A 54,652-nucleotide genomic window follows, 5' to 3' on the forward strand; every position below is an offset into this window, starting at 1 on the left:
CGGTCACCGTGTAGCGACCGGTGTAGGCGCTACGCCGTTCGCCGCGTGCTTCGTCGTAGCGCCCGTCGGCGCGCAGCTCCTGCCGGATATGCCCGTCCGCGGTGACCCACATGCCGACCACGTCGATATCGCTCGTCATACCGACCAGCGTCGGCGACGACGAACGGCGTCGGCAGGACGTGTGGTGACTGGGTGTGCCGCACCCACCCAACCGGACGCGCGGCGATTTAGCATGATCGCCATGGGCAGTGGTGAGCTGGGGGCGTTCCTGCGAGCGCGCCGTGCACAACGATCTCCGGAAGACGCGGGCGTGCTCTACTCCGGCCGCCGCAAGGTGACCGGGCTGCGCCGCGAAGAAGTCGCCGTGCTCGCGGGAGTGAACGTCGACTACTACACCCGGCTGGAACAGGGCCGCGAGACCCACCCGTCACCGCAAGTGCTCGACGCCCTGTGCCGCGCACTGGATCTCGCCCCCGACGCCCGCGAGCACCTGTACCGGCTGGCCGGTGCCACACCGGACAACACACTCACGCCGGTGCCGCAGACGGTGAGCCCCGAATTGCGGCAACTCATGGACGGCTACCCGCACACCCCGGCCTTCGTGCTCAACCGCATCCTGGACGTACTGGCCACCAACGCCCTCGCCGACGCGCTGTTCTCACCATTCCGTGCGGTGGACAACCTCGCCCGCATGACCTTCCTCGACCCCGCGGGACGACAGTTCTACGCGCGCTGGGACTGGACCGCACAAGCCACCGTGGCGAACCTGCGGGTCGCCGCAGGTCTCAACCCGCACGACCCCGCCCTACGACACCTGGTGGCCGAACTCAGCGAAGGCAGCGCGCACTTCCGCGACCTGTGGGAAACGCACCAGGTGCGCGGCAAGACCCGCGAACCCAAACACCTCGTGCACCCCGACGTCGGCCCGCTCACCCTTACCTACCAGGCATTCGACGTGCGCAGCGCCCCCGGCCAGCAACTGATCATCTACCACGCCGAACCCGCCACCCCGAGCGCACACACGCTCGCGCTGCTGAGCAGCCTCCACGCGACCACGAACCAAACGCGCACGGTCGACACCTAACCCGCTCTCGGTCACCCCACGTCCGCTGTCCGGCATGAGCGGACGCTGTCGACAACGAGACCGAACCTTGCGAGCAGTGGTCAGGGATTCGAGTCGCCTCAGCTCCGCAGTACGAAAAACCACCCACCTGGCCTGCCCGCGCCGTCGCCTTCGATGACGTGCCACTTGCCGCCCTGGAATCCCTGTGGCGACTCGGTTGTCTTCCAGTCACGACAACCGGCGGACGGGCAGAGGCGGGCCTACACTGACCACACCAGGGTGAATCCGCTGACCTGCGAGGTTGCCATGAACATGCCGGACCCGGACAGAAGCGATCCGACCCGTCGCATCAGGCCCATCGAGGAACCGGCGCCGGCGGCCTTCGAGGAAGGTGTCGTGGACCCGGATCGTGGCCGGATCAGGGTCGTCACCATCATCTGCACGGTGATCACCGTCGTCAGCGCCCTGTTCGCGATAGTGCTCGCGCTGCACATCGTCTTCGTGCTGGGCGAGGCGAACCCCCGCAACGGTTTCGCCTCCTTCGTCGACAGCTGGTCGGCGGCGGTATCGCTGGGACTGCGGGGGTTGTTCACCCCCGGTGACGCGAAGCTGCAGGTCCTGCTCAACGATGGCCTTGCCGCGTTGGCCTGGCTGGCCATCGGCGCGTTTCTCACCTACCTCGTTCGCCGTCTCGCGCTGCCCGCCGGGCGTCGCGCGGTGCGGTATCGCCGAGTGGTGCGCTAACGCCCGGCAAACCTGCCATATCGCGGTGGATGGGTCAGCTCTTCCGGACTGGTTGGCGGTCATGGCGAGCCGCTTCCGGGCTGGTTCGACCTCGTCCGCGGAGCGCCCCTGGCGCTACTCGCCCGGGTCGTGGTGCTGAGCGATATTGAGTACCGTTCCGCCTGGTGCTCGGACGAAGAAGCGGCGGACACCCCACCTCTCCGTCGTCAGTGGGTGGACGATCTCATAGCCGAGACGTTGCGCGGTGGCGTACGCCTCGTCGACGTCATCGACCTTGACCGAGAGCAGCGGGTTCTCGGGCCCGGTAGCGTCCCGCGTGAGCAGTTGGATGTGTTCGCCCGAAGCAGGCACGATGACGCGCGTAACCCAGTCCAGGCCCATGTCCTGCGCATCAAGGCCGAGGAAATCGGTATAAAAGGCCTTCGCTTCGTCCAGATCGGGCACCGAGAGGTCGGCCGTCACCCGGATGACTCGCATGAACAGCTCTCCGTCCGCATCGCCGAGCAGGTTCGCATCCTTCGTAATCAGCCTGCATGCTCTATGTCAACGAATCCAACCGTGGTCCGGCCTGGCCGATTCCGCAGGACCACGTTGGCGACCGGAGTTCCGCTGCCCGGCACTGCAAGCACGAGAGGACAGACCATGGGCGTCTACGTGTCGGTCAGAGGCTGGCTGGAGTGCGACCAGAAGCAACTCGCCGCCATCCAAGAGATCATCTCGGCGCACGACGACGGCTTCTACACACGCGGCTGGAGCCTGCCCCGCGAACCCTTCAACTGGACCCGCTACGTCTTCTACGGCGGCGATATCCGGCAGCAAGCGGTTGATTGGCTACTCGGCCAGCTCGGAAGCATCGCGCGACTCCCCGCGTCCGACCCGGACAACGACCTGGTCCGAGGCTTGTTCTTCGCCGGCCACGAGGCCGACGGCATGAGTGAGTGGCGGATTCACCAAGGGCAGGTGCTCATCTCGCCAGGCGACAAGCGATACCGCTACCTCGATGATTAGCGGACACAGACCCGGCTTGATCGACGAGGGAGCGCCCGGACGATGAGCACGAGCAGAGCGGTGGCCTGGGAGGGTTTCTTCAACACCAGGGACCTCGGCGGACTACCCACCAAATCCGGTGCCACGACGCGTCATGGCGCGTTCTTCAGGGCGGCGGACCTCCGTTTCGTCACGGAGACGGGTTGGGCCCAAGCGCGCGAGTGCGGTGTCCGCACGGTGATCGACCTCCGCAACGCGGACGAGATCCGGCCTACGGAAACGCCGCTCACGGCCCAGGCGGGCTCGGCACAGTTCACCGCCGCCTCGGAAGGTCCCGCCATCCCGACAGGCGTCGACCGGATCGAAGTCCCGCTCGACGACATCGACGACATCGGGTTCTGGCAGCACGTCAACCGTGAGCGGCTCAACGGCTCCCCGCTCTATTACCCCGTCTTCCTCCAGCGCAAAGCCGAGCGTTGCGCGGCCGTCGTCAAGGCGATCGCCCGCACGGATCCCGGTGGTGTCCTGTTCCACTGCGGCGCCGGCCGGGACCGGACCGGGCTCGTCGCTCTTTTGTTGCTCGCGCTGGCCGATGTCGAACCCCAGGCGATCGCCGCGGACTACACCATGTCCGCCGAAGCCCTCAAAGCCCTGTTCGCAGCCATGGGAACCGCCGACCAAGGACCGTCCATCCAGGCCGCCCTCGCTGATCGGGACACCACGGCCGAAGAGGCCGTCATCGCGACCCTCGACGGATTCGATGTCGAGCGGTACTTGCTCGGCGCCGGCGTCACCGGCGACGAACTCGGCAGTGTTCGCGACCGGATGATCGAACGAGCCTGAATCATCCGTCGTCGTCGGGAAGCCGGTCGAGGACATCGAGCTCGGCATCGGTGAGCGTCCGACATCCCGGACGCCGGTTACTTCATCCCGCCGCTGACCACGGTCGACCAGGAGTTCGCGGAGGTGGGGCGGCGTTGCGTTCATCGGCTGCTCCAGCAGATCCCTCACCAGGCGCACGGCGCGGGACCCGGCAGAGCAAGGTCGGTTCTTGAGCCGAAAGTCAAACGTGTCGTGTTCGTGGGGGTCGGCGGTGGGGCGAAGGTCGTGGGTGGCATTTCGGGTTGTAAGACAACTTGTCCACTCACGACCCTCGCATCCAAATGCCCCACATGCCTCCGCCGTCACAACCGCAACAATCCATAATGGACAGACAGGGACGCGTCCCGCGGTCGCCGACAAGAATCCACTGGTCGACTGGTTGATCAACTCAAGCTAAGCGACCTTTACCCCCAGGCGCCCGATGACGTGCGCCGAAGGCGTTCTGCTCAGGCTTTCTCGGTGCACGTCCGAGAAAACTCGCTCTCGTGTCCTAATCGGGCCAAGCGGTGGGCATGTGCAGCGCTTCGCGGGGAAGAATGCTCATCCTGTTCGGATGTACTCGGTTACGCGAGCCATTTGGTACGACCGGACGCGACATCCGCCAGATATTCCTCGACGGGAATCGCTGTGGGCGGGTAGTGGGCAGTCGACCCGTCCTTTGGCACGAGAAGCACGCTCGGAGCCAGGGCGTAGTTCACATCGCCGGAGTTGATGAAGTGTTCCGAAGCGAAAGGGACCGTCCATGCAGTAGGGTATTCCTCGATCAGTTCTTCCCGCACAACGATTTCGCCCAGTTCGTCGTCGCGCAGATCCTCGCCGTAGTAGTCGCGAAGCGCAGTGCGCGCCTGCTCGATGGCATCAGCTCGACTGACCTCCATGAACCTCTCCTTCATTTGTACCTCAGCAGGGACACATTGGTGACGTTAGGCTCCAGCGTGGCGAGCCGGCCGGTCTGACCGTCCAGGAAGACGATACCGTTCCGGTCATTTACGACGTTGAAGACATGGGCCGTTCCGTTCGGCCTGGAGATGTAGACGACACCGCGTGCTCCTTCTCCAGCAGACCGCATCTGCCTGATCACGTCATCGTATCCCGTCGTGGGTTTCCACTGCCCTCCCAACCGCTCAGCGACCTTCTTCATCGGGACCGGCCCCGACGTCTTGCCGGCGATGACCGGTAGCCCTCGATAGGTCAATGCTCGCTCGACGGCTACGACACAACGCGTGCAATTCTGCTTATGGTATCGGCTTCCGGTCCAATAATTCCGTGCGTTGACTCGTTGGACCCCGGGGTACTGGCGGCGTAGCAGCTGCCGCGCGATTCCCGCCTCCACGCTCGCGTGGTGAATCGCGGGTTCAGAGACTCCACCGCCTGGGATGTTGAAATCCTGCCATCGGCGAGGCAGAGCTTTTCGCGCCCCGGACTTGCTCTGGTTGGCGCTGATCGGATGAGAACCCGGCATCCTGGCGCCCGGCGAACCGGGCCCGGACTGTGTCGAGCGTGCAGGCGGGGAGGCTGTCCTCGCTGTGCGAGGTATCTGTGTGGCCGGGACGGCACGGACCTGATTCGACGGTGTGACCGATCGGCTTCCGAGCGGCTTTACGGTCTCGCCTTTACTTAGGCCTTTCGGAACCTGCGCTGCGGCACCACCGATTTCCTCCGCGGCTCTCCCGAGCCTGCCGACGCGTCCGACCGGAACCACGTTCGCCGCAGTCAGTGCGGACTCTACGACGAAGTCACCGCAGTTCTTACCGGCACCGATGCAGTCCTTACCCGTTCCGTAGACATTCCCCAGCCCCATGTTGACGGTCCCGTCGACGGCGAGGGCGGCGGTGCCGGCGAGGGCTCTGCCTACTTGGGCGCCGTCCACCTGACCGTTCGGGGCGACGCGTTGCCATTGTCGTTCCAGGTCCTCGTAGTTGGTCTGGAACTGGGCCTTGGGGTGGAAGATGGTGACCTTGCGGCCGTCGGCCGTGCTGGTCCCCTTCTCCACTTCCCAGCCATCGCGGAGTTTCGCGGCCACGTCGGCCCGAAGGGCCCCCGGTGAGACCGCGACGAGTTTTCCGTCCTTCGTGGAACCCACCGAGATGCCGGGGTGCTTGCCGCCCGGCAGTTTTTGCCAGTCGTCGACCTCGATGTTCTTGCGCTGGGTCACGATCTCCTTGTCGGGGGCGGTGGCGAAGTCGGCCTCCACCGACTTGGGCGGGTGGAGGAAGTCCTTCGGCGCGACGACCGCCGACTGCAGCGACTTGGCGTCGGTGACCCGGAGGTTCCCATCGGGCAGCCGCTCCACCACCTGCGCCCTGCGGGCACCGACTTCCTTGCCCCGCGTGGCGTCGATGTAATCCAACTGCCCTTGCGCGATCCGGGCCTCCTCCGCCAGCTTCCGCCGCTTGTCCGCTGTGCCCGGCGCCCCGCCTCGCTGGCTTTCCCCGTATGCCGACCACGCGGGCACGTGCTGCTGATACTCCCGGAGCTTCTTGTCCTCCTCAGCCTGACGGCGTTGCGCCTGGCGGGTCTGCTGCTGCTCCAGCCGCCGCACCTCGGCCTGGGCTGCTGCGGCCTGCCGTCCTCTTCGGACGAGGGCGTCGCCGCCGGTCACCGCCGATCCGGGGCTCACCGTCAACCGGTCCGCCTTCTCCCGCGCGGCCTCCAGCTGACGCTTCAACCCCGTCCCGGGCGAACCGCCACGCTGGGCTTCCCCGTACGCCTTCCACGCGGGCACATGCTGCTGATACTCCCGGAGCTTATTGTCCTCCTCAGCCTTGCGGCGCGCGTCCTGCTGCGACTTCTGCTTCTCCAACCGCCCGACCTCAGCCGTCTGCCCCTTCTCCCGCGCCGCCTCCAGCTGACGTTTCAACCCCGTCCCGGGCGAACCGCCGCGCTGGCTCTCCGTGTAGTCCCTCTGCCTGCTCTCGGCCCGCCGCTTGTCCTCTTGCTGCTGGCGCCGCTCGGCGGCATTCGCGGAACTACCGCTATTGGACTTCCCGCTCTTCTTCTCATCCAACTTCTGCTGACGCCGCTCAGCAGAATTCGCCGAACCGCTATGACTCCCCGCCACACGCCTCGACGCCTTCTTCCTGTCCTCCTTCTCCTGACGCCGCTCGGCGGCATTCGCCGAACTACCGCTATTGGACTTCCCGCTCTTCTTCTCATCCAACTTCTGCTGACGCCGCTCAGCAGAATTCGCCGAACCACTATGACTCCCCGCCACACGCCTCGACGCCTTCTTCTTATCCTCCTTCTCCTGACGCCGCTCGGCGGCATTCGCCGAGCCGCTATGGCTCCCCGACACCCGCTTCGACGCCTTCTTCCTGTCGTCTTTCTGCTGCCGGTGCTCCGCGGCATTCGCCGAACCGCCGTTGTTCGCGCTACTCGCCTTCTTGGCAGGCGCGCTGGGCGTTCCCGCCGTGTCCCTCGGTTCCGCCTGGGCCTGCGCCGTGCCGAGCAGACCGAACGCCGCGACCACGACACCACCGGACACCGAATAAAGAATCGCTCTCGAAAGATCCACTCCTTTGGTCACCAATTCCTCCCATCGCGTGCTGTGCGCCGCCACGTCACGCGGTGGCGATCACACGGCGAGGAGGGTGCCACCAGCTGGTTCAGCGAGGATTCATTCCGGGTACATTCCGCGCGACGCCATCGCGATCATCGCAACGCTGCGGAAAGTCCCCCATGCGCCCCAGGTAGACGGAAAGACGCTCAGTATCGCGCGCAACCCGGTGGGTCGGCCGCCGGCGAGGTCTCAGCGCCCACCTGCTCCGGCGCCGCCTTCCACGACCGGCGGCAAGAACAACGGCTCGCGGCCGCCTTTTTCAATGGTGAATCACCGGTCGGCCTGCTCGATCCGGCCGGCGTCATTGGTCTCGGACTCCCCGCCCGTCATCCATGCCGCGAGTTGCGCGATCGGTGAAGCCGAGTTCGGCCAGGCTGCGCTCGACAGGGCCATCGGCGGTGCGCTGGGCGATCACCAGCCGGGCAGCGATCTCCTTGCCGGACAGGCGACCTGCGGCGCCGGCCGGCGACCGGACCGGCTCGTCGCTTTTCTGTCGCACGCGCCGGCCGATGTCGAACCCCAGGCGATCGCCGCGGACTACATCATGTCCGCCGGAGCCCTGCCCTCGACGGATTCGATGTCCGAGCGGTACTTGCTCAGCGCCGGCGTCACCAGAGACTAACTCGGCAGTGTTCGCGATGATCGAGCGAGCCTGAATCATCCGACGTCGTCGGGGAGCCGGTCGAGGACCCGCTCGAGCGCGGGTCCGATGACATCGAGCTCGGTATCAGTGAGCGCACCGATGAAATATCGCCGGACAGCGGCGACGTGGGCGGGAGCGGCGGCGACGATGGCCTTCCGGCCCGCCTCGGTGAGCCGCACCATCGACCCGCGCGCGTCCTCGTCGCACTCCTCGCGGACGACGAGGCCACGCTTCTCCATCCGGATGACCTGGTGGGAGATCCGGCTGCGTTCCCAGCTCACCATCCGGCCGAGATCACGCGCCCGCAGCACCCCGTCCGGCGCCTCCGAAAGTGGCACCAGCAGGGTGTACTCCGCGGCGGACAGCCCCGCGTCCTGGACCAGCTGGCGCTCCAGCACCGCGGTCAGCCGCGGCAGCACGCCGATCATCCCGCGCCACACGCGTGCCTCCCGCTCGTCGAGCCAGCGCGCCTCACCCATGAGCGGTCAGGGGCGCCGGACGACCCGACCGCCCTTTTTCGATCCCTGCGTGCACCATCCGCGGAGCCTACCAACAATGTTGACGCGTCTACAAAAGTCGAGTAGTTGTAGACGCGTCAACAAAACGGGAACGTCGCTCCGGTCCGCTGCTCCACACACGAGAAGGAGATCCACCATGAGCGCCAAGAAGACCGGGCTCGATGCCTTGCTGACCCCGGAGGAGAGCGTCCTCGTGCTGATCGACCATCAGCCGTTCCAGTTCGCCGGCCTCAACAGCCACGAGCCGACGATGGTCGTCAACAACGCCGTCGGGCTCGCGAAGACCGGCAAGGCGTTCGGCATCCCGACGATCCTGACCACGGTCATGGAGGAGCGCGGCGGCAACCTGATCCAGGGGCTGCAGGACGTCTTCCCCGGCCAGAAGCCGATCAACCGGACGCTCATCAACACCTGGGAGGACGGCCGCGTGGTGGACGCCGTCAGGGCGACCGGGCGCAAGAAGCTGATCATCGCCGGGCTCTGGACGGAGATCTGCGTTGCCATGCCCGCGATCCAGGCCCTCGACGACGACTACGCCGTCTACGTCGTGACCGATGCCTGCGGCGGAGTGTCGGTCGAAGCGCACGACATGGCCGTGCGGCGCATGGTCCAGGCGGGCGTGGTGCCGATGACCTGGGTCGCTGTGCAGGCCGAGCTGCAGCGTGACTGGGCTCGCGAAGCGACCATCCCGGCGCTCGTGGAGATCGCCGCGCAGCACCAAGGCGGTACCGGAGTCGCCTTCGCCTGGGAGACGCAACTGCTCAACACGCCCGCCACCACCGCCTAGCTCCGAGACAAGGAAGTGAGACCGATGACCAGCCCCGCGACAACGAGCTGGCCGAGCCTTCGGGTATCGGACTGGACCCCCACCCGCGAGACCCTGCACATGTGGACCCAGATCGTGGGCAAGATCCGCATGGCCCACGCTCCCCTGGTCAACCATTGGTGGCAGGTGACGCTTTATGTCAGCCCGCGCGGTTTGACGACCTCCGCGATCCCCTACCGCGCCGGAGCCTTCGAGATCGAGTTCGACTTCGTCGGCCACCGGCTCGAGGTCCGCGGCAGCGACGGCGGAGCCCTGAGCTTCCCGCTCCGGCCGATGCCGGTCGCCGAGTTCTACGCCCGGATCATGGACACGCTCGACCGGCTCGGGATCGAGGCGCCGATCCGGCCGCACCCCAACGAGGTCGAGCCCGCGATCCCCTTCGCCGAGGACCACACCCACGCCTCCTACGACGGCGAGGCGGCCGCCCTGTTCTGGCGTCAGCTGTTGCAGGCGAACCGGGTGATCGGCGAGTTCCGGTCGCATTTCGTCGGCAAGGTCAGTCCCGTGCATTTCTTCTGGGGAGCCATGGATCTCGCCTGCACCCGCTTCTCCGGGCGGACGGCCCCGCCACATCCCGGAGGAGCGCCCAACTGCGGCGACTGGGTCATGGTCGAGGGCTACTCCCGCGAACTGTCCAGCTGTGGGTTCTGGCCCGGTGGCGGCGAGGAAGGCGCCTTCTATTCCTACGCCTACCCGGAACCGGAGGGGTTCGCCGATCAGCCGATCGGCCCCGAAGGCGCGTACTTCAGCACGGAGTTCAAGCAGTTCCTGCTGCCGTACGAGGCCGCCCGCACCGCACCCGATCCCGACCGCGCCGTCGCCGAATTCCTCCACAGCACCTACGAAGCAGCCGCGAACCGCGGGAACTGGGACCGCTCCGCACTGGAAGACGACCCCTTCCGCTGGCACGGAAACGCTACGAAGCAAGGAAACAGCGGCACCTGAGGGCTTAGTGTGGCTTCGCGCCCACGTCGTGCGGAAACGCGGCCCCGACTCGGTCGGCGAGCGCGTCCGGGTCCGCTCGCCACCGCGTAAACGGCAAGACCGCGATCGTGCCTCGAGTTGCCGGACCGCCGCCGCACGGGAATTCTCGACCTATGACTGCCGTGACCATTCCCCGCCCTGTCGCCGGTGACGTCGTCGACCTCATCCTCGACGATCACCGCCTCTTCGAACAGCTCCTCCGTGATCTGCGGGACGCGACCGCGGACCGTGAAGGTGCCCGGGCCGCGCTGTCGGCGGCACTGATCGCCCACGGTGAGGCCGAAGAACAGGACGTCTATCCCGCCCTGCGGCGCAAGGACGCCATCGACGAACACGAGCAGGAACACGGAGAGGAGGAACACGCGGAAGGCAACCAGGCGCTGTTGAACCTGCTGGAATGCAAGGGCACCGACACCCAGAAGTTCGATGACGCGGTCGAGAAGCTGGCCGAGGCGCTGATGCACCACATCGGCGAGGAAGAACAGACGATTCTCAACCCGGCGCGCACCGAGGTGAGCGAGAAGGTCCGGCAGGATCTGGGCACGGCGTGGGCCTCGCGCCGCAACGCCTTGCTCGACCAGGACTGCGGTTCGATCGAGTTCGTCAAGAAGGTGGTGGCCCGGGCCGAAAAGTCCGGCTTGCTGTCCTCTGAGGACGACGATTCCTGAAGCCTGTCCCGAAATCCAGGACGGGTGCCGCTCGCGGTCCGAGGTTGTCCTTGTCCCGGCTGGGTAACCCTTCTTCATTGCGCGATGTGTCCGAGTTTGTCGCCTACAACCGAAGGCGGGTGGGACGGATGTCGACACGACCGGGGATTTCTCCGCGCAATGAGGCAAAGCCCTGCGACGTGGCCTACGACCTGGAAGCGACCCCGAGCCGGGACGTACGTTCCGGAGTCCGCGATCTGCTGGTGCACTACAGCGGCCTCACCGTCGACGACGCGGTACTGGTGACCGACGAACTGGTCAGCAACGCCAACCGGCACGGTGACGCGCCCCGAGCCTGCCGGCTGGAGCTGAGGGACGAGGGCAAGCGGCTGCTCATCGAGGTCGACGACTCCTCCTCGCACTAGCCACGAATCGGAACACCGCACGCGGGCGGCGGGCGCGGGCTGATCCTGGTCGACCGGCTCGCCACGACCTGGGGGGTGCGTAACCGAGGCGAGTACAAGACCGTCTGGGCGGAGCTGACCCTGGACCGTGACGGCAGCAGCGGCCACGCCCCGCATCTGAAAGCGGCACAGTCCTGGGCCAGCCCATGACGGGATACCCGACCCGAGCCGGCGAGGACGGTCACGCCCTCGTCGGCTCGATCCCGTCACCGACCGCGCGTCCGCCCGGGATGGACGCCCGCAGCCATCGGCTCGACGAGCATGCCCTGGTGACGGTGACCGGCGAAGTCGACAACGACACCGCCCCCGACCTCCAGAGGGCGATCCTGGCCGTACTCGACGACTCCCGCAGCCGGGCGTGCGTCGTCGATCTGACCCGGGTGGACTTCCTCAATTCCGCCGGTCTCGCCGCCCTCGTGACGGCCCACAACCACGCCGAAGGGCTCCGCGAGTCACTGCGCATCGTCGTGGACTCCAACAGCCCCGTCATCAGACCGATCGAAGTCACCGGTCTCGACGTCGTGCTCCGGCTCTACCACACCATCGACGAAGCCCTCGACGCCGCGAACCGGCGGCCACGGCACTGAACCGGCCGGCCCCTAACGGTCGGCGGTGAGCAGGGCTTCGAGGATCCGGGGGCGCTGTCGCGCGCAGCCAGCTCTGGGTTGCAGGACATCTGGGGCCGGATCCGGAAGGTTCGCCCCGATCCCGGACACCGTGTGGCATCGCCCCTCTAGGGTGACCGCATGTCGCTGGTGGGAAGGGACGTCGAGCTGGCGCGGATCCGGCGTCTGCTGACGAACGCGCGTGACGCGCGTAGCGGAGTGCTGTCGCTGCGGGGCGCGGCGGGCATCGGGAAATCGGTCCTGCTCGACCAGGCCGTGTCGATCGCCGAAGCCGAGGGGATGCGCGTGGTCCGCGGGGCGGGCGTCGAGTCCGACTCCGAGCTGGCGTACGGCGGCCTGCACCAACTCCTGTTTCCGCACCTGGATCGGCTGGACGCCCTGCCCGTTCCCCAGGCCACGGCCTTGCGGTGCGCTTTCGGACTGGCCGAAGGGGACGAGGCCAATCGGTTCCTGATCTCCGCCGGCACCCTGTCGTTGCTCGCCGATCTGGCCGAGGACGCCCCGCTGCTGTGCGTGGTCGACGATCTGCAATGGCTCGACCAGGGTTCGGTGGAGGCGCTGCTGTTCGCGGCCCGCCGTTTCGTGGCCGACCCGATCGCGATGCTGTTCGCGGTGCGCGAGACGTCGGCGCCGTTCGAAATCGCCGGTATCGAGGTCGTGGATCTGTCCGGTCTCGCCGCGCCCGATGCCGCCCGGCTGCTGGACGACCACGCGCCGGAGCTCGTCGAACCGGTGCGGGCCCGGGTCCTCGCGGAGTCCGTCGGCAATCCCCTGGCGATCATCGAACTCGGGTCGTCGCGGCTCGCGGCACACGACGCCGACGAGCCCGACCCGGCCGAACATGTGCGCCCGCTGCCGGTGACCCGCCGCGTGCAGGAGACGTTCCGCCGCCAGATCGTCGAGCTTCCCGAACCCACCCAGCGCGCGCTACTGGCCGCGGCGGCGGACACGGCGGCGCCGCTCGCGACGATCCTGCACGTGATCGAGGCCCTCGGTGGCACCCCCGGCGATCTGGCGCCCGCCGAGCGCGACCGGCTGCTCCGGATCGAGAGCCGGATCACGTTCCGTCACCCGCTGGTCCGGGCGGCCGCCTACCAGGACGCGCCGCTGCACCGGCGGATCGAGGTGCATCGCGCGTACGCCGACGCGCTGGAGGCCGACGCGGATCGCCGGGCGTGGCACCTCGCCGCCGCCACCACGGCACCGGACGAGACGGTGGCCGCCGAACTCGAAGGCGCGGCGGAGCGGGCCTGGCACCGAGGCGGCGCGATGGCGGTGTCCGCCGCCTACGACCGCGCCGGCAGGCTCAGCGCCGACCGCGAACTGAAGGCCCGGCGTATCGCCCTGGCCAGCCAGGCCGCGTTCGACGCCGGCAAAGCCGACCGCGCTGCCAGGCTGGCGGCCGAAGCACTCTCGCTCACCACCGACACCGGCGTCCGCGCCGACGCCATCTACACGCGTGGCGCCGTGGAGTACGAACGCACCTCCCCACGGGCCGATGCGGAGCTGGCGATCGGGGCCGCGGAGTTGGTGCGCGACACCGATCCGGAGCGCGCCGCGCTCAACTTCTTCGAGGCCGTGCACGCCGCCCGGCACGGAGCGGCGCACGACCTGCTGCGGCGTGTGGTCGACCTGATGCACGGGTTCACCCCGCCGGAGCACTGGGCACCGGTAGTCGCGGCGCTTCTCGGGTGGGCGGAGCTCTTCGCCGGGCGCCCGGAGGCGGCCGTCGGCCCGATGCGCGACCTCTACACCACCACGGGCGGCGGCGGGAACGACCTGATGCATCGCGTCACGGCCGGGTTCGGCGGGCTCATGATCGCGGACGACGACGGCGTCGCCGCCGGGATCGAGGACATGCTGGCCCAGGTTCGAGCCACCGGGGCGCTGGGCTGGGTCCCGTACACCCTGAACGTGCTCGCCGTGGCGCGGATGTTCCGCGGTGAGTTCGCGGACGCCCGCGCGTGTGTGGCGGAAGGCGCGTCCGTGGCCGCCGAACTGGGGAACACGACCGAACGCCTGGCACACCGGTCGCTGGAGGTGTGGCTGCACGCCGTGTCGGGTGACGAGCCACGCTGCCGGGCGCTCGCCGATGAGGTGCTCCCGCGGGCCAGGGCCCGGCACCGGGTCAACGCCGAGATCGCGGACTGGGGTCTCGGCATGCTCGACCTTTCCGCGCGGCGGTTCAAGGAAGCGGCCGACCGGCTCGAGACCGTGTGCCGGGGACCCGCGAGCCGCGACCTCCTGGTCCGGGCGGTGCCGGATCTGGTGGAAGCCGCCGTGCGCGGCGGCGAGCCGGATCTCGCCCACGAACCGCTGGCCGCGTTCCTGCACTGGGCCGAGCACGTCGACCGTCCGGTCGCCACCGGGCTCGCCCTGCGCTGCCGGGCCTTACTGGCCGACGACGGCGACGCCGACGCGCTGTACGCCGAGGCGTTGCGGATCCAGGAACGGCACGGCGGCCCCTACGAACGCGCCCGGACCCAGCTGGTCTACGGCGAGTGGCTGCGTCGCCAGCGCCGCCGTACCGAGGCCCGCGCCCATCTCGCGGCCGCGGTGTCCGCGTTCGAGAGCCTCGGCGCGGAGCTCTGGGCCGAGCGTGCCCGCGGCGAGCTGGCCGCCTTCGGCGAGCGGGGCGACGAGCCACGGCGCAGTGGCCCGCTCACCCTGTTGACCCCGCAGGAGCTGCAGGTCGTACGGCTGGCCGCCACCGGTCACACGAACAAGGAGATCGCCGCGCAGCTCTTCCTCAGCCCGCGGACCGTCGGCCATCACCTCTACAAGGCGTATCCGAAACTCGGCGTCACCGGTCGCGCCGGGCTGGCCGGCCTCGTCTGATGTCCGGCACCAGTCATCGGTCGCCGGACATCGGTCACGATGACTGATGCGTCCCCGCGGTGGCCCCGCATAGCGTTTCCAGCAGCACGGACGACTAGGAGACGACAATGACGAAGTACTTCCTGAGCCTCCCGCACGACTCCGCCGAGGAGCCGACGATGGAGAACATGGACCCGGCGGAGCTTCAGGAGATCATCGCCGCCGTCGGCGCGTTCAACACCGCCGTCGAGGAGGCGGGCGCGTTCGTGACCGCCGGTGGTCTGCAGCCGCCGTCGACCGCGACGACGGTGGACTACTCCGGTGACAGCCCCGTGCTGACCCCCGGCCCGTTCGTCGAGGCCAAGGAGTACCTCGGCGGGTTTTGGATCATCGAGGCCGAGAACGACGACGTCGCGATCGAGTGGGCCAAGCAGGCCTCGCGTGCGCTGCGCAGCAAGGTCGAGGTGCGTGCCCTCCAGGAAGAACCCGGCGCCTGACGGTTCGCTGATGCCGACGAACGCGGTGCCGGCGCGGATTCGTCGGCATCAGCGTTCGGCTCGACCCATCGCGTTGTCGATGCGCTGTCGCTCGGCGTCGCGGAGCTTCCGGTAGTGCCCGGCCCTGGTCCGGTCACCGACCTTGCCTGCCGCTTCGGCGGCGCTTTGCAACACCACCAAGGACAGGCCGGGCATGTCGCGAGCCTGACGGTCCGCCTCGGCGAACACCGACTCGGCGAGCTCGCCCTCCGCGGAACCGGCCAGCAGGAACAGTTCCTCGACGTACATCCGGCCCAGCCCCACCTCCTGCCACCTGGAGACGCCATCCAGGGCCCGGCGGCACTCGCGCAGCGCCTCCCAAGCGGCGTGGTGGTCGCCGGCCTGGCGCTCCAGTCCGGCGAGGGTCTGCCAAGCCGACGCCGAGTCCCAGTCGTTTCCGGCGAACGCGAGGCTCTCGCGCTGCGCTCGCGCCGCCTCGGCGAACGCCCCCAAGTCGGCCAGATAATGGCGGAGCAGGCCCAGGGTCTCCTTGTCCCGCTCGCGGCCCGCCGCCCATCGGTCCAGCTCCTGACGGGTCAGTTCACGGTCGCCGGTCAGCTGGGCGCGCCTGACCCAGGTGAGCTGGTCCTCGGCGGCCGGATCGGCGGGGAATCGGGAGCGCTTGCGCTCCGACCACTTCGCCAGGTCCTTTTCGGAAACGCAGGGCCTGCCCTTCTCGTCGAGCAGACGTTCCAGCACGGCGTCACGGTCGGCATGCCCGCTGTCGCGGACGAAGGCGATGGTGCGCCGAACTCCCGCGGCGAACAGATGTTCCTGGTCGTAACCACACCAGGTGTCGAAGTTCGCCACCTTGATCTCCCAGTGCGGCCACACGTCCTCGACCTGCCGGTATTCGGCGAGCAGGAACCCGGCCAGCTCGGCTTCCTCGCTCAGTCCCTGGAACGGCGCCTCGTGGCGGCACACCGCCTCCTGCTCGGCCAGCCATCGCACCAGCGGGAGATCATCGGGCCGACGGTCGTATTGCAGCGCCCACAACACCTTCGCCCGCCGCACCGCGTTCGCGTCGCCGTCCTTCGCACGCTCGTAGCGCACTTCCTCCCAGGCATCGGGCGATTCCCGCATCCGCTCCAGCTCGCGCCTCACGCTTTCCATCACCCGTCAAGGATCGCAGACGGCGGGCGGATGGTGCGACTGTCCACAAGGGACCGTGTCGCCAAGGCGAAGGTGGCGTGTTGCGAAAGCCACTTTCGCAACCATCAACGTTGCGAAAGTGGCTTTCGCAACACGTCGGCAGAGGTACATCGCGACGTGGGCCCGGCGATGTCCGAAGGGGTCGCGAAAGCCACTTTCGCGACGCCTGATGTCCCGAAAGTGGCTTTCGCGACATGAGCACGAGGCGGCCCCGGCCGGAGCAACCGCCGTGTTGTCCTCAATGGAACGACGGACTCGATGAGCCGTCAGCGTCTCCGGGGAGGGGTGTAGCGCGGTGCCGTCGGACGCTTCGCGGTCGTCGTCTTGCGATGGGTCGTCGTGCGATGGGTCGTCGTCGTGCGCGTCGTCTCCGGCGTCGTCCGGGTCGTGGTGGTCACCGGGGTCTGCGGCGGCCGCGTCGTGGTCTGCACGAGGCCTGTCGTCGGGGCCGTCGTGGTCGTCGAGGTCACCACCTGCCCCTTCCCCATCCCGCCCCCGCCGCAAGCGCCGAGCAGCGCGATCGCGCCTATGACCAGGCCACACCACCACACTCGCATGGCCGGACCCTAACAGCCCGGCCCCCGGGAATCCGGCGAACGGCGAACCCCGGCTAGACCGCGGTCCGCAGGCGGTACAGCTCGGCCAGCGTGGCGCCCTCCGCGCTGATCTCCGCCCCCGTGCCCAGCCAGGTGACCGCCTCGTCCTTCGGCAGCCGGGGGATCTCGATCTCCGCGAGACAACGACCCGGCCGGACCACCGCGGGGTGCAACCGCGCGACGTTCTCGTTGGTGGTCAGGCAGACCAGGATGTCCAGGCCTTGACCGAGCAATCCGTCGGTCAGGTTGAGCAAACGGGACAGTGCCTGTCCGGAGTCGCGTTTCGCGTCCGCGCCGACCAGTTCGTCACAGTCTTCGAGAATGAGCAGCCGCCATTTCCGCTTGTCCGCTCGTTCCTCGCCGAGCACCACCGACGTCAGATAGCCGGGATCGGCGAACAGGACCTCGGGGTCGAGGACGTTGTCGACCTGGCACCAGTCCCGCCATTCGTGCGCGAGCGCGCGCACGGCGGTCGTCTTGCCGGTGCCCGCGGGGCCGTGCAGGAGTACCAGCCTGCCGGTGACGTCCTGCGGCCGCACCGTCATGAGCGTGTCGAGCGCGGCCACCGCGGACCGCGGGTAGTTGCCGCGGATCTCCTGCCACGGCGGCAGATCCATCGTCCTGGGCGCGCGCACCCCAGCACCACCACAGCCTTGCACGTGCCAGAAACCGACCGGTACGGCCGACTCCCCCGGCGTTCCGGTCCGTGCGGTCCGGACGGCGGCCGCGAGCACCTCGTCCGCCAGGTCGCCGGAGGTGGCGGACACGCATACGGTCGCGGCGCCGGCGCGTCTCCGCAACGCGACGAGTGTCCAATCAGGTCCGAAGGCGAGGTGCGAACGCCGCCCGTCCAGTTCGTACGTCAGATCCGCGTCGACTCCCGGTGGCAGCAGCGTCGCTTCCGGGGAGACCTCGGTGATCTCGGCGGCTCGTGAGTGCGGCTGCGCGCCGGTGATGAAAGGCTCCATCGCCAGCGAATTCAGCACGCCTTCCATCGGCGCGTTGCCGCCGAAGAACATCGCACGGTCCAGCGGTTCGGTCGGTACGGGCTTGGGTGTTCCGGTTGTTCTTGCTGTCACCACGCCACAATCCATCCGGCGACGCCGCCGCACATCAGGGACCGTCCCCCAATTCACCCCTGACAGGGACACCCCCGGCGCCCCGATGATCGAAGGGATGCTTTTCTGTCCCGGACGGACATGGCCACGGCTCATACGAGAGAGAACCGCATGACCAGAGACGACAAGGCAGATCCGGACGACGGCTTCGTCGAGGTGATCGCGCGCGAGGTGGAAGCCGATCCCGGCAATCTGGCGCTGCGCGAAGACTTCGTCACGCTTCTGCTGGAGCGGGAGCCGGAACGCGCTGCCACGGAACTGGCGGCGTTCGAGGCACACGGCGGTGATCCGGGGCGGGTCCGGCTGCTGCGCGCCCGGCTGATGGCGACACGGTTGCGCGCCTCGAACCCGGTTCCGGCCCCGGCCGACGAGGATCGCCAGGAAAGCGCTGTGTCGGCGTCGCTGTGGGACGCCGAGCGCCCGAAAGTGACGTTGGACGACGTCGCGGGTCTCGCCGAGGTCAAGCAGCACCTGAACACCGCGTTCCTCGCTCCGCTGCGCAACCCCGAGCTGGCGGCCGCGTTCGGGCAGAAGCCGGGTGGTTCGCTGCTGATGTACGGCCCGCCCGGCTGCGGGAAGACGTTCATCGCCAGGGCGATCGCCGGCGATCTCGGCGCGTCCTTCCTCCACGTGACCCTCGCGGACCTGCTCAGCAAGTGGATCGGCGAGAGCGAGAAGGCGATCCAGAGCGTGTTCCGCCACGCCCGCGCGGCGACACCGTGCGTGATCTTCTTCGACGAGTTCGACGCTCTCGGTGGACGGCGTACCTCCGGCGGCGGCGGATCGCACGCGATGCGAATGCTCGTCACCCAGCTCCTGGAGGAGCTCGACGGCATGGCGGGCACGAACGACGGGGTCTACTTCCTCGCCGCGACGAACCGGCCGTGGGACATCGACTCCGCGCTGCGCCGTCCGGGCCGGATCGACAAGACAGTGCTGGTGCTGCCACCCGACGCGGTCGCCAGGGCCGCGATCGTCCAGGGCGCCCTGGCGGGCAAACCCGCCGCCGACGTCGACGCCGTGGCCGTCGCGGCGGCGACCGAAGGGTTCTCCGGCGCCGACCTCAGCCATTTGACGACCACCGTGCTGCAGAAGGCGATGGTCGAGTCGATGAGCAGGAACGAGCTGGTGCCGGTCACCACCGAGGGGCTGCTGGCCGCGGTCGGCGGCATCATCCCGTCCACGACGTCCTGGTTCGACCAGGTGGCGCCGGTCCTCGAATACGGCGTCGACGACGGCACCTTCGACCAGCTCCGGGCATACCGGGTGAAGCGGGGCATGCGATGAGCGACACCGTCGAGCGGGACCTCGACCTGGCCTGGGAACTCCTGGAAGCACAGCCGACGCATCCCCGGGTCGCCGAGCTGGCGGTGCGGGTGCTCGCGGCCCAGCCGGAGCGGAGCAGCGCGTCGATGGTGCTCGCCTATCACCGTGAATCCCTCGGCGACGCGGACGAAGCACGGCGTCTCTATCTCCGGGTGGCCGGCCGCCGCGACAACCAGTTCATCTGGGCGGCTCGTGCGCTCCGGCATCTGGAATCCGGGGAGCACAACCACGACGAGGCGCTGAGGTGGGCGCGCACCGTACTGGGCCAGAGCCACGAGGACTGGGACGACTGGATGCAGCTGGGCCACGCCCAGGCCTGCTCCGGGGAGCACGAGGCCGGGTGGCGGCAACTCGACGAGGCGGTCGCGCTGTGCGCGCGGACGAAGCCCGACGACCTCCCCAAGGCGCTGGCGAAACGCGCGGAGTACCTGCTGGCGAGCTGCGCACCACCTGAACGGTTCGTTCCGGCGGCCGAGGAGGCCATCCGGACCAACGTGGCGGACTCCTGGGTCGCCATGCTGCTCGGCTACGCCTACCTGGCGCAGTACCGGTTCGATGACGCCGAACAACTCGGTCTCCGGCTGCTGCGCCAGGACCCGACCGACGACCTGTTGCAAAACCTGGTGGATACCGCTCGGACGATGCTGCGGATCGTCGAGAAGGCGCGCGGCGACGACATCAGCCTGGCGGACATCCAAGGCACCGGCGTGCTCGAGATGGCGTGGCAGCAGATCCGCGACCAGAAGCTCGGCATCGACCTGGCCTCCGCGCTGGCGGCGCTGGACGTGGTGATGCCCGCCGAACTGCGCGACAGCCTGCGGCCGGGAGCCACGGCAGCCGATCTGACCGAGGGCGACGAAAAGGTCGGCTCCCTGGTCGCGAGGGACCTGCTCACCTGGCACGACGGCCAGCCGCCCGGTTCCGGTGCCACCTGGGGCTGGACCGAGTCGTTCCGCCTCATGTCGGCGGCGGAGATCCTCGCCATGAACGCCGAGATCGAGGCCGACCAGGCGGCGCACCCCGACTGGCCGGAGAAGGAGGTCTGGGACCAGGTGATGACCGACGACGCCGGGACCTACCTGGTCGCCGTCGCGTTCGGGAGGCTGGTGAAACGCCGGCCGGGACAGCCCGACGAGCCCGTCGCCGACTCGATGGCGGACTGGATCTGGGACCGGGTCGCGGCCTTCGGCGGCCAGGACCCGCGGCCGGCACCGCTGAAGACCGACGAGCCCGCGGCCGATCCGCTTCCCGCACCTGGGACGCCGCTGACCGGCATCATCGTCACGATGTGCGCCGCGCTGGGCGCGCCCGAGGATTCCGCGGCGTACGCGGAACTGCGCGAGCTGTTCCCTGGCTCGACAGTCCGGCGGAGTGAGCTGGTCCCCGAGGAGCCGAGCGTCGACGGCGTCTACATCGAGGCGCTCGACGGGCTGGTGACGAGGGTCGGTGTCGACGTCGCGGTCTGCCCGGCCGCGGACCGGCTGATCTCCGGGCTCGACCTCGGTGGGCATCGTGGGTCGGTCGACGCCTACGTCCGAGAGCATGGGGCCGTTCCGCAGAACAGCTGGGTGAACCGTGCCAACGGCGAAGCCACGGCCGTCTACGACTTCGCCGGGCACCGGCTCGGCTTCCGCTGGGCGGACGGGAGCATCGCGCGGATCTACGTCACCGGTGCCTGAGCGGCGGCCGGCGCCCTGATCGGGGCGCCGGCCGGACGCTCAACCGCGAGCGACCTCGCTGGCGGTGGTGAACTCGTATCCCTGCGCCCGCAGGCCGAGGACGACCGTGCTCAGATGCTCCAGCGGCAGGAACGGGTGGAAGAAGAAGCTCGCCACGTTGTCACGGACCACTTTGGACTTCGCGCCGTCGGCGAGCAGGTCCGCGGGCAGGCGGGCCGGATGCTGGTTGAACGGCTCCGGCGCGATGTGGTCCAGGTTCTCCGGTATCACCACCGCACCATAGACATCCCTTACCGGGTAAGGGAAGTATTGACCGTACTTGGTCTGGTACGACACGGTCGAGGTGGAACCGCAGGCTCCGCGCGGGCAGTATCCCGCGAAGTAACTGCCCTGGTCGTAGCGCGCCGCGAAATGCGAACTGACCTCTTTGTAGTCCACCGCCGAACCGCCGTAATGCGGGAACTCGAACACTTCCGGCTCCGGCAGCCCGACCCGGCGGAACTCGCCGAGCCCGGTGGCGATCCGCTCGCGGAACCATTCCGCGGAATCGCCGGGGACCGGTCCGGTCTCCACGACGTGGTTGTTCTTGTCCACGATCGCCGTGTAGAACTCGTAATCCGCGGAGCTCGCCCCGCCGTAGGGGTTCGCCAGCTCCTCGAACTGATGGCTGTAGCCGTGCATGATCATCGTCGCGCCGCGCCGGATCGCGTAGTGCAGCGCGTCGACCAGGGCCGGGCTGTCCACGAGCCGGGCGAAGGTCGGCCTGCCGCCATTGGCGACGCCGTGCGGGTCCGCGTAGTACGGATACACCGCGAGTGAGAACGGAATTCCTTGCCCACCGAGGAGATCCGCGATCCGGCGGATCTGGCCGGGGTCGGTACGCGGGCCGATGTCCTCGATCCGCACGAGCGCGCGGTGCCGTTCCTCGGTCTTCGGAGCGAGGGTGCCGAGCAGGATGTCGGCGGCGGCGAGGTACCGGTCCCCCTCGTTGACGTAGGAGAACGGCGCCTCCGCGAGGTAGGTGAAGGTCCCGGAACGCACCGCCCACGGCGTGGGCTCACCGCCCGTCCCGCTTTCCGCGAGCACTTCGTTGACCGCGGGGTTTTCCCGCCGCACCAAAGGAATCGAGCCGATCTCGGGATTGCGTTCCAGCGGAACGTTCTTGTAGCGGACCTCGGTCGGTGAGGTCGGAGTGCGGCCCACCGGCGTCCATCCCCAGCGCGCGGTGATACCGGGGTCGTGTTCCGCCAGGCGATGGATGTTCTCGCCCATCCAGACGACCGGCACCTTCGCGGCCGCCACGTCCGCGAGCAGCGCGACGGGCAGCGCGGCCTCGCTGATCGAGCCGACATAGACCAGCGCCTGGTATCCGCCGATCTCGCCCGCCTGGTAATCGGCGGCGGCGCGCATCGTCCAGCTGCCCGCCCGCGAGACCAGGTTCGCGGTCTGCATCGCGTGCGCCTCGGCCATTCCGGCCTCGTCCGCGGCGGCGGGCGGGTTCGGCGCGTCCCGCTCACCCGCGTCGTAGACCACGAGCGTGCGGTGGGCGCGGTTCCCGCCGGGCCCGGGGCTGCCGACCTCGCTGCCCAACGCCAGCCGGTCGCCGAGCGAGACCGGGGCGGCCGCCGGCGACGCGAGGATCGCGCCGGCCGGGCGCGTGTACACGACCAGCATCACCAGCCCGGTCGCGACGACGACGGCCAGCGCCGCGAACCTCAGCCCGGCGGGTGTCCGGCGGCGCCGGTGTCCCTTCCGTTTCCCGGTCATACCAGCACACCTCCCGGCAGCGCGGCGAATTCCTCCACCGGCTCGGCGCTCAGGCCGAGCAACCGGGCCAGCGCGAGCTCGGTGCGCGACGCGGCCTTTCCGTCGCCGAACGGGTTGCCGTTGCTCATCATCGCCGCCCGCGCCCGCGGGTCGGTGAGGAGTTCCGACGCCGTCCGCACGATCAGCTCGCGATCGGTGCCGACCAACCGGGCACAGCCCGCGTGCACCGCCTCCATCCGTTCGGTGACCTCCCGCAACACCAGCACCGGCACGCCGAAGGTCGGCGCCTCCTCCTGGATCCCGCCGGAATCGGACAGGACCAGCGTGGCCGCGGCGAGCGCGCCGGCGAGTTCGTCGTAGCGCAGCGGCTCGGTGACCACCACGCGAGACACGCCGCCCAGTTCGGCGCCGACCAGCTCGCGGACGGCCGGATTCGGGTGCGCGGGCAGGACCACGCGCACACCGGGATGCCGGGCGACCAGTTCGGCGACCGCGCGCAGCACCTGGCGCAGGGGCTCGCCCCAGGATTCGCGGCGGTGCGCGGTCACCAGTACCAATGGCTCACCGCGGGTGGCCGCCTCCACGGCGGCGGCGACCCGTTCATCGCGGTAGTCCACCGCCCCGCGGTCGGCGATGGCGCGGATCGCGTCCACCGAAGTGTTGCCGGTGACCAGGATCCGCTCCGCGGCGACGAGTTCACGCGACAGGTTCTCCGCCGCGGCCGGGGTCGGCGGCAGATGCAGGGACGCCGCCTGGGTGACCAGCCGCCGGTTCAGTTCCTCCGGGAAGGGCGCGGCCAGATCGAACGAGCGCAGGCCCGCTTCCAGATGTACCACCGGAATCCGGCGCCAGAACGCGGCGAGCGTGCCGGCCAGCGTGGTCGTGGTGTCCCCCTGGACCACCACCACCGCGGGCGGTTCGCGTTCGGCCAGCTCGTCCAGGCCGGTCAGCATCTGGCCGAGCAGTTCGGGCTGGCCGCCGTCGCGGCGGTGCAGCGGCAAGGTGACGTCCGCGCGGGCACCGAACGTCTCCAGCGCCTGGTCGACCATCGTCGGATGTTGCCCGGTGGCGACCAGCACGGGTTCCATCCGGCCCGCCGCGACGATCGCCTCGGCGACCGGCGCCAGTTTGATCGCCTCCGGCCGGGTCCCCATCACGAGCCATACGCGCGGCCGGGTTCCTTGTTCATTCCAAACCATTACTCCCCCAAGGTTCGAATATTCTTTTCGGCGACTCCACGCACTTCTCATGATCCTTTGTGCGGGGCGCTGTGCCCGGTGCGACGCAGAGTGGTTCTGTCCGGTTCCCGTCGAATTTCCTCACCCGATCGAGGGAACCGCGTCGCGACACCTCACGTCGTAGTCGGTGATGCGAGACCGGCCGGGGGGCCCGGAAGCATCACGCGCAATCCTTCGCACACAAGGATTTGAGCACTTCTAGCTCTTGGGGGAGAACATGTCTGTGATCCGGATCGGACCGGCGGTCGGCGCGGCGGCGACCATGGGGCTCACCGCGAGCGCCGGGATTTGGCTGCCGCTGTCACTCGCCGCGTTCATTCTGTTGCTTTTCGCCATTCGCTCGATTCTCGTCCGAATCGCGCCCGCGCCGGAAAGGGGGCAGTAGCGAAATGGAGACCAGTCTGTCCGTCATCGCCACCATCATGGTCGGCGTCCTGATCTGGTGGCCGCTGCAGAACCTCGTCCTGGCGGTGTTCGCCTGGCGGTCCCCGCAACGACCACGCAGTGTGCGCCGGACGCCGGATCCGGTGCCGTTCTGGATCGTCATCCCGGCGCTGAACGAGGAACGCGTCATCGCGAACACGGTGCGCAACGCGCTGGCCACCGGGACCCGGTACACACCGGTCCGGGTCGTCGTCGTGGACGACGCCTCCGACGACGCGACGCCGCGGATCCTGGCCGGTATCAGGGATCCGCGGTTGCACGTGCTGCGCCGTGAGCTCCCGATGGCCCGGCAGGGCAAGGGCGAGGGCCTCAACACGGCGTACCGCTACATCCTCGAAATCGCGCGCCGCGAAGGCACGATCGAGCAGACGATCGTCGGGATCGTGGACGGCGACGGCCGCTGCAGCGAAGGAATGCTCGACGAGATCGCCGAACTGATGGCGGAGAAGTCGGTCGGTGCCGTGCAATGCCGGGTGCGCATCCACAACCGGCACAAAACGCTGGCCCTGCTCCAGGATCTGGAATTCGGCGCGATCGCGGACTCCGCGCAGTCCTTGCGTGACCTGGTCGGCAGTGTCGGCCTTGGCGGCAACGGCCAGTTCACCCGGCTGTCCGTCCTCGCCCGGTTCCACCCCGGCCCGTGGTCGGCCTGCCTTGTCGAGGATCTGGAACTCGGCCTGCGGCTGCACCTGGACGGGATCCGCGTGCGCTACACGAAATCCGCGTGGGTCACCCAGCAGGGCCTGACCGACGTGAAACGGCTGCTGCGCCAGCGAACCCGGTGGGCACAAGGGAATCTGCAATGCTTCCGGCATCTTCGCAGGCTGACCACGTCGAGGTTCGTCAGCGGCGTCGGCCTCGCCGACTTCCTGATCTACCTGCTCTCACCCTGGCTGACCGTGCCCATGTCGCTGCTGCTGGTCGGACTGGTCGCGGCGTCCGCGGTGGCATTGGCCACCGGGAGCACGCTGGGCGGGCTGGTGGCCACAGTGGACACTCTGCCGACGTCGGCCGCGATGCTGGTGGGGCTGGCCATGCTGCCGAGCCTGCTCTGGGGGCTGGTCTACTGGATCCGGCTCCGCGACGAGAACATCTTCCGCTGCCTGTTCGCCGGGCTGCTCTACCCGGGGTTCCTGGCGCTGGGCATCATCGCGACGTGGCGTGCGCTGTTCCGGCTCCTGTCCGGACGCAACGGCTGGGCCAAGACCGAACGGCTCGCCGAAGACGGCCAGGCCGCGCCGCCGATACCGATGCCGTCGATGCCGATGCCGCTGCCTGTCCCGGTTCGCGCACCCGCGCCGCGCCCGGCCACCCCGCCGGCGACGCTCGATCCCAGCGTCACACAGCCGATTCCCACGGGGGTCCTGGCCGCCGCCGAACCGACCCGGCCGGTGCCGCATCCGCTGGCCGAAGCCGAACCGACCCAACGACTGGAGCGGGTGTGATGGCAGGCCGGAACAGGCTCGTCCTCGTCCTCGCGGCCGTGGTGCTGGCCCTCGTCGCGGCCTCCGCCATCGACCGCGGCGACGCCGGGAAGGAGTCGTCCGCCGGGTGGTACGTGACCGTGTACTACACCGCCGTCGAAGCGCACTACGACGACGATCCCGTGCCGGTCACCGGCTGCCTGGTGATCGACTGCGAACGCGGCGACGACCCGCTGGGGCGCTATCCCGAAGGTTTCGTGCAGGCCGTCGAAGCCGAAGGGACCGGCCGCATCGTCAGCGGGCGGCACGCCGGCCGCTACCTGAACTGGTCGCACGACACCGGTTTCTGGCTGGACAACGCGCCCCGTGACAGCCACGGCCGTCCGCTGGAGCCGTTCGTCTCCGCCGCCGCGGATCCGAACGTCCTCGGCGCCGGCCGCGAACTGCGGATCACCGGCTGCGGCACCGCAGAGGACGGCTCGGCGATCGACGCGGCCGTCTGCGACAAGCTGCGTTCCGCCTCCTGGCGGATCATGGACGAATTCACCCCCGGGCTCGGGGGCGACCGGCACATCGACGTCTACCTCGGCGAGGAGACCGGGCCGGATTTCACCTCCGACCCGATGTACTCGTCGCTGCACAACGCCACGCTGGAGCTAGGGAAGCCCTGACCGTCAGGACAGGTGCCCGGCCTCCGCCAGCGCGCGTTCGCGTACCTCCCGCACGACACGGGAATTCGTGAACGCGGACGACATGGCGCTCAGCCAGGCGCTTTCGTCCCGCACGCTGGGTTGCGGGCCCGCCGGGTGGTTCGGCCAGCTGCGGCCCGCTTCCCGCATCACCAGCGCCGCCGCGAGCTCGGCGGCGGCGCGCGTGGGCCCGTCGACCGGGGTGCGCAGCCAGTCCCCGAGCTGCGGCGGAACGTGCGCCCGCAACGCGAGCAGGCCGTCACGGATCTCGATCATCCTGCGGTACAACGTGAATTCGAGATCGTGGCGGACCGGCAGCGCGATCTGCGGATGCGCGGCGACGAGTTCCTTCCACAGTGGCGTCACCGCCCGGATCCCACGCCACGCGCGCACCAGCCGGAGCGCGCCGTCCCAGGTGGTGAACAGCCCGCCGACGACCCACAGCACCATCGCGCAGAGGCCGACCAGGCGGGCGCGCGGCAGGAAATCGAGGTCCGCGAGGTCGGTGATCTCCAGCCACAGCGAGGGAAGCCCGGAGAACAGCACCCACACGATGGTCGCGACGGCGGCGCAGACCAGGATCCGCAACCCGGTCCGGAACGTCCCTTGTGGACGGACCGCGGCGCTGCGGGCCAGCGTGCGCGTGAACATCACCAGACAGGCCACCCCGTACGTCGTGAGGACGGCCTGGTAGGCGACGACGCTCCACCGCCACTGGAACGCGGGCGTGCCCACCTCCAGCCGGTGCGGGGCGATGTCCAGGTAGCACAGGACCATCAGCGCCCAGCACAACAGGATGGGCCAGAACGGCGTCGGCTTCTCCGGTGACCGGGCGCCGCGGACCAGCTGGACCAGCGCGCGCATCGCGAGCAGTTGCAGCGCGTTGGTGATCAGCCGCGGGAGCAGGTCGTCGCCGAGGAACCGCACCGTGGCGTCGGCGGAGAGGGCGAGGCCCGCCGCCATGCTGAGGAAGAACGTGGCCAGCTGCCTCGGCCCGGCACGGACGGTCATCAGCCGGGTGAGGCCGATCGCCGCCAGCAGCGCGGCGGACAGGTAGCTGATCATGAACCGAGGGCGTGGCGCAGCCGGTCGGATTCCGGCGCGGTGCTCACGGCCCGGCGCATGAGCAGCGATGCGACGAGCTCGGCCTCCTTCTCCTGCTCCTGCGCGTACGTCGTACGGCCCAGGACCCGGCGGACCAGGTCGGCCGAAAGCGAGGGCGCGACCATCGCGGCGATCGCCTCCGGCCGCACCTCGCCTTCGACGTGCCCGCACAGCAGATGGCCGAGTTCGTGCAGCAGGATGTGCCGCTGGTGCAACGGGGACGTGTCCCGCGTGTAGAACACGTAGTCCGCCCGGTCGGTGGCCGCGAGCACCCCGCACGGCGCCCCCGGCCGCGCCTCGAGCGCCACCAGTTCGATGGGCCGCCCGCGCATCGCCGCGACCTCGCCGAACAACGTGGTGACGTCGAACGGCTCCGGCAGCCGCACGGTTGCCGCGATCCGCTCACATCTGCGCCAGAGCGCGCTCTTCCTGCCCAGCATGGCTACTCCCCCTGGTCACGCATGGCCTCGCGCCGTTTGATCGCCTCGACGATGTCGGACACGGTGCCGAGCCCCTCCTCGGACAGCGTCACCGCGCGCAACGCCAGGTTGCGCACCGCGGTGTTGCGCAACGCTCCCAGCAACTCGACCTCTTCGGCAAGGGCCCTTCCCTGTTCGTCGTCGAAGAAGTACGCGGGCGGCACCTGGAAGAACGCCGCGAGCGCTTCGAGGTGCCGTTTGGTCGGGTTGTCCCGGCGGCCGGTCCGCAGCTGCCACAGGTACGCGGCGGAGAACGACTCACCGGTGCTCTCCCGGCAGGCCCGCGCCACCTCCTCGTGGCTGTGCTGCTCGCCGTTGGGCCGCCGGACCACCTGAAAGAGGCGGTCGATCCGGTCGGTGAGCGTGGTCACCCGTGGTTCGGTCATCTTCACCTCCGTAAGCTGAAATGAATCTCGACAAGCTAGTCGTTCACATGAGTTGACATGGACTCCCGGGGTCCCTTACGGTCACCACGTTAGCTGAGATGAATGACTGAAGGGAGTCAGTCGATTCTGGCTGACGACCCAGAAGGGGGAGCTCCCATGAAGAAGTTGCTGACCGCGGTGGCACTGGCGGCCGCCGCGATGACCGTGTCGGCGACGCCGGCACTCGCCGTGGAGACCGCATACTTCTACGGCTCCGGCATCGGTCCGGGCCCGTCGGACGCCATCGGGTCGGCGGAAAAGGTCGCCCGGATGTACGCCCGGAACACGAACTGGCTGGACTCGCAGTGCTACGTCCGCGCGTCCGACGTCCGGTCGCACTTCTACTACTACAGCGCGATCGCCGAGCTCTACTGCCAGCGATGAAAGGGGAAAGCATGAACAGGACGATCGCCCGCGCGACGGGGGCCGCCGTGGCCCTCGCGGGACTCATGACACTCGCGCCGGGGGTGGCGAGCGCCGCGGAGACCCGGGCGTTCCTCGGGACCACCGTGGAGAAGACGTCGGCCTCGGCCAAGCGGACGGCGTTGCAGCAGGCCTACGACCACGCCTCCGTCTACGGGTACACGCCCGACCAGTGCGTGACCATCCACCTGTACTCGGTGAAGATCAGCTTCGTGATGTACCGGGGTGAAGCCGGGATCCACTGCACGAAGTAGGCGACGTCGCGAAAGCCACTTTCGGGACGTCAGATGTCCCGAAAGTGGCTTTCGCGACACCCGCGCCCCGGGCGTCGCCAGGAACCGGCAGGCTAGGTTGACCGGATGAGTCTTCTCGATGACGTGGCCGAGCGCGACGGCTGGCGCTGCTGGGTGTGCGACGAACCGGTCGACCCGGACATGTCGGTGAACGACCCGCGCGGGCCCAGTGTGGACAGCCGGACCGCCGACCGGAAGGCCAAGATCCCCGAGCGGCTCGCGCATCGCGGGTGCAACACCCGCAAGGGCGCGGTCAAGGTGGTCATCGCCTGGCCGGACCGCCTCCACGTGGCCGACCCCGCGCCGTTGATCACCGTCGCCGGACGGCTGGAGCGCAAGGGAGGCCGCGAATTGGTCGCCCGCTGCCCGACGGAGCGAGACGCCAAGGAAGCCGCGGAGTGGCTCGAAGACCGGTTCTCCCGCCTGGTTCCGGGATTGCCGGTGACCGCGGGCGTCGAGCGGGGCGGAGGGCAGTTCCTCGTCGTCCTGAACGCCGGGCGCCGGTGACGCGGCCGGCGGGCCGCGTCCGTCCTCAAAGGACAGCGGACGCATCGTCAGCCCAGCGAAGGTGACGTGTTGCGGCTTAGCGTCCTTTGTGGACCATCGACGCCGAGGTCCGGTCGCGCCGGCCGACGGGACACGTGCCCTCGATAACCCTTTCGCCGTCTCCGCGCAAGCCCTGAACGCACCATTGTCCGAGCCGTGGCCTGCCTGTTTAGTCAGGGGTGCCCTGCCGACGGGACAGGGCCTTGATCGCTCGGAAAGCGAGGACGCCATGGGCATCACCGGAAAGGCATCGCCGCGCAGGCTCGGCACGATCGCGGCCGCCGTACTGATGGCCGCCGGTCTCTCGATCACCGGCTCGGGCACGGCTTCGGCCGCGAACTACTACTACGAACTGCCATTCCCGGCGGGCGAGGCCTACACCGTCTCCCAGGGCCCTGAAGGAACCTTCTCCCACACCGGCCCTTACAACGAATACGCCTGGGATTTCGCTCTTCCCGCCAACTACGAGGTTTCCGCCGCACAGGGCGGCCAAATCCTCGTCTCGGACTGGTCGCCCTACTGGCAGAACGGCATCGAAGTGATCATCCGGCACTCCAACGGCACTTGCACGCACTACGCACACCTGAACCGGGCTCTCTACAACGCGGGCACCTGGGTTCCGCAGGGCCGGGTCGTCGGCTGGTCCGGCACCACCGGGGCGTCCACCGACTATCACCTGCACTACCAGGTCATCAACTGCTCCACCCGCGTCGGCATCTCCTCCACCCTCCAAGGCGGCGTCCCCCGGACCGGTTCCCGGCCCGTCAGCGTCAACACCAGGGCATAGCCGACCGCAATTCACCACGGACCTTGAGGCCATAACGGCGATTTCACCCGAAAGTGGGCAGGACGGCCGTAATTCCCCGCATTTCATCGGTATTTCATCGGCGCTCATTAGCGTTCGGCGGGCAAACCCGACAGTGGGGAGAAACCGATGAAAAGAACCGGAGCACGTCTGCTCGCGACCGCCGTCCTGTCCGTCGTCACCCTGGCGGGCGCCATCGCCGGTGCGGGCACGGCGCAGGCGGCGCCCGCACGGCCGGACGGCCCGTGCGGGCCCGTCATGTTCGTCGTACCGGGGTATCAGGACGGCGGAGCGCAGAAACTCCTGGACCGGGCGTTCGCGCCCGGCGGCGCCGACCCGGTGCGCATTCCGTATCCGAACGGCGCCGGGGACGTGAATCTGTACGCCGACGTCGACGCGGGTGTCGCCAATCTCCGGACGGCGCTCTACAACCTCTATGTCACCTATGGCTGCGACCTCGAAACGAAGGTCTACATCGTCGGTTTCAGCCTCGGCGCCCTCGTCGCGGGCACGGTGCTCGAAACCGAGCCGCCCGGACGGAACATCCAGGGCGTGCTGTTCGCGGACGGGCGGCGGCAGCCCGTCGAGTCGAACTGGCCGGGCGACCCCGGCGGGCTGATCGGGCATCTGCCCGTTCCCGGCCCCGGCGGTGCCGGTTTCCGGCCGGTGGATTCCTTCCGGTACCCGACGCTCAGCCTGTGCAACGGGCCGAGGGCGGCCGGCGGCGCGGACCTGATCTGCTTCGGCGGCACCAATTTGGACAGCTATTTCAGCTCGCACCCGTATTACAGCTTCGAGGTGAACAACGAGCTGAACATCCACGGTGAAGGCCCGTACCCGAACAACCTGCGCAACCGCGTCATCCCGTAACCGCCTTCGCGACCTCCCCGGCGGCCGATGCCGGGGAGGTTGCGCGGCGAACCGAGGTCGTGCCCTCGTGGACACGGCGGTCCGGACCTTCGGGCACCTCTGCGCCACACCGGCCTTTCGAAGCAACCCCATTCCGCTTCCGGCGTCTTCCGGACAAAGCTACGAACAACGGATGCGAGAGGGGCGCTGAAATGAAATTCACCGCGAAGAGGACGGTCAAAATCGCCATTGCGGGCGGGGCGTTCGCCGCCACCGCACTCCTTTCCGCGTGCGGCGGGAACAATGTCGCGGGAAATGGTTCTCCGGTGAAGAACGCGGCCGTCGAACAGGCGCAGGCGGGTGGCGGCCAGGGGGCGGCCGCCGGCGGCTCCGGCGCCGAGTCGACCAACGGCGATGTCAACTGCAGCAAGCACGGCGGCCAGGTCGGCGCCCCCGGGCGGCCGCGGATGGATCTGATCGCGGTGGCCGCGACCGACGGCACCACACCGGGCTGCACCGAGGCGTACAACGTGATCACCGAGTATTACGAGAAACTGCCGCAGGCCGAAGGCCCCGGCGAGCGGGTGCTCGACGTTCAGGGCAAATGGACCTGTGCCCGTCTGACGGAATCCGGGACCGAGGTGGTCTGCGGCGTGCCGAACAGCTCCCTGCAATTGGAGACCAGGCCTGCGGGCGGCGGAAAGGCACCCGCCGGACAGAACCGCGAATTCCCGGACACCACGCAGGACGTGCGGTTCACCGGATACGACGCCAATCTGCGGATGGTCCGCTTCCAGCTGATGGCCGACCAGTCCGGCGGCAAGACGTACCGGCTTCCGCTGCGGTCCGGCGCCGAGGTGTTCAGCGCGGCCACCCTGTGCCCCGGCGAATCGGTCACCATCGACGACGAGGGTTACGGCGACCTGCCGTGCGGCAAGGACCAGCTGATCCAGCAGTTGCGGGACGGCAACCCGGTGCTCGCGCGGATCAGCGTGAACGGCGAGGACCAGATCACCACGGTCAAGGAGATCTACCGCCCCTGACACCGGGACTTATCGAAGGGCTAGTCAGGCCTGGTGTCCACGGAACGCCCGATTCATACCTTTATGCGCGGGGTCGTGAGTGAAAAAGAGGGTTAGAACGATCATTGCCACTCACGACCCCCGGCGCGAAGCGCTCCAATCGGGCATTGGCGAGCTCTGGTCATGGTCAGCCCTACAGGCCGGCTTCCCGCTCGCGACACAACACGTTTGCCTTACCGCTCAATAGCCCGCGTTCACCTCTCCAGGCGAGCGAGCACTTCGGCCGCGGCGCGATGCCCGGAACGGACGGCGCCGTCCATGTAGCCATTCCATATGTCGGAGGTCTCCGCGCCCGCCCAATGGATTCGCCCGACCGGTTCGGCCAGCGCGGCGCCGTACTGGGTCCACCCGCCGGCGCCGAGGCGGCCGCCGTAACAGCCCCGGGTGTACTCCTCCTCCATCCAGTTCTGTTCGGCGTAATCGATCGGTTCCGCCGCTTCCGGCCCGAACTGGTTCACCAGCGTGGCCACCGCGGCCTCGCGGCGTTCCCGGGGCGACAGGCGGGCGGCTTCGCGGGCATGGGCACCCTCGAAGAATCCGACGAGTACGCCGCAGGAGCCGTCCGGCGGCGAGTTGTCCAGGGTGACGCACAGCGGGTCGTCCAGGTTGAACGCGAAGCCGTTGAGCCCGGCCTCACGCCAGAACGGCGCCGCGTAGGCCACCTGCACCTTGATCACGCTGCCCATCGGGATCTGCTGGGTCAGCCCGTCGCGCGCCGCCGGGAGCGGCGGTTCGTAGTGCAGCCGCCCCGCCAGCGTGGGCGGGATCGCCACGATCACCCGCTGGGCGGCGATCCGCCCGCCGTCGTGGCGCACCTCGACCCCGTCCGCGTGGTGGGCGATACCGCGAACCGGTGCGCCGAGCGTGACGACGTCGCCCAGTTGTTCGGCGAGCCGCTCGGAGATCAGGTGGGTACCGCCCACGACGCGCAGCTCCTGCGCGCCGCCGGTGGTGGCGACGAGGACGTCCAGCGACCCCGCGGATTTGACGTAGAACAGGAAGTGCAGCAACGACATCTCCGCCGGCTCCGCGGAGAACACCGCGGGGACGACGGCTCCCCAGAACGCGAGGGCCTCGGCGTCATCGGTGGCGGCGCGAAGCCATTCGTCCAGGGTCTTGCGGTCCAGCTCCGCGGCCGCGGGTGACGTCCACGGCGAGGCGAGCGACACGGTGTCCGCCAGCGCCTCGAGTTCGAACTTCATCCGGCCGACTTCGAGCACCGCCTGATCGGAGAGCCCGAAGGTCACGTCGGTGTAGGTGGTGCGCCTGCCGTTGTAGACCGTCACCGCCGCTCCGTCGTCGTAGGTCGGAAATGTCTCGAGGCCGAGCTCGGCGACCAGCTTCAGGACCTCGGTCTGCGTCCGGCCGATCCACTGGCCGCCCAGCTCGACCGGGACCCCGTTGACCAGCTCATGGCCGAGGTTGCGGCCCGCCACCCGGTCCCGCGCCTCCAGCACGGCGACCGTGCGGCCCGCACCGGTCAGCGCCCGAGCGGCCGTCAACCCCGCGAGGCCCGCTCCGATCACCACGACATCGACAGTGCGCACAGCAGACTCCCCAATTTGTCGGTCGGTTGTCCGACTCAAAGTAGGACACGGCTCCGTCCCGCCACAAGGCCGATATGCGAAACTCGGACACGATCGACGAAGGAGAAGCCGGATGGCCTACGTGAAGGCGGCGGAACGCGAGGGACAGATCGTCACCGCGGCGATCCGGGTGCTCAGCAGGATCGGCGTACCCGGGACCACGCTCCGCTTGGTGGCCGCCGAGGCGGGGATCTCACTGGGCACCCTGCACTACGTCTTCCCGAGCAAGGACCAGCTGTTGCGCGCGGTCATCGGCACGGTCGTCGACGACATCTCCGACGCGCTGCGCAGCGGCCTCGACCCGGACAGGGGCTTCGAGCACGCGCTCCGGACGGGCATCACGACGTTCTGGGACAAACTCGTCGAAGGCGACGTCGGGCTGCAGATCATGCAGTACGAGCTGTCCAACTACTCGTTGCGAAGCGACACGCCGGACCTCGCCCGATCCCAGTACGACGCCTACATCTCGCTCGTGACCAGGCTTTGCGAACAGGCCGCCATCGCCGCCGGCGAACGTTGCGCCGTCGGGTTCGACACGCTGGGACGACTGGCGCTGGCCTCGGTCGACGGCCTGATCCTCCAGTACGTGGCCAATCCGGACCCCGTGCGCGCCCACGGCGACCTCGAACGGGCGCTGGACATGATCGTGCTGCTGGCGGATCCGCAGCCCGTCGCGGCGCGCACCAGAGATCCGCGCTAACCTTCAGATGTTCTCACCATCTGTTTCGAACATCTGGAATGGAAGCGTATGCGGATCCTCTTCGCCAGCCTCGCGTCGGTCGGTCATACGTATCCGCTGATCCCGCTCGCGATCGCCGCCAGGGACGCCGGGCACGAGGTGCATTTCGCGGCCGGAGAGCACGTCCACCCGCCGCTGCTCAGGAACGGTCTCAGGCCCTTTCGCCCGGCGGACGCGTTCTATGAGATCTACGCCGAGGACATCGAAGCGGATCTGGCCCGGCTACGGCCCGACCTCGTCGTGCACGAATGGGGACAACCCGGGGTGGCCATCGCCGCGGAGCGCGCCGGGATCCCCGGTCTCTGGCACGGGTTCGGCCGCATGTTCCCCGACGGGATCGGGCTCGCACCGCCGACGAGGCCCGACCGGCCGCATCTCGACATCTGCCCACAGTCCTTGCAGGACAAGAACTTCCTCGCGACGGCCGAACGCGTCGCGCTGCGTCCCGTGCCCTATTCCGAACCGGCGACACCACCGTGGCGCGTCGAAAAGTCCGCTCGCCCGCTGATCTATCTGACGCTCGGCACCGCCTTCGGCACGCCGGAACTCCTCGGCACCGTGATCCGCGGGCTGGCTCCGCTCGGCGCGGACGTGGTGGTCGCCTCTGGCCGGGTCCGCCCGGAGGAACTCGGCGCCGTGCCCGACAACGTGACGGTGCGGGAGTGGATCCCGCAAGCCGAGCTGCTGCCGCACGCCGACGTGGTCGTGCACCACGGCGGCAGCGGCACGACACTCGGCGCACTGTCCGCCGGCGTCCCGCAGCTGGTCCTCCCGCAGGGGGCCGACCAGTTCGCCAACGCCGAAGCCCTGTGCGCGGCGGGCGCCGCGCTGAGTCTTCCCCCCGGCGAACCGAGCGCGGAAGCCGTCGCCGCACACGTCGGGAACCTGCTGGGGCGGAACGACCATCGCGACGCGGCCAGGTCGATCGCCGGGGAGATCGCCCTGATGCCCTCTCCCGGCGAGATCGCCCGCGCCCTCCCGGACTGGGTCTCGTAAACGGTCAGAACCCGAAGAGCTCCTGCGGCACCTCGTGCTCGTCCGGCCAGGTCAGCCAGGCGACGTCGGTCGGGCCGATGGCGCAGTTGGCCACCCGCCAGGACCGCGGGTCGTCGTCGACGCCCGTCTCGCTCCGCTTCTTGAGCAGGGCGACGTAGACGTCGGACATGACGCCGTCGGCCCGCTTGTTCTCGTAGATGGTGCCGGCGTAGTACGAACGACCGGGTTCCGTGCCGCGCATCGTCCCCTGCAGGAACACCCAGGGGCCGAGCCGGTCGAGCTGTTCCACGGCGACCTGGACCCGATCGCCGAATTCCTGGTCGAGCCGGGCGGTGGCGGCCGCGAGTACCGCTTCCCGGACCGGGTCGCCGGGGTTCAGCGACACCGGAACGGGTCGTGCGGACGGGGTGTACATCAAGCTACCTCCCACTGGCGGGCGGCGACGCGATCGAACGCGTCAGCCGGCCCGGTGCTGCTACGGCGTTCTGTCGGATCAGGTCGGCGGGGTGAGGATCTTCACGAGGCCGCCACCGCCGCCCATGCTGATCTTCTGCGAACCGTCGGGGTTGACGTTGTTCGAGCCGATGAACTGGCCATCGCCCGCGTACAGCACGACGTGCCCGCCGTTGTTCGAGATCACCACGTCGCCGGGTTTCGCTTCGGAGAGCGGCACCGACTTCCAGCCGTCCGCTTCGAGGTTGGCCGTCAGGCCCGCGACCGAGGCACTGGCCTGCCCCTTGTCGATCAGGCCCGCCGCCTCGAGACAGCCGGAGACGAAGTTCGCGCAGTTGACGTTGTTCGGGACCCACGACTGCATGGCGGGCAGCTCGCCGCTGCCCTTGAGGTCGCCGGCGTTGCGGCCGAGGAACTGCTCGGCGATCTTCGCCGGGTTGTCGCCACGGGCGTCGATCGGCTTCGCGGGCCTGCCGTCGCCCGGCACCCCGGCGGGGCCGCCACCGCCACCGCCGCCGCCTCCACCACCGCCGCCGTCTCCCCCGCCGTAGCTGGGTGTGCTGCTGAGGTTGGAGTTGACCGGCTTCGCGTTGACGCTCGACGCCGTGGTCTGGCCGTCGTCGGCGGGGATGAGCTCGATGAAACCGCCTTCGATCTCCAGGCCGAGCGGCTTGAGGAGATCGTCGATCTGTTTCTCGGCGTCGTCGAGCGCCTTCTCGATCTCGTCCTTCTTGCTGTTCGAGTCTTTTTCGTTGAGCTGCCGGAGCCGCTCGATGTCCGACGCGGCGGCGGCGATCTCGTTGTCGTCCTCGGAACTGTTCTTCCGGCGGCGAGCCGAGTCGATCAGCTTGCGGTTGTCCGCGTCCTTGTCGTTGGCTTCCTGGGCGAGCTGTGCGACCTTCTTCTTGACCTCGTCGAGGATCTCGGACACCCGCTGGAGGATGTTCTTGGCCGCCTCGGCCTTGTCGCTCACCTTGTAGCTGGCCTTGCCGAGCTTTTCGAGGTGGTCGGCGACGGCGTCGGCGTCCTTGCCCTCCCAGTGGCGCAGGACGTCGTCGCGGAAGACCTTGAGATCGTCTCCGAGGTCGTTGGCCCTGGTGGCGGCTCCGCCGACCTTCCTGGCCTGGTCGTTGACCGCGCCCGAGTTGAGCTTCTGCGTCTGCTGGGCGTGCTTGTCGATGGCGTCCAGCGACTTCGGGCGGTCGTGCGACGGGTCGTCGAGCGTGCTCGGATTCCGCTCCGCGGTGGTCATCGGTAAATCCCCCTGATTCCCGTCTTCAGTCCGATCAGTCCCGCTCGCGACCGTTGCCGCGGAGGGTGTCGACACCCGCGGCTTCGTCGTTCCGCATCCGCTGCGCGGCGTTGGCCAGCGCGTTCGACGCGGCGTCGACGAGCTTCGCGGCGGCCGCCAGTTCGGCGTTCACGCCGCGGTGGAAACCCTTCATCGTGGTCCCCGTGCTGGCCGCATTCTTCAGGTCGCCGAACGCGCCTCCGGGATCGCCGTCGCCGAGATCCTTGCCCGTGCCGCTGTAGCCGTCCTTGAGACCGCCGACCTTCTTGGCCAGTGCGGCGATCTGCTCTGGATCGAATCGGCGAGTCATTAATGATCCCTCCAGTCCGGCGCCTGCGCGCGTGCTTGCCTGACCCACGATGTCTACCCGCGCACCCTATGAGTTCACACCCACGTGTGCGCGCCGTTTCCCGAAACGCGTCGATGCCGTTCGTGTACACCGACGCATCCGGCGGCGCGTTGGTTCCCGGAAGATTTCACCGGCATCCTCGGCGCAGAGATCTTACCCTCTCGGCACCGACCGCCAGCAGCCGAAGCTCACCCGGTCGGGGGGCGGGTGAGTGCGCGGAAAACGCCTTTCCGGAACTGGGGACCTTTGCCAGGATGGGCCGCGATGACCATCGATCGGCGCACTCGCGCCTTGAACTCCCTGTCCGGCTTGGCCCTCGGCGACGCGCTGGGTTCCCAGTTCTTCGTCCCTGAAAATCGCGACCACTGGGCGCGGCGGCAGACACCGCCCGGCCCGTGGCAATGGACCGACGACGCCGAGATGGCGTGTTCCGTTTTCACGGTCCTGGACCGGGCAGGCCAGGTCGACCAGGACCTGCTGGCCACGAGTTTCGCGACGCGTCACGACTTCGACCGGGGCTACGGCCCGTCCATGAACCGTTTGCTGCGTCTCGTCCGCGAGGGCGGCTCGTGGCGTGAACTGGTCGCGGATCTGTTCGACGGGCAGGGTTCCTGGGGCAACGGCGCGGCGATGCGGGTCGCACCGCTCGGCGCCTGGTTCGGCGGCGATCCCGGCGAGGCCGCGCGCCAGGCCGCGCTTTCGGCCGAGGTGACCCACACCCATCCGGACGGGGTGGCCGGCGCGATCGCGGTCGCGGTCGCCGCCTCGCTGGCCGCCACCCCTGACCCGCCTGCCCCGAAGGACTTCCTCGACCAGGTGCTGCGGCGGGTGCCGCCGGGCCGCGTCCACGACGGTGTCCGAACCGCCGTCCGCCTCGCCGGCGAGCCCTCGGCCGCGACCGCCGCCCACGAGCTGGGCAACGGCAGCCACACCGGCGCCCACGACACGGTGCCGTTCGCCCTGTGGGCCGCGGCCCGGAACCTCGACGACTACGAGACGGCCTTCTGGACCACAGCGGGCGCCGGTGGCGACGTCGACACCACCTGCGCCATCGTCGGAGGCATCGTCGCGACCCGTGTCGGGACCGAGGGCCTTCCGCCGTCCTGGCGGGACGCGTGCGAACCGCTCCCCGATTGGGCGGGCGTCTAGACCAAGCCCAGCTCGCGCGCCCGGACGCCGGCCTGGAAGCGGGACTCGGCACCGAGTGCGGCCATCAGCTCGGCCACCCGGCGCCGGTAGGTCCGCACGCCGAGGCCGAGGCTCCGGGCGGCGGCTTCGTCCTTGACGCCGCTGCCGAGCAGGTCCAGCACCGCGGGCGCGAGCCGACGAATCTCGGACACCCGCGCGTCGAAGACGGCGAGCTCGGTCGCCGCCCGCCAGGTCGCCTCGAACAGCGACATCACGCCCTGGACGGTCTCGGGCTGGGTGATGACGCTGTAGCCGCGCTGCCCGGCGACGAGGTCCCCCGCCAGGATGACCAGCCTGCCGTCCATCACGATCGTCTCGTTGACGTCCTCGGTGGAAATACGGACCTGGGCTCCATGCCGGTCGCGGACCCTCGCGAGCTCCTGCGCGGCGCCCGGGTCGAGCAGCAGACCGGCCCGGTAGATCTTGCGGATCCGGACCTCGCCGGCCCGGCGCTCGGCGATCTCGCCAGCTCCGTGGGCGGCGACCCAGGTCGCGAGGTCGTTGGCCGCGCACGCCATGTCGGTCACGGTCGAGAACAGGTGCCCGACCCGGCGGAACAGCTCTTCCTCGCCGCGCACGACCGTGACCGCATCACTCGTCCGCATGACATCGATACTGCCTCAACCGCGCGACCCGGTGGCAGGTTGTTGCCGTTTTCTGACTACGGACGGCCTCGTCACGACGCTGGTGGTCATGACGAACTTTCACGAAACCTGGCGGCTCGGGGACCTCACCGTCAACCGGATCGGGCTCGGCGCGATGCGGCTGACCGGGATGCCGTGGGACGAGAAGCCCAAGAGCCGCGAAAGCGCGATCGCCGTCCTGCGCCGAGCGATCGAACTCGGCGTCGACCACATCGACACCGCTTCGTTCTACTTCACGCCCACGCGCTCGGCGAACGAACTGATCGCCACCGCGCTCCAGCCTTACCCCGAAGGCCTCGTGATCACCACGAAGGTCGGCGCGGGCCGCGACCGCGACGGCGAATTCTCCTTCGCGCGCCCGGATCAGCTCCGCGGCCAGGTGGAGGAGAACATCCGGCAGCTCGGCCTCGACCACCTCGACGTCGTCAATCTGCGCTGGGGCGCCGCGATGGGCAAGGAGCCCGGCTCGGTGGCGGAACATTTCGGCGCGCTGGCGGAACTGCGCGAGGCCGGCTTGATCCGCCATCTGGGTGTCTCCAACGTCGTGGCGGACCAGCTGACCGAGGCCCTGGCGATCGCTCCGGTGGTCTGCGTGCAGAACCGCTACGGCCTGGCCGACCGGGAGGACGACGCGCTGCTCGACCTGTGCGGCGAACACGGCATCGCGTTCGTGCCGTTCTTCGCCGTCACCACTTCGCTTCCCGGCGCCGCCGCGCCGGACGCCGTTCCGGGACAGGCCGAGGTCGCGAAGGTCGCCGCGGCACACGACGCGACCCCGGCGCAGATCCGGCTCGCCTGGACCCTGCACCGCGGCGCGCACGTGCTCGCCATCCCCGGGACCGGCGACCCCCGGCATCTGGAGGAGAACGTCGCGGCGGGCGGCATCCGGTTGAGCGAGGAGGAGCTGGCATTGCTCGACGGTGCCGGATAGCGGGTGGTCGGGAGTGGCGTTGGTTGGGGGTGTGTGGAAATAGGGACGTTGAGTGTCCCTATTTCCACACACCCTCTCCCGAATTGGTCGTGACAGGGACGGTCTCGCCGGACTGTGTGGATTTCGGGTCGTCCAACGCCCCAAAATCCACACAGTGAGGACACGGTCCGGTTTGCCTCCTCGCGAGACCTTGCGTATGGGCATGAATCGGTCGGCCGGTCCAGACCGTCCCCTTCGCCCAGGCCGTCAGCGGCGGATCCGGTGATCAACGGCGACCCAGTTCGTCTCCCAGGTCGTCCCGCCGTCGGCCGAGAACGCCTGCTCGAAACGCGCCTCGTCCGGGCCGTGCCGGAAGACGAGGAAGCGCACCTTGATCGGACGTCCGCCGAGCTGGTCGTCGCCGTGGAACTCACCGACACCGTCGCGGAACCCGCCGTGGACCGATGGAGTGAGCAGGCCGTCCCGCATGTTGACGAAGGTCAAGCTCCACCGCCCCGCCTGCGGTTCGTACAGCCGCAGGTTAAGCGCGTCGATGCGCCCGTCGGGACCCGAGACCTCGAATTCGAGGGCGTTCGCCCGCCGGTCCATGAGCGGGCGGACGGTGCTGGTGCCCGCGAACTGGAGCCACTGGTCCGCGGATTCCGAAAGCGGCTCGGCGAGCACCCGCACCGTGGAACGCCAGGTGCCGATCTCCCAGTCGAAAGCCCGCTGAGGATCGGTGCCCGAGGTCGACGCGGCGCCCGACGCCGCCGAGGCGATCAGCATCAGGGCCGAAAGGCCCACCGTCAGGATTCGTTTGTATGGCACGGTCATGGTCCGACTATCCGAGCGGAGGACGACCATGGACAAGAAGGCACCTGCGGGTAACCTTCCGCGTCCCAACCCGCTGCCCGGCTGTCCGATGGCCGCGGCGTTCGCCGCGATCGGCGGGAAATGGAAACTGACCCTGTTGTACTGGCTCGCTCACGGCGAGACTCATTTCGCCGGCCTCCGCCGCCGGGGTGCCCCCATCACCCCCAAGGTGCTGGCCGAGCAGTTGCGCGAACTCGAGGCCGACGGGCTCGTCGAACGCGTGGTGACCGGGCCGGTTCCGGCCCGGTCATCTACCGGCTCACTCCTTACGGGGTCACGGTCCTGCCGGTGGTCGAGGGCGTCCGGGTCTGGGGCGAGGCGCATCTCGAACGCACCCGGGGCGACGCCGCGCCGAACACCGCGATGGGCTGCGCCGAGTCGATCGGATAGCGCACACGCGTGATCAGACGGACGACACGCGTGACCAGACGGACGACACGCGTGATTGAACGGCGAACTCGCGTGATCAGACGCGCATCTCGCGTGCTTGGGGGCGTAACTCGCGTGCGTGGGGGCGTAACTCGCGTGCGTGGGGGCGTAACTCGCGTGATCAGAGCGCGCGCACGCCGGAGCGGCGGGCGGCGGTCGCCGTGGCGAGCGACTGGAGAACCTCCTGGGTGGCGGCGAGGTCGATGCAGGCGTCCGTGATGGACTGGCCGTAGGTGAGCGGGCGGTCGGGGTGGAGGTCCTGGCGGCCCGCCTTCAGGTTGGATTCGAGCATGACGCCGACGATGCCGCGCTGACCGTTCTTGATCTGTTCGGCGATCTGGCCGGCGACGACGGCCTGCCGCAGGTGGTCCTTGCGGCTGTTGTCGTGGCTGGCGTCGATCACCACCCGCCGCGGCAGTCCCGCGTTCTGCAGGGTGGTGAGCGCCGCGCGGACGGACGCCGGGTTGTGGTTGGGCGCGCTGTTGCCGCCGCGCAGCACGAGGTGACAGTCCGGATTGCCGACCGTGTGCAGGATCGCGGGCAGGCCGCTGGGATCGACGCCGGGGACGACGTGGCGCGCTTCGGCGGCGCGGATGGCGTCGACGGCGACAGTGACATCGCCGTCGCGGCGGTTCTTGAAACCGACCGGCATGGACAGCCCGCTGGCCAGCATGCGGTGGTTCTGGCTTTCCACCGTGCGGGCGCCGATCGCGCCCCACGAGACGGTGTCGGCGAGGTACGCCGGGATGGTGGTGTCCAGCCATTCGCACGCGGCGGGCAGGCCGCCCTCGGCGAGTTCGAGGAGCAGGTCCCTGGCGATGCGCAGGCCGCGGTTGACGTCGCCGGTGCCGTCGAGATGCGGGTCGTTGATGAGCCCCTTCCAGCCGCCGACCGTACGCGGCTTCTCGAAGTACACGCGCATGACGACCAGCAGATCGTCGGCGAACCGGCCGGCGAGGGCGGCGAGCCGGTCGGCGTATTCGAGTGCGGCCGCGGGATCGTGGATGGAACAGGGTCCGGCGATCACGAGCAACCGGTCGTCCGTGCCGTCGAGGACGCGCAGGACGTTTTCCCTGCCCTGGCGCACCGTGTCGGCCGCGTTGGCGCCGAGTGGCAGTTCGTGGTGCAGCAGGGCGGGCGTGACCAGTGGGACCATCCGGTCGATGCGCTGGTTGTCGAGTTCGACCGTGGCGAGCGTTGTCATCACAGATTCCAGGATTTCTGCCGGCACCGGGTGGAAGGAAAGCCGGGATTTCCGGCCCGGCCGGCGGTCTCGGGTGAACGAAGAAACAAACCCGGCGTTATTCGAGCGAGAAAGTCTCTACCCCGGAATGTTCCACCATTCGCCACACGGAACAACGGTCCAACCCGAATTCAGCGACCCGTCCAGACCGGATCCCGTTTCTCGGCGAAGGCACGGGGTCCTTCGCTCGCGTCCACACTGGTCCGTCGTCGTTCTTCCCACGGATACGAGGTTTTGAACGCTTCTTCGAGCGGGAGGTCGAGCGAGCGCAGCGCGGCCTCCTTGATCGCGCGGACCGAAAGCGGGGCGGCGCGCACCAGATCGTCCGTCCATTCGGCGACGCGCCGGTCCAATTCGGCGAACGGCACGACTTCGTTGACGAGTCCGTACTGGAGTGCCGTCGCCGCGTCCATTCTGCGCCCGGTCAGCAGATAGCCCATCGCCACCTTCAGCGGAAGCTGCCTCGGCAACCGGAACACCCCGCCCGCCCCGGCGATCAGGCCGAGGCGGACCTCCGGCAGCGCGAAGACCGCCTCGTCGGAGGCGACGACGATGTCGCACGCGAGCGCCAGTTCGAAACCGCCGCCCAGTGCGTAGCCGTGCACCCGGCCGACCACCGGTTTGGACAGGGTGAACCGGTCGGTCAGCCGCGGATGGCCCGGCTGACCGCTGCTGCCGAACGTCGACGCTTCGACGCCCTTCTCGGTCAGCCGCGCGCGTTCCTTGAGATCCTGTCCGACCGAGAACGCGCGATCCCCCGCGCCGGTCAGGACTGCCACCCGGACGTCGTCGTCGGCTTCGACGTCGTCCCAGATCCCGGCGAGTTCCGCGTGCATCCGCCGGTCCATCGCGTTCAGCACTTCGGGCCGGTCCATCGTCACGTACGCGACGTGGTCCTTCTTCTCGTACCGGACCCCGTTCATCGCGAGCCCACCGCGAAACCGTCCACCTTGCCGATCACGTCCGCGCCGTAGATGCGCAAAGCCTGCTGCAGCGCGAATTCCGCGATGTACCGGCGGAATTCCTCAGGTGGTTCCTCGGCCAGGTTCAGCATGCGCCGGTTGGCGACCACGGCTTCCCCGTCGAACCGGGCGAGCGCGCCGTCGATCGCCGCGTCCAGCTCCTCCGGCGCGACGACCTCGTCGACGATCGACCGCGCGTCCGGCTCGCCCGCCTGGAGCTTGCGGCCACCGAGGATCACCTGGCGGGCCACCCGTGGTCCGGCGATGCGGGAAAGCCGGAAGTTCGAGACCCCGGGGATGATCCCCTCCTTCGCCGCAGGAAGGCTGAGGTACGCGTCGGACGCCGCCAGCACGTGGTCGAAGACCAGCAGCAACTGGGTTCCGCCGCCGATGGCGAAGGAATCGACGGCCGCCATCCACGGCTTGTCGGTGAACCTGGAGTGCCAAGAATCGTCCGTCAGCAGACCGCGGAAGATCTTCTGGATGTAGCCCGTTTCCCGCCGCAGCAGGAAATCCACGAGCGGGATCTCGCCCGCGCTGAGCTTCTTCAGGTTGATCCCCGCACAGAACACGCGGCGCCCCAGGTAGCGGGGGTGGCTCATCACCCCGCCCCGCACCAGTCCCATCCGGACGGACGGATCGAGCAGCGTCAGATCGACCGCCGTCTCCATGTCGTCGACTTGCTGAGCGTCCTCGGCGTTCAGGCAGTCGTCGCGGCACAGGGTCAGATGCGCGACGCCGTTGCGGCGTTCCAGCCGGACGGCCTCCATCTCCACCACACCGGTCTCGAGGAATTCGGGCAGCAGCCGCTGTGCCCTGGCGGAGGGCCGGAGCATGGCGTCGAGCAGATGCGGACCGGCCTTCGGCGCGCGCAGGATCCCGCGCAGGAAGATGCCCTGGTCGATCTCGCGACCTTCCTTCTCCGCCTGCGGACGCGACCGCTCGGCCGCCATCTGCTGCTCCGAGGGCACCAGACCGGGGAAGGCGAGCGCGGCGGCGCGGACGAGTTCGTCGAGGCGCAGGTACCGCGTCCGGCCGTCGGTCAGTTCGGCGTAGATCTCTTCGGCGTGCGCCTCGACGAAGGCCGTGCGCGCCGCCCGGATCTCGTCGTCGACCCGGTGGGACTCGCCCGCCAGGGCCCGGAGATCGAGCCCTGGCGCGCTGTCCGTCGTCACGATTTGGCTTCCCGCCGCAGGGCCCGGTCGGCCGCGGCCAGGTGGGAGCCGAGCGCCTCCTCGAAGGCGGTGGAGCCCGCTTCGAAGATCAGCTGACGCCGGATCGCCGCCTCGGCACCGTCCAGTACACCGTCCAAAGAGGACAGGGTCGCGGCCGGGTCGTCGGACACCTCGTCGATCAGGTCGAGGGCGAGAGCGCGGTCGGTCCCGATCGGGGTGCCGAGCAGTACGGCCCGCCGGATGCCCGCCGCGCCGGCCTGTTTGGTGAGCCGGTACAGGCTCATGCCGGGCCAGGTGCCGCCACCCGCCCAGGCGAGCCGCAGGGTGGTGCCCGGCTCGGCGATCCGGATGTCGGCGGCGAGCAGGAGATCCAGTGCCATCCCGGCGCATTCGCCCGACGCCGCCACGGCCGTGAGCCTGCCGAGGCGTTCGAACCGGCGCACGGCACGCTCCCATTTGGACACCAGGCCGACCGCGAGTCCCTTCGCCCAGCCGTCCGGCGGGGTACCCGTGACGTGGATGGTCACCGGCCCCGGCTCACGCTGGTCCTCGGCACGATCACAGAGCGCGGCGATCTCCTCGACGGCCGCCGCGGACAGCGGACGGGAGCCGTCGAAACGCAGCACCAGGTCGCCGTTGTTCTCATTACGCGTCACCATTGAATAAGCGCCATTTCGATTGTGGAGCCAGGCCCCATGGTCATGAGCACGCCGTAGTCCCCCGGGCGGGCGACGTCTTCGTCGGCGAGCCGCTCGTAGGAGAAGAGGAAGGAGCCGCTGGAAAGGTTCCCGTAGTCGCGGAGCACCCCGGTGGTGTGGCGGACGTCGTACCGGCTCAGGCCGAGGTTGACGACGACCGCGTCGATCACCTTCTTCCCGCCGGAATGCACCAGCCAGTGGCCGATGTCGCTGCGGCGCAGACCCGTCCCGGACAGGAGCCGGTCGATGACGATTTCGGCGTGCGCCCCGACCACGTAGGGAATCTGCGGGTCGAGGAAGAAACTGAACCGGTCCTGGTCACGGTCCCAGTCGTAGCGCATCGCGTCGACCGCGTCGGTGATGATGTAGCTGGCGAATTTCAGGACGCGCGGACCCGGCACGCGCCCGTCCCCGGAAACGAGCGCGAGCGCCGCGGATCCGTCGCCGAAAAGACTGTTGACCACCGCGGTCCGCATCGTGCCGTCCAGGGCGTAGGCGGCGGAGCACGCCTCGCTGCACAGGACGACGCCGAGTTCGCCAGGGTGCGCCGCGGACCAGCCCGCGACCACGTTGAGCGCGTTGAGACCGGCGTTGCAGCCCATACCCACGATGTCCGACCGGCTGCAGTGCGGGTCGATGCCCAGCTCGCGGATGATCAGCGCGCTGAGGCCGGGGGTGAGGAATCCGGTCGAGGTGACACAGCACAGGTGACGCAGATCCGAAAGCGTCGCTCCCGCCGACTTCAGGCAGGCTTCGAGCGCGCGGCAGCCCATTTCGACGGCGATCTTCTTGTGTTTGTCGAGCAGGTCGCCCTGCGGTTCGGCCGCGCGGGCGCCGCCGCGCTCTTCCGGCGGCAGGGTGAGGAAACGCCGTTCGATGGCGCTGTTCAGGAAGACCGAGCGGATCTTCGGGTCTTCGATGCCGAGGATTTCGAGCAGTTCGGCCTGCGAGTAGGACGCCGAGGAGACCGCGGTCCCCACGCCGGCGAACCGGGTGATCTCGGTGAGTCCGGTGAGGACGGAAAGGTCTTCGGCCGGTTCGATGATGGTAGTCATCGGTACATCCACCCCCATGTTCTGAGCTTGCTCCGAAGCAGCTGCTTGACCTGCGCAGCGGGCATTGGTCTCACCTTTCGCGGATCTCAGTGGACAATTCCGAAATTAGGCTTCGGTGATCTCGATGGTCAACGCGTCCAAGGCTTTTTCGCACCGGAAACCGTTAGCGGCTCACGATTCGGGACATGTCGCGAAAGCCACTTTCGGGACATCAGGCGTCCCGAAAGTGGCTTTCGCGACACTCGGGGCGACTGTCTCAAGTGGACCGACAGCGCGTCACGGGCGGCGGTAGATCGTCATGGAGTGACCCACCCGCTCCACCGGCGTGCTCCCGGCGATCAACGCCTCCAGATCCCCGGTGGCGCCGCCTCCGCCGGTGCCGCCACCGCCCATCGGGTCGGAGAAAGCCCCCAGGACCGCGGAATCCGACACGGCGAGCACCCCGTGCACCTGGTCCGCGGGCACCGTGAGCGGGTCGGCGGCGTCGATGCCGTAGTGGGACGGCAGACCACTCCCCTGATAGACGAGCCAGGTGCGTTCACCCGCGTAGCCCTTCTTCAGGCGGTCCGCCAGGCGGCCCAGGTCCTGTCCCCAGTCGACGTTCGAATCCAGCAGGTACCGGTGGGTGTTCTCCGGCCCGCCGAACGCCTCGTTGGAGTACGGGAGGTAGTACGGGAACGTCATCAGCGAACTAACCGCGGCGAAGGCCACGACGGTCACCGCGGCCACCTTCACCCACCGTTTCCGGACGACGAGCACCGCGGCCGCCGCGACGGCGAGGAACATCGGCGCGAAGGCCAGGTACCGCACGCCGTTGTCGCGGACGATGACCATGGCCGTGGCCATCAGCAGGGCGGTCGGGAGGAGCACGTACGGCGCGGCCGGGCGCAACCGCCGCACCGACAGCAGCACGGCGGCGCCCGCCAGCCAGATCGCCATCGCGCCCAGCGGCGTCTTCACCAGCAGCGCGGCAGGCCCGTAGTACCAGAGCGATCCCGTGTAGTGCCTGCCGAACAGGAAGTTGTGCCACACGTGGTCTTCGAGTTCGAACTGGAACCGCATCCCATCCTTCAACGGCTGAGGGAACGGCAGCCAGTCGACGAGGGTGCGCATTCCGTGGAGCGGCTGCATTCCCGACGGCGTCTCCCAGTGCAGCCGCGGATCCACGACGAGGTAGGAGGCCCACACGACGGCGATCGCGATCAGCGCCATCCCGGCGGCCGCCAGCACACCCCGCCCGATCAGCAGCGCCGGGGACTTCAGGTCGAGACCGCGGGCGCGGCGGGCGTGCCAGACGGACAGCACGGCAAGCGGGATCAGCACCGGGACCGCCACCAGGGAAAGCACTTTCGTGGCCGTGGCCGCGCCGAGCGCGAGCCCGGCGAGCGGGAGGTAGAGACCGGGGCGGCGCCGGGCTCGCCACACAAGCCAGACCGACGTCAGCAGGAACCCGGCCACCGGCACGTCGAGCGTCGCCAGCGAGCCGTGCGCGATGACGTCGGGCGAGAAGGTGAACAGAGTGAGCGCCAGCAGCCCGCCGGCGCGGCCGGCCAGATCGGCCGCGAACGCGAAGACGACCAGCCCGAACAGCAACGTCAGCAGGATCACGGGCAGCCGCGCGAACAGCATCAGCCGTTCCGGATCGTTGCCCGCCTCGTAGACGACGTGCTTGCCGAGTTCCCACTCGTGGCCGTTGAAGCCGGGAGCGACCTTCGGATCGGTGAGGGCCACCCCGGTCGCGATGACGAGCTTGCCCAGCGGTGGATGTTCGGGGTTGTACCGCAGGCTGTGCTCTTCGAGGTAGACCACCGCGGTGCCGACGTAGACCGGCTCGTCGATGGTCGGGGACTGTTCCACGGCGGTCGTGATCATCGCGATCGCCATCTGCGTGAGCAGGGCGATCACGGCGCCCGCGAGCAACCATCGCTGGTGCCGCCGCACCCAGGCGATCCACTTCGAAGTGTCCATTGACGGCTGAAGGCCATCGGTCGTCAAGTTCGGCGTCCTTCCCCCGGCGGGCCGGTCGCCCGGCCCGCCCTGGATAACGATTACCCGGCCGGGCGCCCGCGCCTTCGAGGGCCATCACGGTCGGCGCCGCCGTTCGGGCGGCGCCGAGTCGGGTCCGTGATGGCCCTCGTCGGCCGGGCGTGGATAAAGAGAAAGTCAGACGGAGAGCGGAAGAACGGACAGCCGCCGTTCGATCTCCAGGCTGGCGTTGTAGTCGGGGAGCATCCCCTGCTCCTCCGCCTCGGAGAGGGTGAGGGCCGCCGTGTCCCGTTCGGACAGGATCGGCACGACGTCGGTGTCGATCGGCAGGCCCAGCGCGGGGTCCAGCGGCGAGAGGGCGAGCTCGTTCTCCGCCACGTAGGGCGAGGAGATCATGTACGACATGACGGTGTCGTCTTCGAGCGCCACGAAGGCGTGGCCGACCCCGACCGGGAAGTACATCGTCCGGAAGTTCTCCTGGTCCATCAGGACCGCGTCCCATTTGCCGAACGTCGGCGAGCCGACCCTGATGTCGACCACGATGTCCAGGGCCTTGCCGCGGGGGCAGTAGACGTACTTCGCGGTGCCCGGCGGGGTCACGGTGTAGTGGATACCCCGCACCACACCGCGTTTCGACCGGCTGTGGTTCGTCTGCGCCACCGGGAAGAGCGGGCCGCCGTGGGCCTCGATGAACGCCTCCTCCTGGTACGGCGACACGAACAGGCCCCGGTCGTCGGGGAAGACGCGCGGGGTGAACTCGAGCGCGCCTTCGACGGCGAGTTTGCGTGCTTGCACGGTTTGCTCCTGTGGTCAGAGGGTGGACAGCACTTCGCGGACCGCGTGGACGACCTTGTCCTGCAGGTCGGGCGAGAGCGCGGGGTACATCGGCAGCGAGAAGATCTCGCCCGCCAGCTTCTCGGTGACCGGGAGCGAACCCTTCTCGTAGCCGAGGTGGGCGAACCCGGTCATGGTGTGCACCGGCCACGGGTAGCTGATGTTCAGGTGGATGTCGTAGGCCTTGAGGCGTTCGAGGATCTCGTCGCGGCGCGGGTGCCGCACGACGTACACGTAGTACACGTGCTCGTTGCCGGGGACGGTCTTCGGCAGCTTCAGGTCGGTGTCGCCGAGGGCGTCGACATAGCGCTGGGCGACCGCCCGGCGTCCTGCCGTGTAGGCGTCGAGCCGCCTGAGCTTGCGCCGCAGGATCTCGGCCTGGACCTCGTCCAACCGGCTGTTGTGGGCAGGCGTCTCGACCGTGTAGTAGCGCTCCTCCATGCCGTAGTAGCGCAGCCGGCGCAGTTTCGCGGCCACGTTCTCGTCGGAGGTGATGGCCGCGCCGCCGTCGCCGTACGCGCCGAGCACCTTGGTGGGATAGAAGGAGAACGCGGCCGCGTCGCCGGTCGTGCCCGCGATCGTGCCGTTCTGCCGGGCGCCGTGCGCCTGGGCACAATCCTCCAAAATGGACAGTCCGTGCTTCGCGGCGAGCGCCTTGAGCGGCGCCATGTCCACGCACTGGCCGTACAGGTGCACGGGCAGCAGGCATTTGGTGCGTTCGGTGATCGCGGCTTCGACCTGGCCGGTGTCCATCAGGAAGTCGTCCTCGCGGACGTCGACGAAGACCGGGGTGGCGCCGGTACCGTCGATGGCGACGACGGTCGGGGCGGCGGTGTTCGACACCGTGATGACCTCGTCGCCGGGGCCGACACCGAGCGCCTGGAGGCCGAGCTTGATCGCGTTCGTCCCGTTGTCGAGACCGACACAGTGGCCGACGCCGTGGTACGCGGCGAATTCCGATTCGAAGCCGCGCAGGCTCGCGCCGAGCACGAGCTGCCCCGAGTTGAACACCGTTTCGACCGCGTCGAGCAGATCGGCCCGTTCGGTCTCGTATTCGGCGAGGTAGTCCCATACGCGCGTGGTCATGTGCGAGCCTTTCCGTGAACTGGGGTGGTCAGCGCGGCGACGGTGCGACGCACTCCTTCGGGCAGTGAGATCTCCGGGCGCCAGCCGGTGACCGCCCGGAACGGCGTGGAATCGATGGTGACGCTGCGAAGATCCGTCGAGGGCGCGTGCGACGGAGGCTCGACACAGACGACGTCCACCGGATCGCGCCCGGTGTGCCCGGCCATTTCCTTCGCCACCAGCCGGAAGACGTCGGCCAGCTGGTCTCCCCGGCCGGCGCCGAGCAGCCAGTGGCCGCCGACCAGCGCGTCCGGGGCGGCCAGCGCGGCGGTGAACGCGGCCGCGATGTCCTCGATGTGGACCAGGTCGCGGCGCACGGTGCCGTCACCCCAGATGGTGAGGTCGTGCCCGTCGAGCGCGCGGCGCGCCATGGCGGACACGACGCCGCGGTCGGAGTTCGCGCCCTCGGTCAGGGTCTCGCCGAACACCGTGGGCAGCCGCAGGCTGATCCCGCGCACGCGGCCGTCGGCCGTGGCCTTCTTGAGGACCTGCTCCGCCGCCAGTTTCTGCTGGTCGTACGGGGTGCCCGGCTCGTCGGGCTCGCTGCCGTCGATCGGCTCCCGGGGCGGCACCCCGACCTGCGACGCGGCACCGCCGTAGACCACCAGCGGATTCCCGCTCACGACGTCGACGAGATCGCGCATCACGCCCAGGTTCACGCGTTCGGCTTCTTCGGTCTCGGCGACCCGCCAGCCGCCGTCGGCGAGGAGCAGGTACACGATCGCGTCCGAGCCCGCGACCGCTTCGGCCAGCGCGGCGCGGTCGGTCAGGTCGGCGGCGACGACGGTCGTTTCGGCCTGGCCGTCCGGCGGTGTGAGCTTCCTGCGCGACACCGCTCGCAACCGGATCGGTTGCCGCGCCAGCGCGCGGGTGACGGCCGAGCCGACGAAACCCGACGCCCCGAGGACGGTGATCTGCTTCATTTCATGCCTCTCGTTGCGGCTGCGCCGTCGCGGCGTGGATACAGGCGAGCAGGGTGCGGGCTTCGACGTTGACGTAATGCCCGTGCCGGGTGAGCGCGGTGAGCTGGCCCGGAGTGACCCATGCGTAGCCGGGCGGGGCCTCGACCGTGTCGTCCGCTTCGATCGCGAGATACCGGGCCCTGACGTTGAGGAAACGGCCGCCCTCTTCGGAATGCATGGCCTCGTATCGGATCCGCGATCGCGGCGCGTCCAGCACGTAGTCGAGGAAGGGCGGCCGGCTCTCCGCGGGCAGATGCGCGTAGTTCTGGGGCGTGCACTGGACGGTCGGCGCCAGCTCGACGGTGTCCAGGAACCCGCCGTCGGCCCGGGCGTGCACCAGCACGTGGGGCACGCCGTCGATCTCGCGGACGAGGAACGCGACCACCCCCGTGCCGACCGATTCCAGCAACGGCTGGGTCCAGCTGATCTTCTCGCGGTTGCTGCCTTTCACCGCGACGGCGAGGACCTTGAAGTACCGGCCGTCCTCGTGCTCGATCGCTTCGACGCCCTGTTTCCAGCCGTGGACGTCCGTGAGCGGTATGCGCCGGGCGCGCACGTCGTGGCGCGAACGCTCGTTGGTGAACCAGGACAGGAGCTGGACGTCGGACAGCAGCGCGCCGGGGGCCTCGTCGTGATACGGCAGACAGGACAACACGCTCCTGGCGTTCATGTTGATCGTCTCGTCCTCGTGCATCAGCTCCGCGATCTGGCCGAGGGTGAGCCAGCAGAAATCGTCCCATATCGGCACGTCGTCGACGGTCTCGACGATCATGTTGCGATTGGACTTGCGGAAGAACCACGAGCCCTGCTCGGCCTGCAGGACGTCGACGATGATCCGCTCCGGGTCGGGCGGGGCGAAGTACTCGATCAGTTTGACGTTCGTGCCGCCGTGCGCCTTGGTGTAGTTGCTGCGGGTGGCCTGCACGGTCGGCGAGAGCTGCACCAGGTTCGGGTTCCCCGGTTCCATCTTGGCCTGCATGAGGAAATGCAGGACACCGCCGAACTCCTTGGCCAGGATGCCGAGAATGCCGACCTCGGGCTGTTTGATGACCGGCTGCCGCCACTCGCGGTACGGGCCGTCGCCGTGGGGGCCGTCGGCCTCGACCACGTGCAGGCCCTCGATCGCGAAGAACCGCCCGCTGCTGTGCACGAGATTCCCGGTCACGTCCTCGAACCGCCACTGGTCGAGCTCGGCGAACGGGATGCGCTCGACGTGGAAGACGTTGGCCTCACGGCGTTCGTCGATCCACGAGCGGACATCCTTCGTCGCCATGTGGACGCCGCCGGTCGTCGCGGCCGACAGGGCGATGCGGTCGGCGTGGTCGCGGTCGTCGCGAGGGCGCACCGTCACGGGTGCGAGAAGGGGCAGCATGGGACCTCACCTTTCGTAGGCGGTCGTGAGTGGGGATTCGGGTTAGAACCCGAATCCCCACTCACGACCCGCTGTACCGAGTGCTCAGCCGCCGGATCGCGCGCACCGAATCGCAGCCCGCCAGGCCCATCGCGTTCCGGAGTTCGACGGCGAGCAGGTCGAGCACCTGCCGGGCGCCCTCCTGGCCGTCCGCGGCGAGCCCCCACATGACCGGCCGTCCGACCAGCACCCCGGAGGCGCCGAGGGCGATCGCCTTGAGCACGTCCCCGCCGGTCCGGATCCCGCCGTCCAGCAACACTTCGCAGCCGCCGGAGACCGCGTCCGCGATCTCGCCCAGCATCGTGATCCCCGGTACGGCGCCGTCCAACTGACGGCCTCCGTGGTTGGACACCACGATCCCGGCGGCACCCGCGTCGACGGCCCGCACGGCGTCCTCGACCGCGAGGATCCCCTTGAGCACCACCGGAAGGTCCGTGTGCGCACGGACGGCCTCGATGGATTCCCAAGTGGCCGGGGCGAATTCGCGCGCGGTGTGGTCGGCGACGGCCGAAAGCCCTTCGGTACGGCGATGCGCGGCCGCACCGGCGTCGAAGTTGGCCGCCGTCACCGATTCCGGCAACGCGAAAGCGTTCCGCATGTCCCGCAGCCGCCGTCCCATCCACGGTACGTCGACGGTGAACACGATCGCCTCGCAGCCCGCGTCCTCCGCGCGGTGCACGAGCTCCAGCGACCGCTTTTCGTCGCGCAGCCAGTAAAGCTGGAACCACGGCCGTCCACCGACGGCCGCGACCTCCTCCAGCGGGACACTGCTGAGCGTGCAGATGGTGTACGGCACGCCGGCGTCCCGCGCCGCACGGGCCGCCGCGAGCTCACCCTCGGGATGAAACAACCGCTGGTACGCGACCGGCGCGACCGCCACGGGAAGCGCGGCACGCCGGCCGAGGACCTCGGCCTCGGTGGTGCCGCCGGAGAGTTCGCGCAGCATCCGGGGGATCACGAAGATCCGCTCCAGCGCGGTGCGATTGGCCTCCAGCGAGGACTCGGCCC

At 69.0% G+C, this 54,652-nt stretch carries 57 protein-coding genes and 1 pseudogene (2 of these 58 cut by a window edge); 28 read left to right on the forward strand and 30 right to left on the reverse strand.

Features of this window, described 5'->3' with window-relative positions; genetic code table 11:
- Positions 1–139, reverse strand: partial view of an Atu4866 domain-containing protein gene (locus H4W30_RS33285; protein ID WP_192746190.1) — the 5' portion only. 134 nt of this gene lie to the left of the window's left edge; 139 of the gene's 273 nt are visible here — the first part of the coding sequence; it begins with the start codon at positions 137–139; its stop codon lies off the left edge, out of view.
- Between the two features lie 102 nt (positions 140–241).
- Between H4W30_RS33285 and H4W30_RS33290 the strand changes: the two genes are divergently transcribed.
- On the forward strand, positions 242–1,084 hold the full coding sequence (locus H4W30_RS33290) for a helix-turn-helix transcriptional regulator (protein WP_192746191.1): 843 nt from the start codon (positions 242–244) through the stop codon (positions 1,082–1,084).
- 375 nt (positions 1,085–1,459) lie between these two features.
- Positions 1,460–1,807 carry a hypothetical protein gene (locus tag H4W30_RS33295; RefSeq protein ID WP_318780710.1) on the forward strand — a complete coding sequence of 116 codons (348 nt, stop codon included), beginning with the start codon at positions 1,460–1,462 and terminating at the stop codon, positions 1,805–1,807.
- Positions 1,808–1,921: 114 nt separating this feature from the next.
- Here the strand turns inward: H4W30_RS33295 and H4W30_RS33300 are convergent, their stop codons facing one another.
- Positions 1,922–2,284, reverse strand: coding sequence for a VOC family protein (locus tag H4W30_RS33300; protein ID WP_192746192.1), 363 nt, complete (start codon positions 2,282–2,284; stop codon positions 1,922–1,924).
- 165 nt (positions 2,285–2,449) lie between these two features.
- Between H4W30_RS33300 and H4W30_RS33305 the strand changes: the two genes are divergently transcribed.
- Together H4W30_RS33305 and H4W30_RS33310 are read left to right on the forward strand one after the other, a co-directional pair.
- Positions 2,450–2,815: a hypothetical protein gene (locus H4W30_RS33305; protein ID WP_192746193.1), complete on the forward strand. Its 366-nt coding sequence runs from the start codon at positions 2,450–2,452 to the stop codon at positions 2,813–2,815.
- A gap of 42 nt (positions 2,816–2,857) precedes the next feature.
- Positions 2,858–3,637 (forward strand): tyrosine-protein phosphatase, encoded by a 780-nt coding sequence (locus tag H4W30_RS33310; protein WP_192746194.1) that lies wholly within the window; start codon positions 2,858–2,860, stop codon positions 3,635–3,637.
- 602 nt (positions 3,638–4,239) lie between these two features.
- On the opposite strand, the gene H4W30_RS33320 is transcribed toward H4W30_RS33310, so the two are convergent.
- Both H4W30_RS33320 and H4W30_RS44630 read right to left on the reverse strand, forming a co-directional pair.
- Entirely contained in the window at positions 4,240–4,554 is a 315-nt protein-coding gene (locus H4W30_RS33320; RefSeq protein ID WP_192746195.1) for a YrhB domain-containing protein, read from the reverse strand.
- Positions 4,555–4,565: 11 nt separating this feature from the next.
- Positions 4,566–7,202, reverse strand: coding sequence for a toxin glutamine deamidase domain-containing protein (locus tag H4W30_RS44630; protein WP_318780711.1), 2,637 nt, complete (start codon positions 7,200–7,202; stop codon positions 4,566–4,568).
- Between H4W30_RS44630 and H4W30_RS33330 the strand changes: the two genes are divergently transcribed.
- Entirely contained in the window at positions 7,195–7,857 is a 663-nt protein-coding gene (locus H4W30_RS33330) for a hypothetical protein (protein WP_192746196.1), read from the forward strand. The two genes, H4W30_RS44630 and H4W30_RS33330, sit on opposite strands and share 8 nt — an antisense overlap.
- Positions 7,858–7,892: 35 nt before the next feature.
- Here H4W30_RS33330 and H4W30_RS33335 read toward each other — a convergent pair whose 3' ends face one another.
- A complete protein-coding gene (locus H4W30_RS33335; RefSeq protein ID WP_192746197.1) occupies positions 7,893–8,357 on the reverse strand; it encodes a MarR family winged helix-turn-helix transcriptional regulator in 465 nt (154 codons plus the stop codon).
- Positions 8,358–8,532: 175 nt separating this feature from the next.
- Between H4W30_RS33335 and H4W30_RS33340 the strand changes: the two genes are divergently transcribed.
- From H4W30_RS33340 to H4W30_RS33370, 7 genes are all read left to right on the forward strand, one after another.
- Complete coding sequence (locus tag H4W30_RS33340) at positions 8,533–9,183, forward strand: hydrolase (RefSeq protein ID WP_192746198.1); 651 nt, start codon at positions 8,533–8,535, stop codon at positions 9,181–9,183.
- Positions 9,184–9,207: 24 nt separating this feature from the next.
- Positions 9,208–10,167 carry a DUF5996 family protein gene (locus H4W30_RS33345; RefSeq protein ID WP_192746199.1) on the forward strand — a complete coding sequence of 320 codons (960 nt, stop codon included), beginning with the start codon at positions 9,208–9,210 and terminating at the stop codon, positions 10,165–10,167.
- 152 nt (positions 10,168–10,319) lie between these two features.
- The gene (locus H4W30_RS33350) at positions 10,320–10,874 is read left to right on the forward strand and encodes a hemerythrin domain-containing protein (protein ID WP_192746200.1); all 555 of its coding nucleotides are present in this window, start codon (positions 10,320–10,322) and stop codon (positions 10,872–10,874) included.
- Positions 10,875–11,053: 179 nt separating this feature from the next.
- Positions 11,054–11,278 (forward strand): ATP-binding protein, encoded by a 225-nt coding sequence (locus H4W30_RS33355; RefSeq protein WP_192746201.1) that lies wholly within the window; start codon positions 11,054–11,056, stop codon positions 11,276–11,278.
- Positions 11,279–11,463: 185 nt separating this feature from the next.
- Complete coding sequence (locus H4W30_RS33360; RefSeq protein ID WP_192746202.1) at positions 11,464–11,904, forward strand: STAS domain-containing protein; 441 nt, start codon at positions 11,464–11,466, stop codon at positions 11,902–11,904.
- 159 nt (positions 11,905–12,063) lie between these two features.
- Positions 12,064–14,781 (forward strand): helix-turn-helix transcriptional regulator, encoded by a 2,718-nt coding sequence (locus H4W30_RS33365; protein WP_192746203.1) that lies wholly within the window; start codon positions 12,064–12,066, stop codon positions 14,779–14,781.
- Between the two features lie 107 nt (positions 14,782–14,888).
- Positions 14,889–15,257 (forward strand): YciI family protein, encoded by a 369-nt coding sequence (locus H4W30_RS33370; RefSeq protein ID WP_192744896.1) that lies wholly within the window; start codon positions 14,889–14,891, stop codon positions 15,255–15,257.
- 48 nt (positions 15,258–15,305) lie between these two features.
- Here the strand turns inward: H4W30_RS33370 and H4W30_RS33375 are convergent, their stop codons facing one another.
- From H4W30_RS33375 to H4W30_RS33385, 3 genes are all read right to left on the reverse strand, one after another.
- Positions 15,306–16,412: a hypothetical protein gene (locus H4W30_RS33375; RefSeq protein WP_225949952.1), complete on the reverse strand. Its 1,107-nt coding sequence runs from the start codon at positions 16,410–16,412 to the stop codon at positions 15,306–15,308.
- A 302-nt stretch (positions 16,413–16,714) separates the two neighbouring features.
- The gene (locus H4W30_RS33380) at positions 16,715–17,005 is read right to left on the reverse strand and encodes a hypothetical protein (protein WP_192746204.1); all 291 of its coding nucleotides are present in this window, start codon (positions 17,003–17,005) and stop codon (positions 16,715–16,717) included.
- A gap of 53 nt (positions 17,006–17,058) precedes the next feature.
- Complete coding sequence (locus tag H4W30_RS33385) at positions 17,059–18,123, reverse strand: DUF5925 domain-containing protein (RefSeq protein WP_318780712.1); 1,065 nt, start codon at positions 18,121–18,123, stop codon at positions 17,059–17,061.
- A 150-nt stretch (positions 18,124–18,273) separates the two neighbouring features.
- On the opposite strand from H4W30_RS33385, the gene H4W30_RS33390 reads away from it, so the two are divergent.
- Positions 18,274–19,449: an ATP-binding protein gene (locus H4W30_RS33390; protein WP_192746205.1), complete on the forward strand. Its 1,176-nt coding sequence runs from the start codon at positions 18,274–18,276 to the stop codon at positions 19,447–19,449.
- On the forward strand, positions 19,446–21,167 hold the full coding sequence (locus H4W30_RS33395; protein ID WP_192746206.1) for a tetratricopeptide repeat protein: 1,722 nt from the start codon (positions 19,446–19,448) through the stop codon (positions 21,165–21,167). Before H4W30_RS33390 ends, H4W30_RS33395 begins: the two co-directional genes overlap by 4 nt.
- A gap of 39 nt (positions 21,168–21,206) precedes the next feature.
- Here the strand turns inward: H4W30_RS33395 and H4W30_RS33400 are convergent, their stop codons facing one another.
- Complete coding sequence (locus H4W30_RS33400; protein WP_192746207.1) at positions 21,207–22,934, reverse strand: DUF2334 domain-containing protein; 1,728 nt, start codon at positions 22,932–22,934, stop codon at positions 21,207–21,209.
- Positions 22,931–24,133 (reverse strand): non-hydrolyzing UDP-N-acetylglucosamine 2-epimerase, encoded by a 1,203-nt coding sequence (gene wecB, locus H4W30_RS33405; protein WP_192746208.1) that lies wholly within the window; start codon positions 24,131–24,133, stop codon positions 22,931–22,933. Before wecB ends, H4W30_RS33400 begins: the two co-directional genes overlap by 4 nt.
- 262 nt (positions 24,134–24,395) lie before the next feature.
- On the opposite strand from wecB, the gene H4W30_RS33410 reads away from it, so the two are divergent.
- The 3 genes from H4W30_RS33410 to H4W30_RS33420 are packed head-to-tail and all read left to right on the forward strand — an operon-like array spanning position 24,396 to position 26,711.
- Entirely contained in the window at positions 24,396–24,557 is a 162-nt protein-coding gene (locus H4W30_RS33410) for a hypothetical protein (protein WP_192746209.1), read from the forward strand.
- Positions 24,558–24,561: 4 nt separating this feature from the next.
- Complete coding sequence (locus H4W30_RS33415; protein WP_192746210.1) at positions 24,562–26,061, forward strand: glycosyltransferase family 2 protein; 1,500 nt, start codon at positions 24,562–24,564, stop codon at positions 26,059–26,061.
- Positions 26,061–26,711, forward strand: a complete 651-nt coding sequence (locus H4W30_RS33420; protein WP_192746211.1) for an RlpA-like double-psi beta-barrel domain-containing protein — start codon at positions 26,061–26,063, stop codon at positions 26,709–26,711. The genes H4W30_RS33415 and H4W30_RS33420 overlap by 1 nt, the downstream gene beginning before the upstream one ends.
- 3 nt (positions 26,712–26,714) lie before the next feature.
- On the opposite strand, the gene H4W30_RS33425 is transcribed toward H4W30_RS33420, so the two are convergent.
- Genes H4W30_RS33425 through H4W30_RS33435 form a run of 3 tightly spaced genes read right to left on the reverse strand, consistent with a single transcriptional unit; the run spans position 26,715 to position 28,698 of the window.
- Positions 26,715–27,794: an MAB_1171c family putative transporter gene (locus H4W30_RS33425; RefSeq protein ID WP_192746212.1), complete on the reverse strand. Its 1,080-nt coding sequence runs from the start codon at positions 27,792–27,794 to the stop codon at positions 26,715–26,717.
- A complete protein-coding gene (locus tag H4W30_RS33430) occupies positions 27,791–28,273 on the reverse strand; it encodes an ImmA/IrrE family metallo-endopeptidase (RefSeq protein ID WP_192746213.1) in 483 nt (160 codons plus the stop codon). Before H4W30_RS33430 ends, H4W30_RS33425 begins: the two co-directional genes overlap by 4 nt.
- A 2-nt stretch (positions 28,274–28,275) precedes the next feature.
- The gene (locus H4W30_RS33435) at positions 28,276–28,698 is read right to left on the reverse strand and encodes a helix-turn-helix domain-containing protein (RefSeq protein WP_192746214.1); all 423 of its coding nucleotides are present in this window, start codon (positions 28,696–28,698) and stop codon (positions 28,276–28,278) included.
- A 156-nt stretch (positions 28,699–28,854) separates the two neighbouring features.
- Here H4W30_RS33435 and H4W30_RS33440 point away from each other — a divergent pair, with 156 nt between their 5' ends.
- The 6 genes from H4W30_RS33440 (at position 28,855) to H4W30_RS33465 (ending at position 32,696) form a co-directional block, all read left to right on the forward strand.
- Entirely contained in the window at positions 28,855–29,121 is a 267-nt protein-coding gene (locus tag H4W30_RS33440) for a hypothetical protein (protein ID WP_192746215.1), read from the forward strand.
- 11 nt (positions 29,122–29,132) lie between these two features.
- The gene (locus tag H4W30_RS33445) at positions 29,133–29,414 is read left to right on the forward strand and encodes a hypothetical protein (protein WP_192746216.1); all 282 of its coding nucleotides are present in this window, start codon (positions 29,133–29,135) and stop codon (positions 29,412–29,414) included.
- 105 nt (positions 29,415–29,519) lie between these two features.
- Entirely contained in the window at positions 29,520–29,960 is a 441-nt protein-coding gene (locus tag H4W30_RS33450) for a hypothetical protein (RefSeq protein ID WP_192746217.1), read from the forward strand.
- Positions 29,961–30,228: 268 nt separating this feature from the next.
- Complete coding sequence (locus H4W30_RS33455) at positions 30,229–30,786, forward strand: M23 family metallopeptidase (RefSeq protein WP_192746218.1); 558 nt, start codon at positions 30,229–30,231, stop codon at positions 30,784–30,786.
- A gap of 147 nt (positions 30,787–30,933) precedes the next feature.
- Positions 30,934–31,674 (forward strand): hypothetical protein, encoded by a 741-nt coding sequence (locus H4W30_RS33460; RefSeq protein WP_192746219.1) that lies wholly within the window; start codon positions 30,934–30,936, stop codon positions 31,672–31,674.
- Positions 31,675–31,865: 191 nt separating this feature from the next.
- Positions 31,866–32,696, forward strand: a complete 831-nt coding sequence (locus H4W30_RS33465) for a hypothetical protein (protein WP_192746220.1) — start codon at positions 31,866–31,868, stop codon at positions 32,694–32,696.
- A gap of 233 nt (positions 32,697–32,929) precedes the next feature.
- Here H4W30_RS33465 and H4W30_RS33470 read toward each other — a convergent pair whose 3' ends face one another.
- Positions 32,930–34,282, reverse strand: a complete 1,353-nt coding sequence (locus H4W30_RS33470) for a flavin monoamine oxidase family protein (RefSeq protein WP_192746221.1) — start codon at positions 34,280–34,282, stop codon at positions 32,930–32,932.
- Positions 34,283–34,394: 112 nt separating this feature from the next.
- Between H4W30_RS33470 and H4W30_RS33475 the strand changes: the two genes are divergently transcribed.
- Complete coding sequence (locus H4W30_RS33475) at positions 34,395–35,021, forward strand: TetR/AcrR family transcriptional regulator (protein WP_192746222.1); 627 nt, start codon at positions 34,395–34,397, stop codon at positions 35,019–35,021.
- Positions 35,022–35,069: 48 nt separating this feature from the next.
- Positions 35,070–36,056, forward strand: coding sequence for a glycosyltransferase (locus H4W30_RS33480; RefSeq protein WP_192746223.1), 987 nt, complete (start codon positions 35,070–35,072; stop codon positions 36,054–36,056).
- 4 nt (positions 36,057–36,060) lie between these two features.
- Here the strand turns inward: H4W30_RS33480 and H4W30_RS33485 are convergent, their stop codons facing one another.
- The 3 genes from H4W30_RS33485 to H4W30_RS33495 form a co-directional block, all read right to left on the reverse strand.
- The gene (locus tag H4W30_RS33485) at positions 36,061–36,471 is read right to left on the reverse strand and encodes a hypothetical protein (RefSeq protein ID WP_192746224.1); all 411 of its coding nucleotides are present in this window, start codon (positions 36,469–36,471) and stop codon (positions 36,061–36,063) included.
- A gap of 78 nt (positions 36,472–36,549) precedes the next feature.
- On the reverse strand, positions 36,550–37,761 hold the full coding sequence (locus tag H4W30_RS33490; RefSeq protein ID WP_192746225.1) for a peptidoglycan-binding protein: 1,212 nt from the start codon (positions 37,759–37,761) through the stop codon (positions 36,550–36,552).
- A 34-nt stretch (positions 37,762–37,795) separates the two neighbouring features.
- The gene (locus tag H4W30_RS33495) at positions 37,796–38,110 is read right to left on the reverse strand and encodes a hypothetical protein (RefSeq protein ID WP_192746226.1); all 315 of its coding nucleotides are present in this window, start codon (positions 38,108–38,110) and stop codon (positions 37,796–37,798) included.
- 303 nt (positions 38,111–38,413) lie between these two features.
- Here H4W30_RS33495 and H4W30_RS33500 point away from each other — a divergent pair, with 303 nt between their 5' ends.
- Positions 38,414–39,298, forward strand: a complete 885-nt coding sequence (locus tag H4W30_RS33500) for an ADP-ribosylglycohydrolase family protein (RefSeq protein WP_192746227.1) — start codon at positions 38,414–38,416, stop codon at positions 39,296–39,298.
- On the opposite strand, the gene H4W30_RS33505 is transcribed toward H4W30_RS33500, so the two are convergent.
- On the reverse strand, positions 39,295–39,942 hold the full coding sequence (locus H4W30_RS33505) for a response regulator transcription factor (RefSeq protein WP_192746228.1): 648 nt from the start codon (positions 39,940–39,942) through the stop codon (positions 39,295–39,297). The genes H4W30_RS33500 and H4W30_RS33505 overlap by 4 nt on opposite strands.
- A gap of 88 nt (positions 39,943–40,030) precedes the next feature.
- Between H4W30_RS33505 and H4W30_RS33510 the strand changes: the two genes are divergently transcribed.
- Positions 40,031–40,912 carry an oxidoreductase gene (locus tag H4W30_RS33510; RefSeq protein WP_192746229.1) on the forward strand — a complete coding sequence of 294 codons (882 nt, stop codon included), beginning with the start codon at positions 40,031–40,033 and terminating at the stop codon, positions 40,910–40,912.
- 246 nt (positions 40,913–41,158) lie between these two features.
- Here the strand turns inward: H4W30_RS33510 and H4W30_RS33515 are convergent, their stop codons facing one another.
- The gene (locus tag H4W30_RS33515) at positions 41,159–41,725 is read right to left on the reverse strand and encodes a hypothetical protein (protein ID WP_225949953.1); all 567 of its coding nucleotides are present in this window, start codon (positions 41,723–41,725) and stop codon (positions 41,159–41,161) included.
- 88 nt (positions 41,726–41,813) lie between these two features.
- Between H4W30_RS33515 and H4W30_RS44635 the strand changes: the two are divergent.
- Positions 41,814–41,951 (forward strand): annotated as a pseudogene (locus H4W30_RS44635) (winged helix-turn-helix transcriptional regulator); the annotation flags it as partial.
- Between the two features lie 363 nt (positions 41,952–42,314).
- On the opposite strand, the gene H4W30_RS33525 reads toward H4W30_RS44635, so the two are convergent.
- The 11 genes from H4W30_RS33525 to H4W30_RS33575 form a co-directional block, all read right to left on the reverse strand.
- Positions 42,315–43,397 (reverse strand): 3-deoxy-7-phosphoheptulonate synthase, encoded by a 1,083-nt coding sequence (locus tag H4W30_RS33525; protein ID WP_192746230.1) that lies wholly within the window; start codon positions 43,395–43,397, stop codon positions 42,315–42,317.
- 170 nt (positions 43,398–43,567) lie between these two features.
- Entirely contained in the window at positions 43,568–44,359 is a 792-nt protein-coding gene (dpgD, locus tag H4W30_RS33530) for an enoyl-CoA-hydratase DpgD (RefSeq protein ID WP_192746231.1), read from the reverse strand.
- Entirely contained in the window at positions 44,356–45,573 is a 1,218-nt protein-coding gene (dpgC, locus tag H4W30_RS33535) for a (3,5-dihydroxyphenyl)acetyl-CoA 1,2-dioxygenase DpgC (RefSeq protein WP_192746232.1), read from the reverse strand. The genes dpgD and dpgC overlap by 4 nt, the downstream gene beginning before the upstream one ends.
- Positions 45,570–46,232, reverse strand: a complete 663-nt coding sequence (gene dpgB / locus H4W30_RS33540; protein WP_192746233.1) for an enoyl-CoA-hydratase DpgB — start codon at positions 46,230–46,232, stop codon at positions 45,570–45,572. Before dpgB ends, dpgC begins: the two co-directional genes overlap by 4 nt.
- Positions 46,226–47,326: a 3,5-dihydroxyphenylacetyl-CoA synthase DpgA gene (gene dpgA / locus H4W30_RS33545; protein ID WP_192746234.1), complete on the reverse strand. Its 1,101-nt coding sequence runs from the start codon at positions 47,324–47,326 to the stop codon at positions 46,226–46,228. Before dpgA ends, dpgB begins: the two co-directional genes overlap by 7 nt.
- 276 nt (positions 47,327–47,602) lie before the next feature.
- Entirely contained in the window at positions 47,603–49,294 is a 1,692-nt protein-coding gene (locus H4W30_RS33550; RefSeq protein ID WP_192746235.1) for an ArnT family glycosyltransferase, read from the reverse strand.
- Between the two features lie 195 nt (positions 49,295–49,489).
- A complete protein-coding gene (locus H4W30_RS33555; RefSeq protein WP_192746236.1) occupies positions 49,490–50,107 on the reverse strand; it encodes a dTDP-4-dehydrorhamnose 3,5-epimerase family protein in 618 nt (205 codons plus the stop codon).
- A gap of 15 nt (positions 50,108–50,122) precedes the next feature.
- Positions 50,123–51,232, reverse strand: a complete 1,110-nt coding sequence (locus H4W30_RS33560) for a DegT/DnrJ/EryC1/StrS family aminotransferase (RefSeq protein ID WP_192746237.1) — start codon at positions 51,230–51,232, stop codon at positions 50,123–50,125.
- Complete coding sequence (locus H4W30_RS33565; protein WP_192746238.1) at positions 51,229–52,194, reverse strand: NAD-dependent epimerase/dehydratase family protein; 966 nt, start codon at positions 52,192–52,194, stop codon at positions 51,229–51,231. The genes H4W30_RS33560 and H4W30_RS33565 overlap by 4 nt, the downstream gene beginning before the upstream one ends.
- Before the next feature lies 1 nt (position 52,195).
- A complete protein-coding gene (locus H4W30_RS33570) occupies positions 52,196–53,605 on the reverse strand; it encodes an NDP-hexose 2,3-dehydratase family protein (protein WP_192746239.1) in 1,410 nt (469 codons plus the stop codon).
- 61 nt (positions 53,606–53,666) lie between these two features.
- Positions 53,667–54,652, reverse strand: the 3' portion of a protein-coding gene (locus H4W30_RS33575; protein ID WP_192746240.1) for an alpha-hydroxy acid oxidase. Its footprint extends 88 nt past the window's final position; the window shows 986 of its 1,074 coding nt (coding positions 89–1,074); its start codon lies beyond the right edge, outside the window — the gene reads right to left on this strand; its stop codon occupies positions 53,667–53,669.

The sequence above is a fragment of the Amycolatopsis roodepoortensis genome (genome assembly GCF_014873915.1).
Classification (GTDB): Bacteria; Actinomycetota; Actinomycetes; order Mycobacteriales; family Pseudonocardiaceae; genus Amycolatopsis; species Amycolatopsis roodepoortensis.

What these genes read in the sequence shown, in the direction of transcription:
- H4W30_RS33570 (WP_192746239.1), bottom strand. Translation starts at nt 53,605, where the DNA reads ATGCTGCCCCTTCTCGCACCCGTGACGGTGCGCCCTCGCGACGACCGC.
- H4W30_RS33455 (WP_192746218.1), top strand. Translation starts at nt 30,229, where the DNA reads ATGGGCATCACCGGAAAGGCATCGCCGCGCAGGCTCGGCACGATCGCG.
- H4W30_RS33320 (WP_192746195.1), bottom strand. Translation starts at nt 4,554, where the DNA reads ATGGAGGTCAGTCGAGCTGATGCCATCGAGCAGGCGCGCACTGCGCTT.
- H4W30_RS33450 (WP_192746217.1), top strand. Translation starts at nt 29,520, where the DNA reads ATGAGTCTTCTCGATGACGTGGCCGAGCGCGACGGCTGGCGCTGCTGG.
- H4W30_RS33335 (WP_192746197.1), bottom strand. Translation starts at nt 8,357, where the DNA reads ATGGGTGAGGCGCGCTGGCTCGACGAGCGGGAGGCACGCGTGTGGCGC.
- H4W30_RS33500 (WP_192746227.1), top strand. Translation starts at nt 38,414, where the DNA reads ATGACCATCGATCGGCGCACTCGCGCCTTGAACTCCCTGTCCGGCTTG.
- H4W30_RS33365 (WP_192746203.1), top strand. Translation starts at nt 12,064, where the DNA reads ATGTCGCTGGTGGGAAGGGACGTCGAGCTGGCGCGGATCCGGCGTCTG.
- H4W30_RS33350 (WP_192746200.1), top strand. Translation starts at nt 10,320, where the DNA reads ATGACTGCCGTGACCATTCCCCGCCCTGTCGCCGGTGACGTCGTCGAC.
- H4W30_RS33445 (WP_192746216.1), top strand. Translation starts at nt 29,133, where the DNA reads ATGAACAGGACGATCGCCCGCGCGACGGGGGCCGCCGTGGCCCTCGCG.
- H4W30_RS33290 (WP_192746191.1), top strand. Translation starts at nt 242, where the DNA reads ATGGGCAGTGGTGAGCTGGGGGCGTTCCTGCGAGCGCGCCGTGCACAA.
- H4W30_RS33510 (WP_192746229.1), top strand. Translation starts at nt 40,031, where the DNA reads ATGACGAACTTTCACGAAACCTGGCGGCTCGGGGACCTCACCGTCAAC.
- H4W30_RS33380 (WP_192746204.1), bottom strand. Translation starts at nt 17,005, where the DNA reads ATGCGAGTGTGGTGGTGTGGCCTGGTCATAGGCGCGATCGCGCTGCTC.
- H4W30_RS33415 (WP_192746210.1), top strand. Translation starts at nt 24,562, where the DNA reads ATGGAGACCAGTCTGTCCGTCATCGCCACCATCATGGTCGGCGTCCTG.
- H4W30_RS33390 (WP_192746205.1), top strand. Translation starts at nt 18,274, where the DNA reads ATGACCAGAGACGACAAGGCAGATCCGGACGACGGCTTCGTCGAGGTG.
- H4W30_RS33480 (WP_192746223.1), top strand. Translation starts at nt 35,070, where the DNA reads ATGCGGATCCTCTTCGCCAGCCTCGCGTCGGTCGGTCATACGTATCCG.
- dpgD (WP_192746231.1), bottom strand. Translation starts at nt 44,359, where the DNA reads ATGAACGGGGTCCGGTACGAGAAGAAGGACCACGTCGCGTACGTGACG.
- H4W30_RS33565 (WP_192746238.1), bottom strand. Translation starts at nt 52,194, where the DNA reads ATGAAGCAGATCACCGTCCTCGGGGCGTCGGGTTTCGTCGGCTCGGCC.
- H4W30_RS33345 (WP_192746199.1), top strand. Translation starts at nt 9,208, where the DNA reads ATGACCAGCCCCGCGACAACGAGCTGGCCGAGCCTTCGGGTATCGGAC.
- H4W30_RS33550 (WP_192746235.1), bottom strand. Translation starts at nt 49,294, where the DNA reads ATGGACACTTCGAAGTGGATCGCCTGGGTGCGGCGGCACCAGCGATGG.
- H4W30_RS33525 (WP_192746230.1), bottom strand. Translation starts at nt 43,397, where the DNA reads ATGACAACGCTCGCCACGGTCGAACTCGACAACCAGCGCATCGACCGG.
- dpgB (WP_192746233.1), bottom strand. Translation starts at nt 46,232, where the DNA reads ATGGTGACGCGTAATGAGAACAACGGCGACCTGGTGCTGCGTTTCGAC.
- H4W30_RS33560 (WP_192746237.1), bottom strand. Translation starts at nt 51,232, where the DNA reads ATGACCACGCGCGTATGGGACTACCTCGCCGAATACGAGACCGAACGG.
- H4W30_RS33490 (WP_192746225.1), bottom strand. Translation starts at nt 37,761, where the DNA reads ATGACCACCGCGGAGCGGAATCCGAGCACGCTCGACGACCCGTCGCAC.
- H4W30_RS33340 (WP_192746198.1), top strand. Translation starts at nt 8,533, where the DNA reads ATGAGCGCCAAGAAGACCGGGCTCGATGCCTTGCTGACCCCGGAGGAG.
- H4W30_RS33310 (WP_192746194.1), top strand. Translation starts at nt 2,858, where the DNA reads ATGAGCACGAGCAGAGCGGTGGCCTGGGAGGGTTTCTTCAACACCAGG.
- H4W30_RS33370 (WP_192744896.1), top strand. Translation starts at nt 14,889, where the DNA reads ATGACGAAGTACTTCCTGAGCCTCCCGCACGACTCCGCCGAGGAGCCG.
- H4W30_RS33495 (WP_192746226.1), bottom strand. Translation starts at nt 38,110, where the DNA reads ATGACTCGCCGATTCGATCCAGAGCAGATCGCCGCACTGGCCAAGAAG.
- H4W30_RS33440 (WP_192746215.1), top strand. Translation starts at nt 28,855, where the DNA reads ATGAAGAAGTTGCTGACCGCGGTGGCACTGGCGGCCGCCGCGATGACC.
- H4W30_RS33305 (WP_192746193.1), top strand. Translation starts at nt 2,450, where the DNA reads ATGGGCGTCTACGTGTCGGTCAGAGGCTGGCTGGAGTGCGACCAGAAG.
- H4W30_RS33420 (WP_192746211.1), top strand. Translation starts at nt 26,061, where the DNA reads ATGGCAGGCCGGAACAGGCTCGTCCTCGTCCTCGCGGCCGTGGTGCTG.
- H4W30_RS33465 (WP_192746220.1), top strand. Translation starts at nt 31,866, where the DNA reads ATGAAATTCACCGCGAAGAGGACGGTCAAAATCGCCATTGCGGGCGGG.
- H4W30_RS33395 (WP_192746206.1), top strand. Translation starts at nt 19,446, where the DNA reads ATGAGCGACACCGTCGAGCGGGACCTCGACCTGGCCTGGGAACTCCTG.
- H4W30_RS33425 (WP_192746212.1), bottom strand. Translation starts at nt 27,794, where the DNA reads ATGATCAGCTACCTGTCCGCCGCGCTGCTGGCGGCGATCGGCCTCACC.
- H4W30_RS33400 (WP_192746207.1), bottom strand. Translation starts at nt 22,934, where the DNA reads ATGACCGGGAAACGGAAGGGACACCGGCGCCGCCGGACACCCGCCGGG.
- H4W30_RS33430 (WP_192746213.1), bottom strand. Translation starts at nt 28,273, where the DNA reads ATGCTGGGCAGGAAGAGCGCGCTCTGGCGCAGATGTGAGCGGATCGCG.
- H4W30_RS33460 (WP_192746219.1), top strand. Translation starts at nt 30,934, where the DNA reads ATGAAAAGAACCGGAGCACGTCTGCTCGCGACCGCCGTCCTGTCCGTC.
- H4W30_RS33360 (WP_192746202.1), top strand. Translation starts at nt 11,464, where the DNA reads ATGACGGGATACCCGACCCGAGCCGGCGAGGACGGTCACGCCCTCGTC.
- H4W30_RS33505 (WP_192746228.1), bottom strand. Translation starts at nt 39,942, where the DNA reads ATGCGGACGAGTGATGCGGTCACGGTCGTGCGCGGCGAGGAAGAGCTG.
- H4W30_RS33515 (WP_225949953.1), bottom strand. Translation starts at nt 41,725, where the DNA reads ATGACCGTGCCATACAAACGAATCCTGACGGTGGGCCTTTCGGCCCTG.
- wecB (WP_192746208.1), bottom strand. Translation starts at nt 24,133, where the DNA reads ATGGTTTGGAATGAACAAGGAACCCGGCCGCGCGTATGGCTCGTGATG.
- dpgA (WP_192746234.1), bottom strand. Translation starts at nt 47,326, where the DNA reads ATGACTACCATCATCGAACCGGCCGAAGACCTTTCCGTCCTCACCGGA.
- H4W30_RS33475 (WP_192746222.1), top strand. Translation starts at nt 34,395, where the DNA reads ATGGCCTACGTGAAGGCGGCGGAACGCGAGGGACAGATCGTCACCGCG.
- H4W30_RS33300 (WP_192746192.1), bottom strand. Translation starts at nt 2,284, where the DNA reads ATGCGAGTCATCCGGGTGACGGCCGACCTCTCGGTGCCCGATCTGGAC.
- H4W30_RS33435 (WP_192746214.1), bottom strand. Translation starts at nt 28,698, where the DNA reads ATGACCGAACCACGGGTGACCACGCTCACCGACCGGATCGACCGCCTC.
- H4W30_RS33485 (WP_192746224.1), bottom strand. Translation starts at nt 36,471, where the DNA reads ATGTACACCCCGTCCGCACGACCCGTTCCGGTGTCGCTGAACCCCGGC.